This window comes from Pseudomonas sp. L7 (assembly GCF_046605565.1).
In the GTDB taxonomy this organism is placed as follows: domain Bacteria; phylum Pseudomonadota; class Gammaproteobacteria; order Pseudomonadales; family Pseudomonadaceae; genus Aquipseudomonas; species Aquipseudomonas wayambapalatensis.
The window spans coordinates 1,685,303-1,741,946 of sequence record NZ_CP176784.1 but is presented as its reverse complement, the minus strand read 5'-3'; the positions used below and the strand labels follow the sequence as shown (position 1 = coordinate 1,741,946).

General features: G+C 62.6%; 52 protein-coding genes and 7 tRNA genes (2 of these 59 cut by a window edge). 9 read left to right on the top strand and 50 right to left on the bottom strand.

Features of this window, described 5'->3' with window-relative positions; translation table 11 throughout:
- The 9 genes from ACK3BK_RS08210 to leuC all read right to left on the bottom strand — a co-directional run.
- On the bottom strand, window positions 1-619 hold the 5' portion of the coding sequence (locus ACK3BK_RS08210; RefSeq protein ID WP_411384081.1) for a phosphoribosylanthranilate isomerase. The gene continues 2 nt to the left of window position 1, outside the view; 619 of the gene's 621 nt are visible here — the first part of the coding sequence; the start codon lies at window positions 617-619; its stop codon straddles the left edge of the window (only 1 of its three bases is visible, at window position 1).
- Between the two features lie 60 nt (window positions 620-679).
- Window positions 680-1,534, bottom strand: coding sequence for a tRNA pseudouridine(38-40) synthase TruA (gene truA / locus ACK3BK_RS08205; protein ID WP_189665229.1), 855 nt, complete (start codon window positions 1,532-1,534; stop codon window positions 680-682).
- Window positions 1,535-1,629: 95 nt separating this feature from the next.
- Window positions 1,630-4,290 (bottom strand): FimV/HubP family polar landmark protein, encoded by a 2,661-nt coding sequence (locus ACK3BK_RS08200; RefSeq protein WP_411384080.1) that lies wholly within the window; start codon window positions 4,288-4,290, stop codon window positions 1,630-1,632.
- A 72-nt stretch (window positions 4,291-4,362) separates the two neighbouring features.
- A complete protein-coding gene (locus ACK3BK_RS08195) occupies window positions 4,363-5,367 on the bottom strand; it encodes an aspartate-semialdehyde dehydrogenase (RefSeq protein WP_411384079.1) in 1,005 nt (334 codons plus the stop codon).
- Between the two features lie 108 nt (window positions 5,368-5,475).
- Entirely contained in the window at window positions 5,476-6,588 is a 1,113-nt protein-coding gene (asd, locus tag ACK3BK_RS08190) for an aspartate-semialdehyde dehydrogenase (RefSeq protein ID WP_411384078.1), read from the bottom strand.
- 64 nt (window positions 6,589-6,652) lie between these two features.
- Window positions 6,653-7,735: a 3-isopropylmalate dehydrogenase gene (gene leuB / locus ACK3BK_RS08185; protein WP_186707937.1), complete on the bottom strand. Its 1,083-nt coding sequence runs from the start codon at window positions 7,733-7,735 to the stop codon at window positions 6,653-6,655.
- A 52-nt stretch (window positions 7,736-7,787) separates the two neighbouring features.
- Complete coding sequence (locus ACK3BK_RS08180; protein ID WP_186666783.1) at window positions 7,788-8,552, bottom strand: class I SAM-dependent methyltransferase; 765 nt, start codon at window positions 8,550-8,552, stop codon at window positions 7,788-7,790.
- 143 nt (window positions 8,553-8,695) lie between these two features.
- A complete protein-coding gene (gene leuD, locus ACK3BK_RS08175) occupies window positions 8,696-9,340 on the bottom strand; it encodes a 3-isopropylmalate dehydratase small subunit (RefSeq protein WP_186666784.1) in 645 nt (214 codons plus the stop codon).
- Window positions 9,337-10,770, bottom strand: coding sequence for a 3-isopropylmalate dehydratase large subunit (gene leuC, locus ACK3BK_RS08170; RefSeq protein WP_125930420.1), 1,434 nt, complete (start codon window positions 10,768-10,770; stop codon window positions 9,337-9,339). The genes leuD and leuC overlap by 4 nt, the downstream gene beginning before the upstream one ends.
- Before the next feature lie 131 nt (window positions 10,771-10,901).
- On the opposite strand from leuC, the gene ACK3BK_RS08165 reads away from it, so the two are divergent.
- Both ACK3BK_RS08165 and ACK3BK_RS08160 read left to right on the top strand, forming a co-directional pair.
- Window positions 10,902-11,780 (top strand): LysR family transcriptional regulator, encoded by an 879-nt coding sequence (locus ACK3BK_RS08165; RefSeq protein WP_186666785.1) that lies wholly within the window; start codon window positions 10,902-10,904, stop codon window positions 11,778-11,780.
- Window positions 11,781-11,841: 61 nt separating this feature from the next.
- A complete protein-coding gene (locus tag ACK3BK_RS08160; protein WP_186722452.1) occupies window positions 11,842-15,138 on the top strand; it encodes a PAS domain S-box protein in 3,297 nt (1,098 codons plus the stop codon).
- A gap of 81 nt (window positions 15,139-15,219) precedes the next feature.
- On the opposite strand, the gene ACK3BK_RS08155 is transcribed toward ACK3BK_RS08160, so the two are convergent.
- The 12 genes from ACK3BK_RS08155 to gltX all read right to left on the bottom strand — a co-directional run bounded on the left by ACK3BK_RS08155 (window position 15,220) and on the right by gltX (window position 21,329).
- Window positions 15,220-15,663, bottom strand: coding sequence for an Hsp20 family protein (locus ACK3BK_RS08155; protein ID WP_186666787.1), 444 nt, complete (start codon window positions 15,661-15,663; stop codon window positions 15,220-15,222).
- A gap of 142 nt (window positions 15,664-15,805) precedes the next feature.
- Entirely contained in the window at window positions 15,806-16,786 is a 981-nt protein-coding gene (locus ACK3BK_RS08150; protein ID WP_186666788.1) for a tRNA dihydrouridine synthase, read from the bottom strand.
- Between the two features lie 51 nt (window positions 16,787-16,837).
- Entirely contained in the window at window positions 16,838-17,272 is a 435-nt protein-coding gene (locus ACK3BK_RS08145; RefSeq protein ID WP_186666789.1) for an acyl-CoA thioesterase, read from the bottom strand.
- Between the two features lie 43 nt (window positions 17,273-17,315).
- On the bottom strand, window positions 17,316-18,149 hold the full coding sequence (locus ACK3BK_RS08140) for an alpha/beta fold hydrolase (protein WP_411384077.1): 834 nt from the start codon (window positions 18,147-18,149) through the stop codon (window positions 17,316-17,318).
- 25 nt (window positions 18,150-18,174) lie between these two features.
- Complete coding sequence (locus ACK3BK_RS08135; RefSeq protein ID WP_186666791.1) at window positions 18,175-18,714, bottom strand: TetR/AcrR family transcriptional regulator; 540 nt, start codon at window positions 18,712-18,714, stop codon at window positions 18,175-18,177.
- A gap of 166 nt (window positions 18,715-18,880) precedes the next feature.
- Window positions 18,881-18,956 (bottom strand) — tRNA-Glu (locus tag ACK3BK_RS08130).
- 42 nt (window positions 18,957-18,998) lie between these two features.
- Window positions 18,999-19,074: transfer RNA gene (locus ACK3BK_RS08125), tRNA-Ala, on the bottom strand.
- 67 nt (window positions 19,075-19,141) lie between these two features.
- A tRNA-Glu gene (locus tag ACK3BK_RS08120) sits at window positions 19,142-19,217 on the bottom strand.
- Window positions 19,218-19,259: 42 nt separating this feature from the next.
- Window positions 19,260-19,335 (bottom strand) — tRNA-Ala (locus ACK3BK_RS08115).
- Window positions 19,336-19,388: 53 nt separating this feature from the next.
- A tRNA-Glu gene (locus tag ACK3BK_RS08110) sits at window positions 19,389-19,464 on the bottom strand.
- Window positions 19,465-19,535: 71 nt separating this feature from the next.
- A tRNA-Ala gene (locus tag ACK3BK_RS08105) sits at window positions 19,536-19,611 on the bottom strand.
- Between the two features lie 236 nt (window positions 19,612-19,847).
- Window positions 19,848-21,329, bottom strand: a complete 1,482-nt coding sequence (gene gltX / locus ACK3BK_RS08100; RefSeq protein ID WP_411384076.1) for a glutamate--tRNA ligase — start codon at window positions 21,327-21,329, stop codon at window positions 19,848-19,850.
- Between the two features lie 143 nt (window positions 21,330-21,472).
- On the opposite strand from gltX, the gene ACK3BK_RS08095 reads away from it, so the two are divergent.
- Window positions 21,473-22,546: an HlyD family secretion protein gene (locus tag ACK3BK_RS08095; protein ID WP_411384075.1), complete on the top strand. Its 1,074-nt coding sequence runs from the start codon at window positions 21,473-21,475 to the stop codon at window positions 22,544-22,546.
- 49 nt (window positions 22,547-22,595) lie between these two features.
- On the top strand, window positions 22,596-24,086 hold the full coding sequence (locus ACK3BK_RS08090; RefSeq protein ID WP_411384454.1) for an MDR family MFS transporter: 1,491 nt from the start codon (window positions 22,596-22,598) through the stop codon (window positions 24,084-24,086).
- Between the two features lie 36 nt (window positions 24,087-24,122).
- On the opposite strand, the gene uvrB is transcribed toward ACK3BK_RS08090, so the two are convergent.
- A complete protein-coding gene (uvrB, locus tag ACK3BK_RS08085) occupies window positions 24,123-26,138 on the bottom strand; it encodes an excinuclease ABC subunit UvrB (protein WP_186666793.1) in 2,016 nt (671 codons plus the stop codon).
- A gap of 288 nt (window positions 26,139-26,426) precedes the next feature.
- Between uvrB and ACK3BK_RS08080 the strand changes: the two genes are divergently transcribed.
- Entirely contained in the window at window positions 26,427-27,623 is a 1,197-nt protein-coding gene (locus ACK3BK_RS08080) for an amino acid aminotransferase (protein ID WP_411384074.1), read from the top strand.
- Window positions 27,624-27,685: 62 nt separating this feature from the next.
- Window positions 27,686-27,761: transfer RNA gene (locus tag ACK3BK_RS08075), tRNA-Asn, on the top strand.
- 79 nt (window positions 27,762-27,840) lie between these two features.
- Here the strand turns inward: ACK3BK_RS08075 and ACK3BK_RS08070 are convergent.
- From ACK3BK_RS08070 to ACK3BK_RS07995, 16 genes are all read right to left on the bottom strand, one after another.
- Window positions 27,841-28,401: a DUF1285 domain-containing protein gene (locus tag ACK3BK_RS08070; protein WP_411384073.1), complete on the bottom strand. Its 561-nt coding sequence runs from the start codon at window positions 28,399-28,401 to the stop codon at window positions 27,841-27,843.
- Window positions 28,402-28,411: 10 nt separating this feature from the next.
- A complete protein-coding gene (locus ACK3BK_RS08065; RefSeq protein ID WP_402763520.1) occupies window positions 28,412-29,017 on the bottom strand; it encodes a DUF4823 domain-containing protein in 606 nt (201 codons plus the stop codon).
- 65 nt (window positions 29,018-29,082) lie between these two features.
- Window positions 29,083-30,051, bottom strand: coding sequence for a GTP 3',8-cyclase MoaA (locus tag ACK3BK_RS08060; protein WP_186666797.1), 969 nt, complete (start codon window positions 30,049-30,051; stop codon window positions 29,083-29,085).
- 130 nt (window positions 30,052-30,181) lie between these two features.
- On the bottom strand, window positions 30,182-30,817 hold the full coding sequence (locus ACK3BK_RS08055; protein WP_065861191.1) for a TetR/AcrR family transcriptional regulator: 636 nt from the start codon (window positions 30,815-30,817) through the stop codon (window positions 30,182-30,184).
- Window positions 30,818-31,386: 569 nt separating this feature from the next.
- On the bottom strand, window positions 31,387-32,169 hold the full coding sequence (locus ACK3BK_RS08050) for a TatD family hydrolase (protein ID WP_411384072.1): 783 nt from the start codon (window positions 32,167-32,169) through the stop codon (window positions 31,387-31,389).
- A 38-nt stretch (window positions 32,170-32,207) separates the two neighbouring features.
- Window positions 32,208-33,194, bottom strand: coding sequence for a DNA polymerase III subunit delta' (locus ACK3BK_RS08045; RefSeq protein WP_411384071.1), 987 nt, complete (start codon window positions 33,192-33,194; stop codon window positions 32,208-32,210).
- Window positions 33,187-33,819, bottom strand: a complete 633-nt coding sequence (gene tmk / locus ACK3BK_RS08040) for a dTMP kinase (RefSeq protein WP_288377837.1) — start codon at window positions 33,817-33,819, stop codon at window positions 33,187-33,189. The genes ACK3BK_RS08045 and tmk overlap by 8 nt, the downstream gene beginning before the upstream one ends.
- 9 nt (window positions 33,820-33,828) lie before the next feature.
- Window positions 33,829-35,013 carry an endolytic transglycosylase MltG gene (gene mltG / locus ACK3BK_RS08035; protein WP_411384070.1) on the bottom strand — a complete coding sequence of 395 codons (1,185 nt, stop codon included), beginning with the start codon at window positions 35,011-35,013 and terminating at the stop codon, window positions 33,829-33,831.
- Window positions 35,014-35,016: 3 nt separating this feature from the next.
- Entirely contained in the window at window positions 35,017-35,838 is an 822-nt protein-coding gene (gene pabC / locus ACK3BK_RS08030; protein ID WP_411384069.1) for an aminodeoxychorismate lyase, read from the bottom strand.
- Window positions 35,838-37,082: a beta-ketoacyl-ACP synthase II gene (gene fabF, locus ACK3BK_RS08025; RefSeq protein WP_186666803.1), complete on the bottom strand. Its 1,245-nt coding sequence runs from the start codon at window positions 37,080-37,082 to the stop codon at window positions 35,838-35,840. Before fabF ends, pabC begins: the two co-directional genes overlap by 1 nt.
- A gap of 175 nt (window positions 37,083-37,257) precedes the next feature.
- A complete protein-coding gene (gene acpP, locus ACK3BK_RS08020; protein ID WP_186666804.1) occupies window positions 37,258-37,494 on the bottom strand; it encodes an acyl carrier protein in 237 nt (78 codons plus the stop codon).
- A gap of 204 nt (window positions 37,495-37,698) precedes the next feature.
- Complete coding sequence (fabG, locus tag ACK3BK_RS08015) at window positions 37,699-38,439, bottom strand: 3-oxoacyl-ACP reductase FabG (RefSeq protein WP_054925392.1); 741 nt, start codon at window positions 38,437-38,439, stop codon at window positions 37,699-37,701.
- Between the two features lie 17 nt (window positions 38,440-38,456).
- Window positions 38,457-39,395, bottom strand: a complete 939-nt coding sequence (gene fabD / locus ACK3BK_RS08010) for an ACP S-malonyltransferase (protein ID WP_411384068.1) — start codon at window positions 39,393-39,395, stop codon at window positions 38,457-38,459.
- Window positions 39,396-39,522: 127 nt separating this feature from the next.
- The gene (plsX, locus tag ACK3BK_RS08005) at window positions 39,523-40,533 is read right to left on the bottom strand and encodes a phosphate acyltransferase PlsX (RefSeq protein ID WP_186666807.1); all 1,011 of its coding nucleotides are present in this window, start codon (window positions 40,531-40,533) and stop codon (window positions 39,523-39,525) included.
- Between the two features lie 3 nt (window positions 40,534-40,536).
- Window positions 40,537-40,719: a 50S ribosomal protein L32 gene (rpmF, locus tag ACK3BK_RS08000; protein WP_008096416.1), complete on the bottom strand. Its 183-nt coding sequence runs from the start codon at window positions 40,717-40,719 to the stop codon at window positions 40,537-40,539.
- Between the two features lie 13 nt (window positions 40,720-40,732).
- Window positions 40,733-41,260 carry a YceD family protein gene (locus ACK3BK_RS07995; protein ID WP_411384067.1) on the bottom strand — a complete coding sequence of 176 codons (528 nt, stop codon included), beginning with the start codon at window positions 41,258-41,260 and terminating at the stop codon, window positions 40,733-40,735.
- 95 nt (window positions 41,261-41,355) lie between these two features.
- Between ACK3BK_RS07995 and ACK3BK_RS07990 the strand changes: the two genes are divergently transcribed.
- The gene (locus ACK3BK_RS07990) at window positions 41,356-41,934 is read left to right on the top strand and encodes a Maf family protein (protein WP_411384066.1); all 579 of its coding nucleotides are present in this window, start codon (window positions 41,356-41,358) and stop codon (window positions 41,932-41,934) included.
- Window positions 41,935-41,967: 33 nt separating this feature from the next.
- On the opposite strand, the gene ACK3BK_RS07985 is transcribed toward ACK3BK_RS07990, so the two are convergent.
- From ACK3BK_RS07985 to rluC, 3 genes are read right to left on the bottom strand one after another with little or no spacing between them, the layout of a single operon-like run.
- Complete coding sequence (locus ACK3BK_RS07985) at window positions 41,968-42,963, bottom strand: S49 family peptidase (RefSeq protein ID WP_186666809.1); 996 nt, start codon at window positions 42,961-42,963, stop codon at window positions 41,968-41,970.
- Between the two features lie 2 nt (window positions 42,964-42,965).
- Window positions 42,966-43,646 (bottom strand): HAD family hydrolase, encoded by a 681-nt coding sequence (locus tag ACK3BK_RS07980; RefSeq protein ID WP_186707961.1) that lies wholly within the window; start codon window positions 43,644-43,646, stop codon window positions 42,966-42,968.
- A gap of 6 nt (window positions 43,647-43,652) precedes the next feature.
- Window positions 43,653-44,609, bottom strand: coding sequence for a 23S rRNA pseudouridine(955/2504/2580) synthase RluC (gene rluC, locus ACK3BK_RS07975; protein ID WP_186666811.1), 957 nt, complete (start codon window positions 44,607-44,609; stop codon window positions 43,653-43,655).
- A gap of 742 nt (window positions 44,610-45,351) precedes the next feature.
- Between rluC and rne the strand changes: the two genes are divergently transcribed.
- Entirely contained in the window at window positions 45,352-48,609 is a 3,258-nt protein-coding gene (rne, locus tag ACK3BK_RS07970; protein ID WP_411384065.1) for a ribonuclease E, read from the top strand.
- A 101-nt stretch (window positions 48,610-48,710) separates the two neighbouring features.
- Here rne and murB read toward each other — a convergent pair whose 3' ends face one another.
- The 8 genes from murB to ACK3BK_RS07930 form a co-directional block, all read right to left on the bottom strand.
- The gene (murB, locus tag ACK3BK_RS07965) at window positions 48,711-49,730 is read right to left on the bottom strand and encodes a UDP-N-acetylmuramate dehydrogenase (protein WP_411384064.1); all 1,020 of its coding nucleotides are present in this window, start codon (window positions 49,728-49,730) and stop codon (window positions 48,711-48,713) included.
- Window positions 49,727-50,191, bottom strand: a complete 465-nt coding sequence (locus ACK3BK_RS07960) for a low molecular weight protein-tyrosine-phosphatase (RefSeq protein WP_186666814.1) — start codon at window positions 50,189-50,191, stop codon at window positions 49,727-49,729. The genes murB and ACK3BK_RS07960 overlap by 4 nt, the downstream gene beginning before the upstream one ends.
- Window positions 50,191-50,955 carry a 3-deoxy-manno-octulosonate cytidylyltransferase gene (gene kdsB, locus ACK3BK_RS07955; RefSeq protein ID WP_186666815.1) on the bottom strand — a complete coding sequence of 255 codons (765 nt, stop codon included), beginning with the start codon at window positions 50,953-50,955 and terminating at the stop codon, window positions 50,191-50,193. The genes ACK3BK_RS07960 and kdsB overlap by 1 nt, the downstream gene beginning before the upstream one ends.
- Complete coding sequence (locus ACK3BK_RS07950; RefSeq protein ID WP_054893060.1) at window positions 50,952-51,137, bottom strand: Trm112 family protein; 186 nt, start codon at window positions 51,135-51,137, stop codon at window positions 50,952-50,954. Before ACK3BK_RS07950 ends, kdsB begins: the two co-directional genes overlap by 4 nt.
- A 41-nt stretch (window positions 51,138-51,178) precedes the next feature.
- Window positions 51,179-52,174: a tetraacyldisaccharide 4'-kinase gene (gene lpxK, locus ACK3BK_RS07945; protein WP_186666816.1), complete on the bottom strand. Its 996-nt coding sequence runs from the start codon at window positions 52,172-52,174 to the stop codon at window positions 51,179-51,181.
- Window positions 52,174-52,608: an ExbD/TolR family protein gene (locus ACK3BK_RS07940; RefSeq protein ID WP_411384063.1), complete on the bottom strand. Its 435-nt coding sequence runs from the start codon at window positions 52,606-52,608 to the stop codon at window positions 52,174-52,176. The genes lpxK and ACK3BK_RS07940 overlap by 1 nt, the downstream gene beginning before the upstream one ends.
- The gene (locus ACK3BK_RS07935; RefSeq protein ID WP_054893125.1) at window positions 52,605-53,240 is read right to left on the bottom strand and encodes a MotA/TolQ/ExbB proton channel family protein; all 636 of its coding nucleotides are present in this window, start codon (window positions 53,238-53,240) and stop codon (window positions 52,605-52,607) included. Before ACK3BK_RS07935 ends, ACK3BK_RS07940 begins: the two co-directional genes overlap by 4 nt.
- 111 nt (window positions 53,241-53,351) lie before the next feature.
- Entirely contained in the window at window positions 53,352-55,574 is a 2,223-nt protein-coding gene (locus ACK3BK_RS07930) for a DNA internalization-related competence protein ComEC/Rec2 (RefSeq protein WP_411384062.1), read from the bottom strand.
- Window positions 55,575-55,715: 141 nt separating this feature from the next.
- On the opposite strand from ACK3BK_RS07930, the gene ACK3BK_RS07925 reads away from it, so the two are divergent.
- A complete protein-coding gene (locus tag ACK3BK_RS07925) occupies window positions 55,716-56,342 on the top strand; it encodes a DUF2062 domain-containing protein (RefSeq protein WP_186666819.1) in 627 nt (208 codons plus the stop codon).
- On the opposite strand, the gene ACK3BK_RS07920 is transcribed toward ACK3BK_RS07925, so the two are convergent.
- Window positions 56,226-56,644, bottom strand: the 3' portion of a protein-coding gene (locus ACK3BK_RS07920) for an ABC transporter permease (protein WP_186666820.1). The gene runs 361 nt beyond the window's last position; 419 of the gene's 780 nt are visible here — the last part of the coding sequence; its start codon lies off the right edge, out of view; it ends in the stop codon at window positions 56,226-56,228. The genes ACK3BK_RS07925 and ACK3BK_RS07920 overlap by 117 nt on opposite strands.

Below are 56,644 nucleotides of genomic sequence, written 5' to 3'. Positions count from 1 at the left end.
ACGCCGCGCGGACCGCGCGCATGAAGGCTTCGATCTTGCTGGCATCCTTGATGCCCTTGGCCTGCTCGACGCCGCCACTGACGTCCACCGCATAGGGTCGAACCTGGGCAATGGCCTGGTCGACGTTGTCCGCCGACAACCCGCCCGCGAGGATGATCGGCTTGCTCAGGCGCTTCGGCACCAGCGACCAATCGAAGGCTTCGCCAGTCCCCCCCGGTACGCCGGCCACATAGGTGTCCAGAAGAATGCCACGGGCGCCGGCGTACTGCCGGCAGGCGGCCTCCAGGTCATCTCCGGGGCGCACTCGCAGGGCCTTGATCCAAGGGCGATGATAGCCTTCGCAATCAGCGGGAGTTTCGTCGCCGTGGAACTGTAGCAGGTCCAGTGGAACCACCTCGAGGATCTCGTTCAGCTCACAGCGTGACGCGTTGACGAACAGCCCCACCGTGGTCACGAAGGGCGGCAACTGCTCGATGATCGCCCGCGCCTGGCGCACATCCACCGCGCGCGGGCTCTTGGCATAGAAGACGAAGCCAATGGCATCGGCACCGGCCTCGACGGCGGCCAGCGCATCTTCGATGCGGGTAATCCCGCAGATCTTGGTGCGGACGTTGCTCATGGACGACGAACCTTGAGTGATCGGTGAAGGGCCGGATGTTAGCAAATGACGTTTCGCCCGTCAGTCTGCCAACGCCTCGTAGCCTGTAAGAAAGTGTGGGCCGATGTAACGCTGCGGCAGGGCGAACTCTTCCGGATACTCCACCTGCACCAGGTACAGGCCGTAAGGGTGCGCCGTCACGCCCCCCTCCCGACGGTTGCGCCCCTCGAGCACCTCACGGGCCCACTCCACAGGGCGCTCGCCAGCACCGATGGTCATGAGCACACCAGCGATATTGCGCACCATGTGATGCAGGAAGGCCGTGGCACGTACATCGAGCACGATCATCCGACCATGGCGGGTAACACGCAGGTGGTGGATATGCTTGATCGGCGACTTGGCCTGGCACTGGCTGGCCCTGAACGCGCTGAAGTCATGGGTGCCGAGCAAGTATTCGGCGGCCTCGGCCATCGCCGCGACATCCAGCGGGCGGTGATTCCAGGTCACCTCTTCGGCCAGGTGCGCCGGACGGATCGGATCGTTGTAGATGACGTAGCGGTAACGCCGGGCGGTGGCCTTGAACCGCGCATGGAAGTGCGCAGGCATCGTCCGCGCCCAGACCACGCTGATGTCATGGGGCAGGTTGAAGTTGGTGCCCAGGGTCCAGGCACGCTCGTCACGCACTGCACGGGTATCGAAGTGCACCACCTGGCCGCAGCCGTGAACGCCTGCGTCGGTGCGCCCGGCGCACATGACACTGATCGGCGAGTCGGCGACCTTCGACAATGCCTGCTCCAGCGCCTGCTGGACACTGGGCACGCCGCTGGCCTGGCGTTGCCAGCCGCGGTAGCGCGAACCTTTGTATTCCACGCCCAGGGCGATGCGCGAGTACCCTTCAGCCGCCGATTCGGCCGCGTCGATGTCGTTGATGTCCAAGAAAGCCAAACCTGTGGATGAAACGAAAAGGCGGCCATTATAACGACAACGGCAGCCCTCAGGGCTGCCGTTGTCCGATCGGGGCCAGCTACGCGTCAGACCAGACGCGACAGCATGTCCTGCGCCTCCTGGCGCTGACCGTCGTCGCCATCCTTGACCACCTCGTCGAGGATATCCCGGGCGCCCTGGTGATCGCCCATGTCGATGTAGGCGCGAGCCAGGTCGAGCTTGGTGGCCACTTCGTCGGTGCCGGAGAAGAAGTCGAAGTCCAGGTCATCCAGGGCTCCGGGCTCGAGCGCCGCATCCTCGGCAGTGAAGTGCGGCTCCAGCGACGGCGATGCCAGGCTCTGCGACAACTTGTCGAGCTCGGCGTTGACGTCACTAAGCTCCGAGGCGAAGTGCTTGTCGGCCGGCGATTCGTCATCCAGCGACAACGACAGGTCGAAGTCGTCCGGCAGCTCGAGCTCGGAAATCGGGTCGAATTCCGGAATCTCGTCGAAGGCAGCCAGCTCGGCAGCGACATCCACGGGCGCCTCCGGCTCGGCAGCAGGCGGCGCGGCTACCGCAGGCTCACCGACATCCAGATCGAAGTCCGCCAGATCATCCAGGCTTTGTGGCTCGGATTGCGCCTGAGCCTGCGCCAGCAACGCTTCGAAATCGTCGTCGGCATCACTCTCGGCGACCGGCTCGGGCTGAATCGCCGGCTCAGCCACGACCCCGAGCGCTTGCGTCGCATCAGGTGCATCCAGCACCGGGGCATCGAGCGGGTCGTCGAGCGTCAGGTCATCGTCCAGACTCAGGTCGAACGCGCTGTCCAGATCGTCCGTGGCGGTGGCGGTCACGTCGTCGAGGTCCGGCACGCTGTCCAGCTCAGGCTCAGGCTCGGGCGCCACCGTTACCGCTTCGTCGACAACCGGCTCGGGCTCTGCGGCAGGTGCAGCCTCGTGCTCCTGAAGCAGCTCCTGCACATACTGCTCGTCCATCTCCGCCGCCAGCGCAGCCGCGCCGAGCCCTGCCACCGCTGCAACACCGAGCATGGCCGGATAACGCTGCTTGAGCCCCTCGACTTCGCCCTGGTTCTCAGGTGTACCGGGCAACTGACGCTCCTGGCCGGCGAACGCGTCCTGATCACCTTGGCGGGCGTAGACTTCCATCAGTTTCAGGCGCAGGTCGCTGCGCTGCGGCTCAGCAGCCACCACCGGCTCCAGCAGAGTCGCGGCGTGGTTCAAGCGCCCCTTGGCGACACTCTCGTCGACCTCGGCCAACAGCGCCGCGTGCGGATCGGCATCAGCCGGAGCGCTGGCAACGACTGGTTTTTCCGCCGCAGCCGCGGCTGCAGCAGAGGCCGCCACCACGGCAGGCGCCAAGGTCACGCTCGGCGCCGAGACATCCAGCCCATCGAAACTGCTGGGCGGCAGGTCCAGATCCGGACCGCGCTCACCTTCCTCGGCCAGGGCCCGCGCCATGCGCAGGTGCTTCTCGGCTTCCTGCTGGGCCTTGCGCTTGCGCGCCAGAAGCAGCAACAGGAGCAGCAACACGAGGAAGGCCGAGCCCGCCAACAGCGCCAGCAGCAGCGGATTGCCCAGCAGTTCGTCGAGTACGCTCGGTTGCTGCTCTGGCGCCACCGCTGCTTGCGGCGCAGTATCCGCCGCTGCGGGCGGTGGCGTGACCGCAGGTTCGCCAGGCGCCAGCTGGGCGTTGACCACCGGCTCGACCGGCGGCGTCGCGGCTACAGGTGCTGCCGGCTCGGCGGCACCTTGCGCCTCGAGACGCGCCAGTTGGTCGTTCTTCAATTCGATCAGACGCTGCAGCTTGTCCAGCTGGCTCTGCAGGTCGGTCATCCGGCTCTTGAGTTCTTCGTTGTCGCGGCGGCTGGTATCCAGGCTTTCCTGGGCCACGGCCAGCTTGTCGCTGAGGGCCTTGGCACTACCGGCACCCGCCTGGGTGCCGGGCGCAACCAGCCGCAGGTTATCGCCCTGGGCGATACGTGCAGGCGCGGCTTCGGCGGCACCTCGACGGGTAGCGTCCAACTGCCGCGCACGCGGCCCCAGGCGCCGACCTTCGCGCCAGGCCGCGTACTGCTCGGAAACCTCGCGGATCGCCTCGCCCTGGGCGATGCTGCGGATCTGCTGCTGGTCAGGAAGACGCAGCACCTGACCGGTCTTGAGCTGGTTGATGTTGTTGCCGATGAAGGCATCGGGATTCAGGGCCTGGATCGCCAGCATGGTCTGCTGGATCGAACCGCCGTGGGTGTTGCGCGCAGCGATCTGCCAGAGCGTGTCGCGCTGGCGCGTGGTGTAGCTGGCGGCGCTCACCGCCGGGCTGATGGTGCCCTGGGCAGGCTTGGCGTTGGCCTGTTGTGGCTTGTCGAGCGCCACGTTGTAGTCACGCAACAGCCGCCCTTGGGGCCACATCACCTGAACCAGGAACTTGACCACCGGCTCCGGCAGCGGCTTGCTGGATGTCACGCGCAACACGCTGCGACCGTTGGGGTTGATCACCGGCGTGAACGTCAGGTCTTCCAGATAGGCGGGCAGCGTCACCCCAGCCTTGGCGAACTCCTCGGGAGGGGCCAGGCTCGGCGCCACTTCGGCGGCGGTGAGGTCGCGCACATCGAGCAACTCGATCTCGGCATCCAGCGGCTGGTTCTGCGCCGACTTGAGGGTCAACTCCCCCAGGCCAAGGGCATTGGCCATGCCGGACGACAGCGCCGATGCGGCCGCGATGGCCAGAACCAGTTTGCGAATTCGAAGCATGACCTCTTCCCTTGTATGAATCGTCCTAAAAACCTGCCAGTGGTGTAGGACAAAATTGCTGGCCAGTATCTTTTACGCCATTTTTTTTATCAACAATTGCGCCAATTGCACGGCGTTGAGCGCCGCACCCTTGCGCACGTTGTCGGTGGTCAGCCACAAGTTGAGTTGCTGATCCTCATCGATGCCATGGCGTACACGACCAACATAGACCACGTCTTGGCCCACTGCGTCACCGACAGGGGTCGGATAATCGTCATTTTCCACACGCTCGACGCTGACAGCGGCATCCAGCGCCTGGTTGACCGACTGCAGATCGACCGGCTGACGGCTCTGCACCGCCACACTGAAGCTATCGCCGAAAAACACCGGGACTTGAACGCAACTCACGGAAATCTTCAGTTCAGGCAGCCCCAGCAGCACGCGCAGTTCGCTGACCAGGCGACGCTCCAGCGTTGCATGCCCCTGCTCATCGGTGGCACCCACCTGCGCCAGCAGGTTGAACGCCACCTGGCGATCGAAGAAACGCGGCTCCAACGGGCGGGCGTTGAGCAGCTCGGCCGTCTGCCGCGCCAGCTCGTTCACCGCCTCGCGCCCCTGGGACGAGATGGCCAGGCAGGCCATCACCTGGACCCGCTCTATATCCAGCAACCCCTTGAGCGGTGCCAACGCTACAGCCAGAGCAACAGCGGCGCTGCTTGGGCTGGCCAGCAAGGCTGGCAATGCAAGGCTGTCCACGACCTCGCCATTGGCCTCCGGCACCAGCGCCAGCGCGTCATCCAGCCCGCCCGACAGATCGATCACCGAGCAGCCGGCCTCGCGTGCCTTCTGCGCAAAACTGCGGCTGACTGCAGCACCTGCTGCGAAGAACGCCAGCTTGACCTGGGCGAAGTCGAAGCTGTCCACCTCACGCACTCGCACCTTCTTGCCGGCGAACATCACACTGCTGCCCGCCGACTCCATGCTGGCCAGCAGGTGCAGGGTCGCGACCGGGAACTCCAGCTCCTCGAGAATCTGCACGAGGGTCTCACCGACGCTGCCGGTGGCGCCGACAACGGCGATATCTAGGGGTTGGCTCATGGTTTGGCTCCTTCTGCGGGTACGGCGGGAGCGGCACTTTACTTGATTGCCGCACAAACAAAAAACCCGCGCTGTCTCCAGCACGGGTTTTCGCTCAGCTTGAGGCGATCAACGCTCCAGCAGAATCCGCAACATGCGACGCAGTGGCTCGGCAGCGCCCCACAGCAGTTGGTCGCCGACAGTGAAAGCCCCCAGGTACTGGGAACCCATGTTCAGCTTGCGCAGACGACCGACCGGAATGTTCAGGGTACCGGTCACGTTGGTCGGACTCAGTTCCTGCATGCTGATCTCGCGCTGGTTCGGCACCAGCTTCACCCAGGGGTTGTGCTGGCTGATCATGCCTTCGATATCGGCGATCGGCACGTCCTTGTTGAGCTTGATGGTCAGGGCCTGGCTGTGGCAGCGCATGGCGCCGATACGTACGCAGATGCCATCGACCGGAATCGGGCTCTTGAAGCGGCCGAGGATCTTGTTGGTCTCGGCCTGCGCCTTCCACTCCTCACGGCTCTGCCCGTTTGGCAGTTCCTTGTCGATCCACGGGATCAGGCTGCCGGCCAGCGGCACGCCGAAGTTCTCGGTCGGGTAGGCTTCGCTGCGCATGGCTTCGGCAACCTTGCGATCGATGTCGAGGATCGCGGTGGCCGGGTTGGCCAGATCGTCGGCCACCGCGGCATGGGTCGCCCCCATCTGCTTGATCAGCTCGCGCATGTTCTGCGCACCAGCACCGGAGGCCGCCTGGTAAGTCATGGCGCTCATCCACTCGACCAGGCCGGCTTCGAACAGCCCGCCCAGGCCCATCAGCATCAGGCTGACGGTGCAGTTGCCGCCGATGTAGTTCTTGGTGCCAGCGTCCAGCTGCTGGTCGATGACCCTGCGGTTGACCGGGTCGAGGATGATGACCGCATCATCCTGCATGCGCAGGGACGAGGCGGCGTCGATCCAGTACCCCTGCCAGCCGGCTTCGCGCAGCTTGGGGAAGACCTCGTTGGTGTAGTCGCCGCCCTGGCAAGTCAGGATCACGTCGAGGGTCTTGAGCTCTTCGATCGAATAAGCGTCCTTGAGCGGAGCAATATCCTTGCCCACGTTCGGGCCTTGGCCACCCACGTTGGAGGTGGTGAAGAACACCGGCTCGATAAGGTCGAAGTCCTGCTCCTCCAGCATCCGCTGCATGAGCACGGAACCGACCATACCGCGCCAACCGATCAGACCTACACGTTTCATCGCAACTACACCTTTGCTAAAAAGTGGGCCGCCATCGAAGGGAAACGATGGCGGGCCAGAGAGATTACAGATTCCGCAGCGCTGCGACTACTGCGTCGCCCATTTCCTGCGTACCGACCTTGGTGCAACCGGCCGACCAGATGTCGCCGGTACGCAGCCCCTGATCCAGCACCCGGCTCACAGCCTGCTCGATCGCCTCGGCAGCGGCCTGCTGGTTGAAGCTGTAACGCAGCATCATCGACACCGAGAGGATGGTCGCCAGCGGGTTGGCGATGCCCTGGCCTGCGATGTCAGGCGCCGAGCCGTGGCATGGCTCGTACATGCCCTTGTTGTCGGCATCCAGCGAAGCAGAAGGCAGCATGCCGATGGAACCGGTCAGCATGGAAGCCTCATCCGACAGAATGTCACCGAACATGTTGTCGGTCACCACCACGTCGAACTGCTTGGGTGCTCGCACCAGCTGCATCGCGGCGTTGTCGACATACATGTGGCTCAGTTCGACGTCCGGATAGTCCTTGGCCACGTCTTCGACCACTTCACGCCACAGCTGGCTGGAAGCCAGGACGTTGGCCTTGTCCACCGAGCACAGTTTCTTGCCGCGCACGCGAGCCATGTCGAAGCCCACACGGGCGATGCGGCGCACTTCACTCTCGCTGTAGGGCAGGGTGTCATAGGCCTGGCGCTCGCCGCCTTCGAGTTCGCGCTGGCCGCGCGGAGCACCGAAGTAGATGCCACCGGTCAGTTCGCGGACGATGAGGATGTCCAGCCCGGAGACGATCTCGGGCTTGAGCGACGAAGCGTCAGCCAGTTGCGGATAGAGGATCGCCGGACGCAGGTTGGCAAACAGGCCCAGTTGCGAACGAATCTTCAGCAGACCGCGCTCAGGACGGATATCACGCTCGATCTTGTCCCACTTAGGCCCGCCGACGGCGCCGAGCAGCACGGCATCGGCCTTGCGCGCGCGTTCCAGGGTTTCGTCAGCCAGCGGTACGCCGTGCTTGTCGATGGCCGCACCACCGATCACGTCGTGCTCCAGGGCGAAGCCCAGGCCGAACTTGTCGTTGGCCAGTTCCAGCACCTTGACCGCCTCGGCCATGATTTCCGGACCGATGCCATCACCTGGGAGAATCAGAATCTGCTTGCTCATGCTTTCCTCTATTCATTCAAACAGCGCGGCCCGTTCAGCCACGCCGAAAACTCTATCGCTCGGCCCACAGCACCAGGACATCGGTGCTGAAGGAGCCATCGGCTTCGATCTGGTAATACTGCCGCACTTCCTCGCCCATCGCCTGCTGCAACTGGCGAATGGCCACACGCATCGGTTCTGGGGTTCGCATGCGCTCCACCCAGGATGCGAACTCCAGACGCAGGCGCTGACGGCTATGGCTGCGCGTGAACAGCCCTGCCTCACTGACCTGGCGCTGCCACTGGGCGGCAGAATAATCACGCACGTGGCTGGTGTCGCGCAGCACCTCGACGCTTTGCAGGTAGGTATCGAGCAACGGGCTGCCCGGCGACATGACATCGACGAATGCCGCCACGCCACCGGGCTTGAGCACCCGACGCACTTCACGCAGGGCCAGGCCCAGGTCGCTCCAGTGATGTGCCGAATAGCGGCTGAAGACGAAGTCGAACGATGCGTCGGCGAACGGCAGACGCTCGGCGGCGCCGCGCTCGGTGACGATATTGCCCAGCCCACGCTCGCTGGCGGCCTTGGCAACCACGTCAAGCATCGACTGGGAAAGATCGTATGCCACCACTTCGGCCACCAGTGGGGCCACGTGAAAACTGACATGACCAGCGCCACAGCCCAAGTCCAGCACGCGAGCAGCGCCCTGCCCTTGCAGCTCGGCCTGCAGCAGGGCGAACTCGCTGCCCTGGGCATGCACGGTGCTGCTGAGGTAGGCGCTGGCCTGCTCGCCGAACTGGCGCTGGACTACTTCGGTGTGGCTGGTACCCGTCATGATTGAATCCTTTTGGTTTTATTGCCTGTACCGGCCTCTTCGCGGGCAAGCCCGCTCCCACTAATACAGCATTGCCTCAGGCCTTGTGATATCTGTAGGAGCGGGCTTGCCCGCGAAGAGGCCGGTACTGTCACCTACCTGCTTCAGGCATCCCGGAACAGCCAGGGCTGCGCGGCGCGGTGCTTGCCTTCGAAGGCCTTGATCGCGTCGCTGTCCTGCAAGGTCAGACCGATGTCGTCCAGGCCGTTGAGCAGGCAGTGCTTGCGGAACGCATCGATCTCGAAGTGCAGCACCTTGCCATCTGGACGGGTGACAGCCTGCGCCTGCAAGTCGATGGTCAGCTGGTAGCCCGGGTTGGCTTCGACCTGCTTGAACAACTCATCCACTTCCTCATCGCTGAGGATGATCGGCAGCAGGCCGTTCTTGAAGCTGTTGTTGAAGAAGATGTCGGCAAAGCTCGGCGCAATGATGCTGCGGAAACCGTACTCGTCCAGCGCCCAAGGTGCGTGCTCGCGGCTGGAGCCGCAACCGAAGTTCTCCCGCGCCAGCAACACGCTGGCACCCTGGTAGCGTTCGTGGTTGAGCACGAACTCCTTGTTCACCGGGCGCTTGCTGTTGTCCTGGTAGGGCTGGCCCACGTCCAGGTAGCGCCACTCGTCGAACAGGTTGGGGCCGAAGCCGGTACGCTTGATCGACTTGAGAAACTGCTTGGGGATGATCTGGTCGGTGTCGACGTTGGCACGATCCAACGGCGCGACGAGGCCGGTGTGCTGGGTAAAGGCTTTCATGCTGCGCTCCCTTGGATCAACTCGCGGACATCGATGAAATGGCCAGTTACCGCAGCGGCGGCGGCCATGGCCGGGCTGACCAGGTGGGTACGACCACCGGCACCCTGACGGCCTTCGAAGTTGCGATTGGACGTCGAGGCGCAATGCTCGCCGCTTTCCAGGCGGTCCGGGTTCATCGCCAGGCACATGGAGCAACCTGGTTCACGCCACTCGAAGCCCGCCTCGAGGAAGATCTTGTCCAAGCCCTCACGCTCGGCCTGGGCCTTGACCAGACCCGAGCCCGGCACGACGATGGCCTGCTTGACGGTAGCGGCAACCTTGCGGCCCTTGGCGATGTCCGCCGCAGCGCGCAGGTCTTCGATCCGCGAGTTGGTGCAGGAGCCGATGAACACGCGGTCCAGCTGGATATCAGTGATCGCCTGGTTGGCAGTGAGGCCCATGTACTTGAGCGCGCGCTCGATCGAACCACGCTTGATCAGATCGGCCTCGGCGGCCGGATCCGGCACGCGCTGGTCGACGGCGAGCACCATTTCCGGGGAAGTGCCCCAGCTGACCTGCGGCTTGATCTGTGCAGCGTCGAGTTCGACCACGGTGTCGAACACGGCATCATCGTCGGAGACCAGGTCTTTCCAGGCTTCGACGGCACGTTTCCAGTCCTCGCCCTTGGGCGCATACGGACGGCCTTCGACATAGGCAACGGTGGTCGCATCGGTAGCCACCAGCCCGACACGGGCCCCGGCTTCGATGGACATGTTGCAGATGGTCATGCGACCTTCCATCGACAGCTCGCGGATGGCGCTGCCGGCGAACTCCATGGCGTGGCCATTGCCACCGGCAGTACCGATCTTGCCGATGACGGCAAGCACGATATCCTTCGCGGTGACGCCGACCGGCAACTGGCCTTCGACGCGTACCAGCATGTTCTTCATCTTCTTGGCAACCAGGCACTGGGTGGCGAGCACGTGCTCGACCTCGGAGGTGCCGATGCCATGGGCCAAGGCCCCGAAGGCGCCGTGGGTCGAGGTGTGCGAGTCACCGCAGACTACGGTCATGCCCGGCAAGGTGGCGCCCTGCTCCGGGCTGATGACGTGGACGATGCCCTGGCGCTCGTCGTTCATCTTGAATTCGACGATGCCGTATTCGTCACAGTTCTCGTCCAGGGTCTGCACCTGCAGGCGCGACACTTGGTCGACGATGGCCTCGATACCGCCCTTGCGCTCTGGCGTGGTCGGCACGTTGTGGTCGGGCGTGGCGATGTTGGCGTCGATGCGCCATGGCTTGCGATTGGCCAGGCGCAGGCCTTCGAAAGCTTGCGGCGAAGTCACTTCATGGATGATGTGACGATCGATATAGATCAAGGACGAGCCATCGTCGCGCCGTTTGACTTCGTGCGCATCCCAGAGTTTGTCGTAGAGCGTTTTGCCAGCCATCAGACTGTTCCTCATCAGCGTCTTTCTATGCCAATAACCCCTTGGCTTGTACGGACGATGCTATGGGGTTAGATTGAATAACTCAAATTCATAATTTTTATACTTTGGATAACCAATAGGAATTCGAGCGCATGGATCTCGCCAACCTCAGCGCCTTCATCGCCATCGCCGAAACCGGAAGTTTTTCCGGCGCCGGTGAGCGCCTCCACCTGACCCAGCCTGCCGTCAGCAAACGCATCGCCGGCCTGGAGCAGCAACTGGATGTACGCCTGTTCGATCGCCTGGGCCGTGAGGTCACCTTGACCGAAGCCGGCCGAGCTCTGCTGCCTCGCGCCTATCAGATCCTCAATGTACTGGATGATACGCGCCGCGCCCTGACCAATTTGACAGGAGAAGTTACCGGGCGCCTGACCCTGGCCACCAGCCATCATATCGGCCTGCACCGCCTGCCCCCGCTGCTGAGGGCTTTCACCCGACAGTACCCTTCCGTGGCACTGGATATTCAGTTCCTAGATTCAGAAACGGCCTACGACGAAGTTCTCCATGGCCGGGCGGAAATCGCAGTGATCACCCTGGCCCCCGAGCCCCATCACCTGGTCCGGGCCGTTCCAGTATGGGATGACGCCCTGGATTTCGTAGCGGCCCCGGAGCACGCCCTGGCCCTTGATGGAGATGTCAGCTTGGCCGATATCGCCCGCCACCCCGCCGTGTTCCCCGGCGGCAACACCTTTACCCATCACATTGTGCAGCGCTTGTTCGAGAGTCAGGGCCTGACGCCGAACATCGCCATGAGCACCAACTACCTGGAGACCATCAAGATGATGGTTTCCATCGGCCTCGCGTGGAGCGTGCTGCCACGTACTATGCTCGATGAACAGGTTGCACCCATCGCCTTGCCCGGCATACAGCTGTCGCGCCAGCTAGGCTACATTTTGCATACGGAACGAACGCTATCGAATGCGGCAAAGGCGTTCATGGCATTGCTCGACAGCCACTCAGGGTCCGCCTGACCGTCCATCAGCCAGGCATTTCACTTACAAGGACGCTTCATCCGCCAAAGGTCTGGTACCGATGCCCAAATCAGCAAACCGCTTTCCGCGCCTGCCGCGCATTCCTGCGGTCGACCCCCAGGAGTCCGAGCAGGCTTGGCAGAATGCTCCGCAATTGCTGGCGGCGCTGAATGGCGCACGCCTGGGCGCCTGGCTGTGGGATATCGAAACCGGCCGGGTGAGTTGGTCGCGAGGCACGCAGGCGTTGTTCGGTTTCGACCCTTTGCGCCCGCTACCCGCGGACATCGACTACCTGGACCTGTTGCCGGAGGAAGATCGCACCCGCACCCGCCAGTTGTTCCACGCCGTGGTCAATGGCGAGCCCGTGGAGCAGGCCATGCGTCATCGCATCCGCTGGCCGGACGGCAGCCTGCACTGGCTGGAAATCAATGGCAGCCTCACCCATGATCGCCATGGCCGTCCGCAGATGATCGGGGTGATCCGCGAGATCACTCGCCAGCGTGATCGCGAAACCGCATTGATCAACTCGGAAAAGCGTTTTGCCACCCTCTTCCACCTCAGCCCCAATGCCATCCTGCTGACCCGCCGCAACGATGGCATGATCTTCGAGGTCAACCAGCACTTCGAGGACATGTTCGGCTGGCCCGGCGCCCAGGTCGTCGGCAAGACCAGCGTGGAACTCGGCCTCTGGGTTCACCCCGAGCAGCGACAGCAGGTACTGGAGGCCACCCGCAGCAGTGGTAGCCCGGTGATCATGGAAGTCCAGTTCCGCGCCACCAGCGGCAACATCCACGATGGCATCCTCTGCACCCAGGGTATCGAGCTCGAAGGCATCACCTACCTGATCAGCACCTTTGTCGACACCACCGAGCGCAAGCGGGCCGAACAGGCACTCAAGGACAGCCAGGAGCGCCTGGACCTGGCCCTGGACTCGGCGCAGTTGGGTACCTGGGACTGGCACATTCCCAGCGGCATGCTCTATGGCTCCGCGCGCGCCGCGCAACTGCACGGCCTTGACCCGGTGCCCTTCCATGAGTCCTTCGACGCCTTCTTCGAAGGCGTGCCCGAGGAAGAACGCAGCGTCATGCGTCAAGCCTACCGTAGCCTGCGCGAAGGGCCGGCCGGCAACTACCAGATCACCTATCGCGTCCAGCTGGAGAACGGCGCATCGCGCTATATCGAAAGCCGTGCGCGGCTTTATCGCGACGAAGATGGCAACCCACTGCGCATGGCCGGCACCTTGCTGGACATCACCGACCAGGTCGAGCGCGAGCAACGCCTGAGCGCCTCGGAAGAGAAGTTCGCCAGCCTGTTCCAGGTCAGCCCCGACCCGATCTGCGTCACTCACCAGGATACGGGCCAGTTCATCGAGATCAATCCAGCCTTCACCCAGACCTTCGGCTGGGAGGCCGAACAGGTCATCGGGCGCAGCGCCGAGCAGATCGGCCTGTGGGCCGAGTCGTCGGAGCGCGCCCAGCGTATCGAACGGGTAATCCGCGAGCAGGCCTTGAGCAATGTCGCGGTCGTGGTCAACCACCGCAATGGCTCACCGCTCACCTGCGTGATCTCCAGCCGTCTGATCACGGTAGACAGCCAACCCTGCAGCGTCACCACGCTACGTGACATCACCCAGCAACAGCGCGCCGAAGCGGCACTCAAGGCCAGCGAGGAGAAGTTCGCCAAAGCCTTCCACTCGAGCCCCGACGCCATCACCATCACCGAACGGCACAGTGGCCGCTATGTCGAGGTCAACGACGGCTTCTGCCGCCTGACCGGATACAGCAGCAGCGAGGTGGTGGGCCGCACCGTTTTCGAACTGGGCATCTGGGCCGACGACAAGCAACGAGCGGCCTTGCTTGCCGAACTCGGGGAGCGTGGCCGGGTACACCACCGGGAAATGCTCGGGCGCAACAAGCGCGGAGACATCCTGACCGTCGAGGTGTCCGTCGAGCCGATCAGCCTCAATGAAACCGACTGCCTGCTGCTGACCGCCCGCGATGTCAGCCAGTTGAAGAACGCACAGGCGCAGATCCGTCACCTGGCCTACCACGATCCGCTGACCAACCTGCCCAACCGTGCCCTGCTGATGGACCGGCTCAGCCAGCAGATCGCCCTGCTCAAGCGTCACAACTTGCGCGGCGCCCTGCTGTTCCTCGACCTGGACCACTTCAAGCACATCAACGACTCCCTGGGCCACCCCGTCGGCGACACGGTATTGAAGATCATCACTGCCCGCCTCGAAGCCAGCGTACGCCTGGAAGACACCGTGGCACGCCTGGGCGGCGACGAATTCGTGGTCCTACTCAGCGGTCTCGAGGGAAGTCGCGAGCACGTCGAGGGCAAGGTTCGCGAGTTGGCCGACACCCTGCGCGAGCTGCTGGCCGAACCCATGTCGCTGGATGGCCAGCGCCTGCAGGTGACGCCCAGCATCGGCGTGGCACTGATTCCCGACCATGGCGCCACCCCGGCCGACTTGCTCAAGCGTGCAGACATCGCCCTTTACCGGGCCAAGGATTCCGGGCGCAATACCACCCAGCTGTTCCACACCACCATGCAGAAAGCGGCCAGCGAGCGCCTGCGCATGGAAAACGACCTGCGCCTGGCACTGGCGCGTGGCGAACTGGCCCTGCACTTCCAGCCCCAGGTGGACGCCCGCGACAACCGCATCGTCGGCGCCGAAGTGCTCTTGCGCTGGCACCATCCGCAACTTGGCCAGCAAGCGCCCTCACAGTTCATCCAGGTACTCGAGGAAAGCGGCCTGATACTCGAGGTGGGCAGCTGGATCCTCGACGAAGCCTGCGACGCCTGCGCGCGCATGCTCGAGGATGGGCTGATCAGTGCCGACGATTTCAGCCTCTGCGTGAATATCAGCCCCAGGCAATTCCGCCAGAATGATTTCGTCGAGCGGGTACTGCGCAGCCTCGACGACTATCGCCTGCCCAGGCGCATGCTCAAACTGGAGATCACCGAGGGCATCGTCATCCAGAACCTGGAAGACACCATCAACAAGATGCGCGAACTCAAACGCTACGGGGTGAGCTTCGCCATGGATGATTTCGGCACGGGCTATTCGTCGCTGACCTACCTCAAGCGCCTGCCGGTGGATGCGCTGAAGATCGACCAGACCTTCGTGCGTGACGCGCCCAACGACCCCAATGATGCCGAGATCGTTCGCGCCATCGTGGCCATGGCGCGCAGCCTGGAACTTGCGGTGATCGCAGAAGGTGTCGAACTGACAGAGCAACTGGAGTTTCTCGAGCGCCAGGGCTGCTACCTGTACCAGGGCTACCTGCACAGCCGGCCGCTACCCTTGCCGGAGTTTCGCCAGATCTTGCAGGAAACCCCTGCAGACTATTGATAGCGCACGCCCCACAGGAGGGCGGTGTCACAGAAATGCGAAAGGGCACCCTAGGGTGCCCTTCCATTCACTTCACTGCATTCAATTCAGTGCAGCCTTTTCACCATTGATCGGAATACGCTTGGCCTTGGCTTCTTCCGGCACGACGCGCAGCAGGTCGATGCTGAGCAGGCCGTTAGCCAGACCGGCGGCTTTTACTTCGATGTGATCCGCCAGGCGGAACGACAGCTTGAAAGCACGCTGGGCGATACCCTGATGCAGATAGGTGACTTCGGCAGCGCCATTTTCGCGCTTGCCACCGGTAACGGTCAGGACGCCTTTTTCGACCTGAAGGTCGAGATCCTGCTCCTGGAAGCCGGCTGCAGCAACCACGATGCGATAGTGGTCATCGCCATGCTTTTCGACGTTGTAGGGCGGGTAGCTGCTACCGGCCTCATTACGTGCCGCGGATTCGAACAGGTCATTGAAACGATCGAAACCTACGGAATGGCGGAACAGTGGTGCGAGGGAGAAAGCGGTAGTCATGGTCATAAACTCCTGAGATTCAGCAAGTAAGTCACTACGCGACCCGACTTCGGCATCGCGTACTCAAGAGATAAGGTCAGGCAACGGACTTTCAAGGGCTCTCATGAAAAAATCTGCCCACCCCGCACGATGCAGCTGCCCATCAGGCGACGCACTCGGTGAAAGAGGCCGTTTTCACTGGCTCGACACCCAACAGCCGGCTGATGCGCGCGCAGTCATCCTCGCGCCGCAACTCGGCGAACAACAGTACAGCCTCCGGGTAGCTGCGGGTCAACATCGCCAACCACTGCTTCATCCGCCCGGGCGCATAGCGTGGCGACAATTTGGCCTGCGCCTGGCGCCAGAACTCGCGCAGCAGCGGTAACAGATCGCTCCATACCATCGGCTGGTAGTCCCGCCCCTCGCGCGCAGCGGCGATCTGCAAGCCCAGATCCGGCCGCGACACCAGCCCGCGCCCGAGCATGATGTTTTCGGCGCCGCTGACTTCGCGGCAGCGTCGCCAATCATCGACGGTCCAGATCTCGCCATTGGCAAAGACCGGCACCTTGACCACGTCCTGCACCCGCGCCACCCACTCCCAGTGAGCCGGCGGCTTGTAACCCTCTACCTTGGTTCGCGCATGCACCACCAGGTGCTGCGACCCACCCTCGGCCAGCGCGATGCCACACTCCAGCGCACCATCCGGACTGTCGAAGCCCAGACGCATCTTCGCCGTCACCGGGATCTGCGCCGGCACCGCCCGTCGAACCTCACGAACGATGGCATGCAGCAGCTCGGGCTCCTTGAGCAGCACAGCGCCCCCGCGAGACTTGTTCACGGTCTTGGCCGGGCAGCCGAAGTTAAGGTCGATTACCGGTGCCCCGAGTTCACAGGCCAGGGCAGCGTTGTCCGCCAGGCACAGCGGATCGGAGCCCAGCAACTGCACACGCATCGGCGTGCCGGCAGCCGTGCGCGCACCGTTGCGCAACTCGGGTGCCAACTTGTCGAACGACGAAGGTGGCAGCAAGCGATCACAGACACGGATGAACTCGGTGACACACCAGTCGATACCACCGACGCGGGTCAGCACGTCGCGCAGGATGTTGTCGACCAGCCCCTCCATGGGGGCCAGGGCAATTTGCATTTCAGGGTCTCGACGAGAAAAGGCGGCAGTCTAGCAAAAAATGCCCGTCGATCAGGCGCCGATCAGCGCCGGACCATAGCCTTCGAGGAACTCGGCCGGCATGCGTCTGGGCTTGCCGCTGGACAGCTCGATACAGGCAAAGGTGGTTTGCGCGCGCAACAGGGTGACCCCGTCACTCGGGCGCTTGAGCTGGAAACGACGGGTCATGCGCAGGCGCTGATCCCAGTCGATGATCCAGGTGGCCAATTGCAGCTCGTCGTCTTCGTACGCCGCTGCCAGGTAATCGATCTCATGGCGGACCACGGCCATTGCCCGATCCAGACGACGATACTCGGCAAGGTCCAGCCCCAGGCGTTGTGAATGACGCCAGGCGCAGCGCTCCAGCCAGGTGACGTAGACCGCGTTGTTGGCGTGACCGAGGCCGTCGATATCCTCGGTGCCGACGCGAAGGTCGATGATGAATGGCGCTGCCAGATCCCAGCTCATGCCCGCTCCTGTAGTCAGTGAACGGGCAGAGTGTAACGGATGCTCAGGCGCTTTGCCGTGCCGGTTGGGTCGTACGTGCCAGCAACTCGAGCACAGCCTGGGTCAGACGCGGATCAGCCAGCACCCGTTGATGCCCACCCTCCTCCAGCAGCAACAGGCGACTGTCGAACCAGGCCTTGTGAATGACCTGAGCCTCACTGGCCGCAACCAGCGCATCGTCAGCCGCATGAACGACCAGCCCAGGCAACTCGAGCTGGTAGCCACTGACATCCAGCCGATCGATCTGCACGCCTACGTCGCGCTCGACCTGGCGAATGAAGGCTGCACGCGCCCGCCCAGGCATCCCCAGGCGCCGGGCGAAACCGCGCAACACCCCGAGCAATTGGGCAGGTGCAGCAATGCTCACCGCCGACTCGGCACGCAACCCCCACTGCAACGCCAACATGACGCTGGCGCCACCCATCGAATGACCGATCACCGCCCGTAAAGGCGGCAGCTCCGCCGCGGCCTCAAGCAGTGCCCGGGCGAACAGCACCACATGCGCCTGCTGCCCCGGCGAACGGCCATGGGCCGGCCCCTCGAGGGACACGACCGTATGCCCTGCCTGCACCAGGGCTTCGATCAGCGCGGCGAACTGAGTGGGCCGCCCCTCCCAGCCGTGCATCAGGAGCACCGTCGGCCCCTTGCCCCAGCGCAACGCCGAAAGACCGAAGCGCAGGGTGATCCGCTCGGCAGATGCCAATAACGGCAGTTCCCATTGCCGCGCAGGCAGGTTACGCGGCGTCATGAAGGCGCGACGCATGCGCCCGGCGACATGCTCGGGGGCCAGATGGCCAAGGGTGCCGTTGATGCTGCGAATCCAGCTCAGGGTAGTCATCGCCTTGCTCCAGAGTTGAGGTTGCTCAGATAACCGCCGACTTGGCGGCGCGCAGAATACGGTCGGAAAGCTCGGAAGCGCCCAAGGCTCGGGCCAGGGCCAGGCCGCCAACCATCAGGGCGAGGTCGGCGAATGCCTTGTCGATATCCTCGGGACGATCGACCATCTGCGCCGTCATCAGCTCGAGGTGTTCAGCCAGCTTCTCGCGAAAGGCTTCGGGCAAACGCTGCATCTCACCCAGCGAATTAGGCAAGGGACAGGCGTGCTCATGGGCATCACGGTGCTTGCGCGACAGATAGAAAGCCGCTGCCAGCGCACGACGCTCGGCGCCAGACAGGCTGGGGTCGACTTGCGAGAGCAAGGCCCGTCGCTCACCGAGCAACTGGTCGAATGCCGCCAGCATCAACTCATCCTTGCTGTCGAAATGGGCGTAGAAACCTCCGACAGTGAGGCCTGCCGCAGCCATTACCTGGCCTACGCTGGGGTCGGCTGGCCCCTGCTGGATCAGGGCGCTACAGGCAGCATCGAGAATACGCTCGCGGGTCCTGGTCTTTTTATCGTTCATGGGCACCCCCAAATATGATGATCGAAATATTACGCATGTAATATTTTCTGGCAAGCGAAATTGCGTACCGCTGATCGGGCACTTGGAAGATGAAGGAGGTAGAAAAACAAAAGGCCCATTCAATAATCGAATGAGCCTTTGAAGTCCCGTAAAACACGGGTAAAAGTGGCGTCCCCTAGGGGACTCGAACCCCTGTTACCGCCGTGAAAGGGCGGTGTCCTAGGCCACTAGACGAAGGGGACGTAAACCTTCGCACCGATTCATTTTCACGAATCGTGGCAGATTGGTGGAGCTAAGCGGGATCGAACCGCTGACCTCCTGCATGCCATGCAGGCGCTCTCCCAGCTGAGCTATAGCCCCGAAACAAAACAAAAAGCTCACTCAACAGTCGAATGAGCCTTTCAACCCCGCAAAACGCGGGAAGAAATGGCGTCCCCTAGGGGACTCGAACCCCTGTTACCGCCGTGAAAGGGCGGTGTCCTAGGCCACTAGACGAAGGGGACGTAACCTTCGTGCCGATCCGCTTTCACGAACCGCGGCAAAATTGGTGGAGCTAAGCGGGATCGAACCGCTGACCTCCTGCATGCCATGCAGGCGCTCTCCCAGCTGAGCTATAGCCCCGGATTTCTAGCCTCTCGGCCCAGCGACATCATGAAATATCGCTTGTGCAATACTGGCGTCCCCTAGGGGACTCGAACCCCTGTTACCGCCGTGAAAGGGCGGTGTCCTAGGCCACTAGACGAAGGGGACGAACCTTCTTACCTTCAAGACATGGTTGCTGGACCAGTCTTTCTTCACGACCTTGATCATGAAGCGGAATTTGGTGGAGCTAAGCGGGATCGAACCGCTGACCTCCTGCATGCCATGCAGGCGCTCTCCCAGCTGAGCTATAGCCCCACAATGTCGCTTTGAACCGAATCACCGGCTGGGTGCCTGATGCTTCGTTTTCGTTCATCGCTGTGGACGGGGCGCATATTAAGATCGGATTGCAGCACTGTCAAACGAATTCGTGAAAATATTCAAAATTTTTTTCACAGATAACAATCACTTACCGCCCTGCCCTGCTCCTGGGGAATGCCGGGTGCCGTGGCAGCGGGACAAGCCCGCTGCCACGGCATTGTGTGACAAGCCAATCAGGCAATGTTTGCCAGCAGCTTTTCCCACTCTTTGTTCTCTTTCTTCGACACGCCGCCCAGCAGCTCCAGTGCCTGGCGCAGACGGTAGCGGGTCAGGTCGGGGCCGAGAATCTCCATGGCATCGAGCACCGACACCGAGCTGGCTTGCCCCGAAATCGCGGCGAACATCAGCGGCATGGCGTCACGCAGCTTCAGCTCCAGGGACTCGACCACCGCCTGGATGCAGCCGGTAATACGCTCCTTTTCCCACTGCCGCAGGCTTTCGAGCTTCCACAGAATCAGTTGCATGACCTGACGCACCTGATCGGGCGACAGTTTCTTGTGCTCGAACAGCTTGGCATCGAGCTTGAGGGCGCCCTCGAAGAAGAACCCGCCCAGTGGCGCGATCTGGCTGAAGGTTTCGACACGCCCCTGTACATGCGGTGCGATCTTCATCATGTAGTCGCTGTTGAACGCCCACTTCTGCACGCGCGCAGCAAACTCCTCGACCGGCAGGTCGCGCAGCCACTGGCCATTGAGCCAGGACAGCTTCTCGATGTCGAAAATCGGCCCCCCAAGGGAAATGCGCGACAGGTCGAAATGCTCGACCATTTCTGCCAGGGAGAACTTTTCACGCTCGTCCGGCATCGACCAGCCCATGCGCCCCAGGTAGTTGAGCATGGCCTCAGGCATGAAGCCCATACGCTCGTAGAACGTGACCGAAGTCGGGTTCTTGCGCTTGGACAGCTTGGATTTGTCCGGGTTACGCAGCAGCGGCATATAGCACAGCTTGGGCTGCTCCCAGCCAAAATACTCGTAGAGCTTGATCAGCTTCGGCGCCGACGGCAGCCATTCCTCGCCTCGCAGGACGTGGGTGATGCCCATCAGGTGGTCGTCGACCACGTTGGCCAGGAAGTACGTCGGCAGGCCGTCGTTCTTCATCAGCACCTGCATGTCCATGCGGTCCCACGGAATTTCGACATCGCCACGCAGCATGTCAGGCACCACGCAGATGCCCTCGCTCGGCACTTTCATGCGAATCACGTGAGGCTCGCCAGCGGCCAGTCGACGCTGCACTTCCTCGGCGCTCATCTTCAATGCGCGGCCGTCATAGCGCGGTGTTTCGCCGCGAGCCATCTGTTCGGCACGCATCTGATCCAGCTCTTCGGCGGTGCAGAAGCAATAGAACGCATGGCCGGCGTCGACCAGTTGCTTGGCGTACTTGGCGTAGATCTCACCGCGCTCGCTCTGCCGGTAGGGGCCATGCGGGCCGCCAACGTCCGGACCTTCGTTCCATTCGATCCCGAGCCAGCGCAGGGCGTCGAAGATCTGCTGTTCCGACTCGCGGGTCGAACGCAACTGATCGGTGTCTTCGATACGCAGGATGAACTCGCCGCCGTGCTGCTTGGCAAAGCAGTAGTTGAACAGGGCGATGTAGGCGGTGCCGACGTGGGGGTCGCCAGTGGGCGATGGCGCGATACGCGTGCGAACGGTGGTCATGGACAGTCTCGGACGAAAGATGAAACAAAGGCGAGATGTTAGCAGGGTGCGGGCATCGGGCTCCAGCAATGGCGCTATCGTCACTTGTGGCGGTGCATTGCCGAGCTGTTAAATTTGCTTACATTTCTAGAACGATAGTCCCTATGCCTGCTCAACTCAAACGCCGCCTGCTGATCTTTCTCGCCTTGGTGGTGCTGATCGCCCTCGCCTTTCTCACCCATTGGTACTTCAAGGGGCGCTTCTACGAAAGTACCGACAATGCCTATGTGCAGGGTGAGATCACACGCATTTCCAGCCAGCTTGGTGCGCGGGTCGACGAGGTTCTGGTAGAGGACAATCAACACGTCATGCGAGGCGACCTGCTGGTCCGCCTGGAGGTCGCCGACTTCCAGCTGGCGGTCGAGCGCGCCCGGGCGGCACTGTCGACGCGAGAAGCCGAGCGTGTCCAGGCGCAAAGCCGACTGATCCAGCAAGACAGCTTGATCGCCGCCGGTCGAGCCCAGGTGGCCGCCAACCAGGCCACTCTCGATCGCTCGCGCCTGGACCTCAATCGTGCCGAAGCCCTGCGCAAACCCGGGTTCGTCTCGGAAGAGCGAGTCACCACCCTGTCTGCAGAAACCCACGTCGCCCGCTCCCAGGTCGACAAGGCCCAGGCCGACCTGCAGAGCCAGCGCCAGCAGATAGATGCACTGACGGCCGAACTCAAGCGCCTCGATGCACAAATTGCCAACGCCCGAGCAGACCTGGCACAGGCAGAACTCAACCTTACCCGCTGTGAAATCCACGCCCCCATCAGTGGCACCATCGGTCAGCGCAGCGCCCGCAATGGCCAGGTGGTACAGGCCGGCGCCTACCTGCTGTCGATCGTGCCGGACGAAGACATCTGGGTGCAGGCCAACTTCAAGGAGACCCAGATCGGCAACATGCATCGGGGCCTGCGTGCCGAACTGACCTTCGACAGCTATCCCGACACCCCGATCGAAGGCCGTGTCGATAGCCTGTTCGCTGCATCCGGGGCGCAATTCAGCCTGCTGCCACCGGACAATGCCACGGGTAACTTCACCAAGGTGGTTCAACGCATTCCGGTCAAGCTGACCTTTGCCGCCAATAACCCCTTGCATGGCCGTATTCGCCCAGGCATGTCGGTAACCGCCACCGTCGACCTGCGCGACACGGCCGATCAGGCAGAGCGCGGCGAGCCCCACGATGGCCGGTGATCAACTGCTGCGACCGACCGCGGAGCCGAGCAGGCGCGACTGGATTGCAGTGATGAGCGTGATGCTCGGCGCATTCATGGCAGTGCTGGACATTCAGATCACCAACTCCTCGCTCAAGGATATCCAGGGAGCACTGTCTGCCACCCTGGAAGAGGGCTCGTGGATCTCGACCTCCTACCTGGTGGCGGAAATCATCATGATCCCGTTGACCGCCTGGCTTGTGCAGCTGCTTTCCGCCAGGCGCCTGGCGGTGTGGGTGTCGCTCGGTTTCCTGGCCTCCTCGTTGTTGTGCTCGATGGCCTGGAACCTGGAAAGCATGATCGTGTTTCGCGCCCTCCAGGGCTTTACCGGCGGCGCCCTGATTCCGCTGGCCTTCACCCTGACCCTGATCAAACTGCCCGAACACCATCGGGCCAAGGGCATGGCAATGTTCGCCATGACCGCGACCTTCGCGCCCTCCATCGGGCCGACCCTGGGCGGCTGGCTCACCGAAAACTGGGGGTGGGAATACATCTTCTACATCAACATCCCGCCGGGGCTGGTGATGATCGCGGGCCTGCTCTACGGGCTGGAGAAGAAAGAGGCACACTGGGAGCTGCTCAAGAGCACCGATTACGCCGGCATCGTCACCCTGGGGGTCGGCCTGGGTTGCCTGCAGGTGTTCCTGGAAGAAGGTCATCGCAAGGACTGGCTGGAGTCCAGCCTTATTGTCGGCCTGGGTACCATGGCCCTGCTCTGCCTGATCACCTTCGTCATCCTCCAGCTTTCCCGAGCCAATCCCCTGATCAACCTGCGCATCCTCGGCAACCGCAACTTCGGCCTGTCGAGCATCGCCAGCCTGGGCATGGGCGTAGGGCTTTATGGATCGATCTATCTGCTGCCGCTGTACCTGGCGCAGATCCAGGGCTACAACGCCCTGCAGATCGGCGAGGTGATCATGTGGATGGGTATTCCACAGCTGTTCCTGATTCCGCTGGTGCCGCAACTGATGAAGGTCATTGCACCCAAGCTGCTCTGTGCACTGGGGTTTTGCCTGTTCGGGGCTGCCAGCTTCGGCTCGGGAGTGCTCAACCCGGACTTCGCAGGGCCGCAGTTCAACCATATCCAGATCATTCGTGCACTTGGGCAGCCAATGATCATGGTCACCATCTCGCTGATCGCCACGGCTTACATTCAGCCTCAGGATGCGGGCTCGGCCTCGAGTCTGTTCAACATCCTGCGCAACCTGGGTGGCGCCATTGGTATAGCCTTGCTGGCCACCTTGCTGGATGCACGGACCAAGGTGTATTTCGACTACCTGCGCGAATCAGTGGTCCCGAGCAACCCGCAAGTGGCGGAGCGACTGGCCCAACTGGCCGAACGGCTAGGCAGTGACAGCGCAGCACTGGGGCGCTTGAGCGAAATCACCCACCAGCAGGCACTGATCATGGCCTACAACGATGCGTTCCACCTGGTAGGGATCGGTTTGGCAGTCAGCATGGTGGCAGTACTGCTGACACGCAAACTGCCACAGGGACTGAAGGCCGGGGAGGCACATTGACCAGTATCCCGGCCGCTTCTGCACCGATGCGCGCCCTCAGCTGGCAATAAGCCGCTCACGCAACTGCCCGATCTCATCGCGCAACTGAGCGGCGGCCTCGAACTCCAGGTCGCGGGCCAGCTGGAACATCTTCTCTTCCAGCACTTTGATGCGCTTGGTGATCTCGCCAGGGGTCTGCAGCTCTGCCTCGTAGCGCGCAGCCTCCTCCGCCGCCTTGGCCATGCCCTTGCGCTTCTTGCTGCGCGCACCGGGCACCGTGGCACCTTCCATGATATCGGTGATGTCCTTGACCACCCCCTTGGGCACGATGCCATTCGCTTCGTTGAACGCGACCTGCTTGTCCCGACGCCGCTCGGTCTCGTCGATCGCCCGCTGCATGGAGCCGGTCACCTGGTCGGCATAGAGGATCGCCTTGCCGTTGAGGTTACGTGCTGCGCGGCCGATGGTCTGGATCAGCGAACGCTCCGAACGCAGGAAGCCTTCCTTGTCGGCATCGAGAATGGCCACCAACGACACCTCCGGCATGTCCAGACCCTCGCGCAACAGGTTGATGCCCACCAATACATCAAAGGTGCCCAGACGCAGGTCTCGGATGATCTCCACACGCTCCACGGTGTCAATGTCCGAGTGCAGGTAGCGCACACGCACATCATGATCTGCAAGGTAGTCGGTAAGGTCCTCGGCCATGCGCTTGGTCAGGGTCGTCGCCAGCACCCGCTCCCCCACCGCCACTCGCTTGCCGATTTCCGACAGCAGGTCATCCACCTGGGTGAGGGCTGGACGCACCTCTACCTGAGGATCGACCAGACCGGTCGGCCGTACCACCTGCTCGACCACGCGCCCGGCATGCTCAGCCTCGTAGGGGCCGGGTGTCGCCGAGACGAAGATGGTCTGCGGGCTGACCGACTCCCACTCGTCGAAGCGCATGGGCCGGTTATCCAACGCCGATGGCAGACGGAAACCGTATTCCACCAGCGTCTCCTTGCGAGAACGGTCGCCCTTGTACATGGCGCCGACCTGAGGAACGCTGACGTGTGATTCATCGATCACCAGCAACGCATCGGCAGGAAGATAATCGTAGAGCGTCGGCGGCGGTGCCCCAGCCGGGCGGCCGGACAGATAGCGCGAGTAGTTCTCGATACCGTTGCAATAGCCCAGCTCCAGGATCATCTCCAGGTCGAAGCGCGTGCGCTGCTCCAGACGCTGGGCCTCCACCAGTTTGTTGGCCTTGTTGAGGTACTCAAGCCGCTCGCCGAGCTCCTCCTTGATGCCGTCCACCGCCTCGAGCAGGGTCTCGCGCGGGGTCACATAGTGGCTCTTGGGGTAGAAGGTGAAACGCGGCAGCTTGCGGATCACTTCGCCGGTCAAGGGGTCGAAGGCGGCGATGTTCTCTACTTCGTCGTCGAACAGCTCGATACGGATGGCCTCGAGGTCCGATTCGGCCGGGAAGATGTCGATCACGTCGCCACGCACCCGGAAGGTGGCGCGGGCAAAATCCATCTCGTTTCGGGTGTATTGCAGGTCGGCCAGCCGGCGCAGCAGTGCGCGCTGGTCGAGCTTGTCACCGCGATCGACGTGCAGAACCATCTTCAGGTAGGTTTCCGGGCTGCCCAGACCATAGATACACGACACCGTGGTGACAATGATCGCGTCGCGCCGCTCAAGCAATGCCTTGGTCGCCGACAGACGCATCTGCTCGATGTGGTCGTTGATCGAGGCATCCTTCTCGATGAAGGTGTCCGACGACGGGACGTAGGCTTCCGGCTGGTAGTAGTCGTAGTAGGAGACGAAGTACTCCACCGCGTTGTTCGGGAAGAACGCCTTGAACTCGCCATACAGCTGAGCAGCCAGCGTCTTGTTCGGCGCCAGCACCATGGTCGGGCGCTGGACCTGCTGAATGACGTTGGCGATGCTGAAGGTCTTGCCGGAGCCGGTCACCCCGAGCAGGGTCTGGTGCGACAGCCCCGCCTCGATACCCTCGACCATCAGGCGAATGGCCTCGGGCTGGTCGCCGGCGGGCTGGAATCGGGTGACGAGCTGGAACTCGGACATGACGGGACCTCGTAGATGTCGCGGCAACTGTAAATTTAGCCAGTAGTCTATACGCAAAAAGGCGCGCCGGGGTGGCCTTCGCCGCTGCAGATGTGAACGCTCATTGCAGTGGACCCGGCAATTCGACCAATGGTCGAAAAATATTTGCGCAAAGCGCCTGAAAACCTGTGCCAGAGTGTCGCAGTGACCGGTCGGTATCACTATACTGACTCCCCGTTTGCACCGCTTCAGTGCACTGGGCTGGAGGGTGCATCTCCTATCACTCTCCTATTCAGAGCCAAGGTAACAATGAGCCTGTTTTCCGCTGTCGAGCTGGCACCCCGCGACCCCATCCTGGGCCTCAACGAAGCATTCAACGCCGACCCACGTACCGACAAGGTCAACCTGGGCGTCGGTGTCTATTGCAATGAGGAAGGCCGCATCCCGCTGCTTCGCGCGGTGATCGAAGCCGAAACCCAGCGTGTCGCCCAACATGCCTCCCGCGGCTACCTGCCGATCGACGGCATCGCCGCCTACGACCAGGCCGTGCAGAAACTGCTGTTCGGCGCTGAATCCCCACTGCTGGCTGCAGGCCGCGTAGTGACCGTGCAGGCTGTCGGCGGCACCGGCGCACTGAAGATCGGTGCCGATTTCCTCAAGCGCCTTTCGCCGAACGCGGTCGTCGCCATCAGCGATCCGAGCTGGGAAAATCATCGCGCCCTGTTCGAGACTGCAGGCTTCCCAGTACAGAACTACCGCTATTACGACGCACCGAGCAACGACGTCAACCGCGCCGGCATGCTCGAAGACCTGAACAAGCTGCCCTCGGGCTCGATCGTCGTCCTGCACGCCTGCTGCCACAACCCGACTGGTGTCGACCTGTCGCTCGACGACTGGAAGAACGTGCTGGAAGTGGTCAAGGCAAAGGGCCACGTACCGTTCCTCGACATGGCCTACCAAGGCTTTGGCGACGGTATCAGCGAAGATGCCTTCGCCGTGCGCCTGTTCGCCGAGTCGGGCCTGGAGTTCTTTGTCTCCAGCTCGTTCTCCAAATCGTTCTCGCTGTATGGCGAGCGCGTTGGCGCACTGTCGATCGTCACCGCATCGAAAGACGAGAGCACCCGCGTGCTGTCGCAGGTCAAGCGCGTGATCCGCACCACCTACTCCAACCCGCCGACCCACGGTGCAACCATCGTCGCCACCGTGCTCAACAGCCCGGAACTGCGCCAGATGTGGGAAGCCGAGCTGGGCGAGATGCGTGAACGCATCCACGGCATGCGCAAGCAGATGGTCTCGCTCCTGGCCGAGTACGGCGCCAACCGCGACTTCAGCTTCGTCGGTCGCCAAGTCGGCATGTTCTCCTACTCAGGCCTGACCGTGGAACAGGTCACGCGCCTGAAGAACGACTTCGGCATCTATGCGCTGGACACCGGTCGCATCGCCGTGGCCGCACTGAACCAGAGCAACATCCACGTGGTCACCAAGGCCATCGTCGAAGTGCTGTAACTGCTTGATTTGCCAGGGGGCGGCTTGACTTCCCCTTGGCATTCAGTAAGATACGCGCAGATTCCGCGATAGCTCAGTCGGTAGAGCAAATGACTGTTAATCATTGGGTCCCTGGTTCGAGTCCAGGTCGCGGAGCCAGACACTGAAAAACCTCCAGATGCGCAAGCACTGGAGGTTTTTTGTTTTCCGGGATCAGAAAGATCGTCGCAAGATGCGCTCAGCGGTCGCGCCCGATAGGGTAGAACACCCCACCACTCCAAACCCCCAACCACTCCTCGCCATCGATCACGCGCGGCACGGCAAGCTCCACCAGTTGGTAGAACACATTGCGGTGGATGAGCGCTTCGAGGTTGCTGCGCATCAGCAGGTAAGGCGATGGCTCATGCGTTGTCGGATCGGTCTCTACCCGAATAGGGTGATCAGCACCGGCATCGACCTGATCCTCGACATTGCTGGTGAAACGCAGGACCTGCTGCTCACCACTACCCTCCACTTCCAGGCTGACCGCCACGAACGGCGCATCATCGACACGAATGCCGACCTTCTCCACAGGCGTTACCAGAAAATAGTCATCACCGTCACGACGAATGATGGTAGAGAACAAGCGCACCATTGGCTTGCGCCCGATCGGCGTCCCCAGGTAATACCAGGTGCCGTCGCGGGCGATGCGCATGTCGATATCGCCGCAGAAATCAGGGTTCCACAGATGTACGGGAGGCAGGCCCTTGTCCTTGGGAATCTGCGCCAGAAGATCGTTGGCCTTATCCGTACCTGTCATCACCCGTTCCTTACCGACTCATTCCCAGGAGACTACGAGCGTACTCGCGCATGGGGGCCGCGAGCAAATCCTGCGGCGTGTTGTCGTGGAACGTCAACAAACCGCCACGGCTCTTGATTCGCGCTGTATCGATCAAGTAGCGAGTGCTGGTTTCGATCAGCATCATCTGCACTACACCGGTATCCCAGCCAAGGCGATCCACTGCCTGCTCGTCGTACCATTCATCGCCATTACCAATGCGGTCATCGGTGCGGGCGAAGCGGGTATAGAGCACGTAATGGGCGCCCACCGAACGCGCCTCGGCGATGGCGTCCTCCAGCCCCAACGGCGCCCTGGCGCGACGCACCAGCGGGAAATACTCGACGAAGCTCTTGAATGCCTCTTCGGCGACGGCATTCTGCTGCGGCACCGGGCCTTTTCCAGGCGGAACGAAAGCGCCCTGGCCAATGAAGATGAACGAATCAGGCTGCAGCCGGACCGACAAGGTTCGAGTGGTATCACTGTGATCGAGCAGACCGGCGTCGCTCATCTGATAGCGAACACCTTCGCCCATGTCGCTGACTTTCATGCAGCCGCTCAACGCCATCAGCGCCAGCAGCAAGACCAGGCTACGCATCTTTCCTCCAGTGACCGGTGACGAAAAACCGGCGAATAGCCGCCAGATGCAGCTTTTGCGCCAGCTCAGCCGCCGATCACCTTCATCACGGTCACACCACCCGAGAACGCCAGCTCCTGCTTGTCCGCCAGGGCCTTGACCAGCAGCCGCTGAATCACCGGAAGCGCCTGGTGACGCGGCTTGTCGAGCAGGTCGCCGATAAAGTGACGATTCCCCGAGGACAGGCAGCCATGCAGCCAGCCGGTAGACGACAAGCGCAAACGCGAGCAGGTCCGGCAAAACGGCACGCTCTCGTTGGCAATCACACCAAAGTGACCTTGGCCGGGAATCTGGTAGCGCAGGGCCGTCGCATCCAAGGCCGCTGGCGCCTGCTGGAAGTGATATTGATGGCCGATCAGTGCCAGCAATTGCTCGAGGCTGACGAACTGACGCAGGAATGCATTCGAATCAAGCGCCAGATGGCCCATGCGCATCAACTCGATAAACCGCAGTTCATAGCCTCTTGCCAGGCAGTAGTCGAGCAGCGGCACCACCTGATCGAGGTTGTGTCCGCGCATCGGCACCATGTTGACCTTGATACGCATACCCGCTGCACTCGCCTCCTCCATGCCCCTCAGCACGCTGGCCAGGTCGCCGCCCCGGGCAATGCTGCGAAACGCGGTCGGGTCAAGGGTGTCGAGGGAGACATTGAGCCGGTCGATACCTGCCGCGCGCAACACGGCAAGCTTGCGACTCAACAACTGGCCGTTGGTGGTCAAGGCGATATCCTTGAGCCCCAAGCCACCGACAATCTTCAGGAACGGCTCCAGGCGAGGGCTGATCAACGGTTCGCCACCGGTAATGCGCAGGCGCTCGATACCTGCGGCATCGACCAGATAAGCCACCCCGCGCGCCAGCGCATCGGCGCAGAGCTCATCCTGTGCAGCCACCAGGCGCTTGCCATCGGGCACGCAGTAGCTGCAAGCATAGTTGCAGGCAGCCGTCAGGCTGACGCGCAGGTTGCGAAAACGCCTGCCTTGACGATCGACGATCATGGATGACTCCGGCATGAGAAAAAGCGAGCCGGCAAAACTTGACTCAAAGATCAAGTTTTTGCAAGCCCTGTCGCCGAAGCGGGCGTGGCTGGCGGAGCCTGCCCATCATGGACAGTACCCCGCAGGGGTTTCAGGCTGCCGGTTCCGGATCGCGCTTGCGCTTGTTGCCCATGCGCACGCCGATGTCCATCAGGAACTGGAAGAAACCTTCCTGATCCTCGAGAACGTTGCTCCAGAACGGCGAGTGATACAGCGCTACAGCGCCATGCACCAGCGCCCAGGCAGCACAGTAGTGGAAGTACGGCGGCACATCCTCGAGCTTGCCTTCGCTGATACGGCCCTTGATCAACTGGGTCAGGCGCTCGAAATTGGAGGCGCGGATACGGTGCAGTTCCTCGACCATCTCCGGCACTTGGTTACCCTTGACCACCTTCTCTTCAAGACGGTCGAACAAGCGGTAGCGCTGAGGATCACGCATCCGGAACTCGAAGTAGGCACGCGACAGGGCTTCCTTGTCGCGGTCGACGTCGTCCGAATGCAACAGCGCATTCAAGTCACGCTCGTAGTCGAGCATCAGGCGCAGGTAGATCTCCGCCTTGGACTTGAAGTGCTTGTAGATCGTGCCTTTGCCGATACCGACAGCGTCGGCGATCATCTCGACGGTGACACTGTCTTCACCCTGTTCGAGAAACAGCTTGAGCGCCGTGTCGAGGATTTCTTGCTCGCGGCGGCGAAACTCACGGACCTTACGAGGTTCTTTCTGCATAGGAAGGACTGGATGACAATCGAAGCAGATTATTATGCCTAACTTGCGGCAAATTGCACGGATCATCCAACCATATCTATGTTTCATGATGAGTTTGCATGCAAACCGTGCCTGTCCGGCTTGAATCGCATGAGTGCGTGCGACGCCCCGCGCCCGGCTGACTCTGGCCTGCAAGCGACGCAGCACGGCTCGCCAAGGCCACCACGCTCATCGAATTCCGCACGTCGGCACGAAGAAAGCGTATGAGTCGCGCACTCTTCAACCTTTTCACCGCACCTCTATACAAATCGGCACCTGATAGGCACAAATTCACCCAGAGTCCGCCCAATGCCATGCCCTGATGGCCCATTGGCTGTCAGGTGTATTCCAAATCTGTTTAAAAAACGACCAACTGGCGCTGGCAGTGCGAGGATACTCGCCAATACTTGAAGTGTTGGCGCGGCGCATCCCCCCAAGTGGCGCGCCGATAAAGGTGCCCAGGGACCGCGTACCTTTGTTTTACTCCTAATGGTCTTAACCCGGATTCCTCCCCCAGAACCCGGGTTTTTTTTGCCCGCCCTGCCCTATCCTCAGGCGACGCGCGCCAACGGGAACAGGCGCTTGAAGTTTGCGGTCGTCTGCTCGGCCAACTGCGCATAGCTCCCCCCCCGCAACGATGCGACGTACTCGGCGACCTCACGCACGTACTGCGGCAGATTGGGCTTGCCGCGATACGGGATGGGCGCCAGGTACGGCGAGTCGGTCTCCACCAGCAGGCGCTCGACAGGCACCTGGCGTGCAACCTCACGCAGGGCATCGGCGTTGCGGAAGGTGACGATTCCGGAGAGCGAGATGTAGTACCCCAGATCGAGTGCGGCCTTGGCCATGTCCCAGTCTTCCGTGAAGCAGTGCAGCACACCCGCCTGCGGCAGGCTGGCCTCGCGCAGCAGCGCCAGGGTGTCCGCCCGCGCCGCGCGAGTGTGAACGATCACCGGCTTGCCGGTCTGCCGGGATGCCTCCAGGTGCAGGCGGAAAGATGCCTGCTGCAGCTCGGCGGCCTCCGGCTCGTAGTGATAGTCCAATCCGGTTTCGCCGATAGCCACCACGTGCGGGTGGGCCAGCTCACGCAGCAGCCACTCCAGCGCAGGCGTCTCCCCCGGAGCCAGGTCGAGGGGGTGCACGCCTACCGAACAGTCGACGTCGGCGTACTGCTCGCTCAGGGCCTTGACCGCCCCGGCGTTCTCGGCGCTTACGCCGATGCATAGAAAATGCCCGACTCCACGCTCGCGAGCCGCCTGCAGTGCGGCATCGAGCGAGCCGGCATGGGCGCTCAGGTCAAGTCGGTCGAGGTGGCAATGGGAATCTACGAGCATGGAATGAGAGCACACATGAAAATAAACGATGGGGGGAATCAGCGCGCGGCCAGCATCTGCAGCCAATGGGCCAACAGGGCTTCGAGCAGCAACACGCGATTGAGGTTGGCCTTGCCCTGGACTTTCTGGCGCTGTTCGAGAATCCAGGCCTGGACCTCGAGCACCCTGCCCTGCCTGCTCTTCTGCGCAAGGTATTGTACGACCTTGCGCATGTCGGCCAAGCCTAGCCCGCCCTCGTCCTGGGTCAATTGATAACGCAGGATCAGGTGCGACCAGTCGCAGAACCAGTCGAACAGCAACAGCAGCGGCACATTGCTCCAGGCTTCAGCCAACTGAGAGGGCGATTGCTGCTGCTTGATCAGCTTCTTCACCCCCTCGGTGACCAGCGCACGCTGCTCGCGCACACCCTGGGACTGCAAGGTGACGGCCATCAGTGGCGATCCCGCCGCCAGGGTCAGCAGTTCGTCACGCTCGATCTGATCGAGCTCCGGCAGGGCCGTCGCCAACCAGGCGTGACTCTGCGCAAGCGTCGGCTGGGCACAGGCCACCTGCTGACAACGGCTCTTGATGGTAGGCAACAAACGGCTGGGCTGATGGCTCACCAGCAGCAGCACGGTATCGCCCGAAGGCTCTTCGAGGCTCTTGAGCAAAGCGTTCGAAGCATTGACGTTCATCGCTTCGACCGGCTCGATCAGCACCACCTTGCGCCCGCCCAACTGCGCAGTCTGCACCACGAACGAAACCAGATCTCGCACCTGGTCGACCTTGATGGGCTTGTCGGCCTCTTCCGGCTCCAGCACGAAGTTATCGGGGTGGCTGCCAGCCTTGAGCAACAGGCACGACTTGCATTGCCCGCAGGCATCCACGCCATGCGGCTGCTGGCACAACAGGCGAGCCATCAGGCGTTCGGCCATGGCTCGCTTGCCGATGCCCTGCGGCCCGTGCAACAGGTAGGCATGGGCATGCTGGCTGCGCCCGGCCAACTGCTGCCAGAGCGCTTGCTGCCAGGGGTAGGCCTCAGCCACGGCAACGCTCCAGGATACCTGGCAGCAATGCATCGATGGCGCGCTGTACCGCCTCGAGCGACTGCCCGGCGTCCAGCAGGCTGTAGCGCTGTGGTGCCTGGGCTGCGCGTTGCAGATAGGCCTGACGCACCGCCTCGAAGAATGCCTGGCCCTCCTGCTCGAAGCGATCCAGGCGTCCGCGAGCGGCAGCACGGGCAAGGCCGACTTCCACTGGCAGATCGAAGACCAGGGTCAGGTCCGGGCGCAGCGCACCCTGAACGAAGTCTTCCAGCACCGCGATGCGCTCCACCGGCAGGCCACGCCCGCCGCCCTGATAGGCGTAGGTGGCATCGGTAAAGCGGTCGCACAGCACCACGGCGCCCCGCGCCAGCGCCGGGCGAATGACCTCGGCCAGATGCTGGGCGCGTGCAGCGAACATCAACAGAAGCTCGGTGTCGGCCGCCATGGCTTCGTCGCTGGGAGCGAGCAGCAACTCGCGGATACGCTCGGCCAACGGCGTACCGCCAGGCTCACGGGTCATGACCACATCCACGCCCTGCTCACGCAGTCGTGCGGCCAGGTACTCGCGGTTGGTGCTCTTGCCCGCGCCTTCGGGGCCTTCCAGAGTGATGAACAAACCGCTCACGGGCATTCCTTACTGTTTGTCGGTGGGCGCCGGCGCCTGTTCGGGCGCGGGCTCTTCGGCGGACTGGGTTGGTGCGCCTTCAAGGGGTTCGCCGGACCGAGGCGAGGCTTCAGTCGGCGGCTCGGCGTCCGGTGCCTGATCGACCGTACCCTGCGGGGCTTGTGGTGCTGGGCTGGAGCGGTAGTCGGCGCGGCGCTTGAGCTGATATTCGCGCACAGCCGTATTGTGGTCGTCCAGGTCATCGGAGAATACGTGGCTACCATCGCCACGCGCGACGAAATACAGGCTGGTACCGTCTGACGGATTCAGGGCAGCGTGAATCGCCTCGCGCCCGACCATGGCGATCGGTGTCGGCGGCAGGCCGGTCATGGTGTATGTGTTGTAGGGTGTCGGTGCACGCAGGTCGGCACGCGTGATCTTGCCGTTATAGCGCTCACCCATGCCGTAGATCACTGTAGGGTCGGTCTGCAGCATCATGCCCAAGCGAAGGCGGCGCACAAATACACCTGCGATCTGCCCTCGCTCCTGGGGGATACCGGTTTCCTTCTCCACCAGCGAGGCCATGATCAGCGCCTGGTAGGGATCACGGTATGGCAAATCGGTTACCCGGTCTGCCCACTCCTTGGCCAGCACCTCCTCAAGGCGCATGTAGGCTTGCTGCAACAGCTCCACATCGCTCATGCCGCGCACGAAGCGGTAGGTGTCCGGGAAGAAACGCCCCTCAGGGAACACACCGGTATGCCCAAGCTTGTCCATCACTTCAGTATCGGACAGCCCGTCGAGGGTGTGCTTGATCTTTTCATGCCTGGCCACGGCCGAGCGCACCTGGCGGAAGGTCCAGCCCTCGACCAGGGTGAGGTTGTACTGCACCACATCACCACGGCGCCAGGCATCGAACAGCGCTTCGACGGTCATGCCGGGTGTCAGGCGGTATTCACCCGTGTGCAGTGCAGTGCCAGCCATGTTGAAACGCCAGTAAAGTCGCAACCAGAAGGCGTCGTCGAGCAACCCTTCACTCTGCATGCGGTAGAACATGCGGTTGGGGTTGGTGCCATTGGGCACATCGAGCAGGCGCTCTTCGGTGACATGCAACGGCTGCTCCAGGACCGAGTTGACCTTCCAGGCCGACCAGCCTACGGCCAGGCCGGCAAGGATCAGGCCCATTTCCAGCAGCAGCAGGATTTTGCGTCTCACGAATCAGGTATCCAGTAACGTACGGGCAACGGCCTGCAGTTTACGGGTGAGCGGCCCGGCCGGCCAGTCGAGGTTGAGCGCACCGAAGGTGCGCACAGGCCAAATTCCATACACGCTATTGCAGACGAACACTTCATCGGCCGTCTCCAGATCGGCTTGCACGAGGTCAGCTGTTCGGACCTCGATACCCAGCGCCGAGGCTTCGTCCAGCAGCGCAGCGCGCATGACGCCTGCCACGCCGCAGCGGCTCAGGTCGGCGGTCAGCAGCACGCCATCGCGGACCAGGAACAGATTACTGTAGACCCCTTCGATCAGGTGCCCTTGCACATCACGCATCAAACCCTCGGCGCAGGCAGGGTCCTGCCATTCGGCGCGAGCCATTACCTGCTCCAGACGATTGAGGTGCTTGAGCCCGGCCAGCAGCGGCTGCTGCGCAAGACGGGTCTGGCAGTCGAACAGCCCGATCCCCTGCTCCGCGTTGGCCACGGGATAAGCAGGCATTGGACTGCTCTGAAGAATGCGTCGGGCCACAGCTTCGGAGGCGGGCGCATAGCCGCGCTGGCTATCACCGCGAGTGACGATCAGTTTGGCTACGCCTTCACCGAGCTGGCTGGCGTAGCGCAGCAACTCGTCGCGAACACACGCATGATCAATATCGATCGCAAGCCGCTGACAACCCTGCTTGAGTCGATCGAGATGTCGCGACAGCAGGCTGGGCCTGCCGCCGCGCACGGCGATAGTCTCGAACAGACCATCGCCGTAGGCCAGGCCGCGGTTCTGCAGGTTGACTGCAGTCGCCGGCTGGCCATCGATCCAGCTGTGCATCAATCGGCGAACCGGCGGAATACCAGCGATCCGTTGGTACCGCCAAAGCCGAAGGAATTGGACAGCACGACATCGATCGGCATGCTGCGCGCCTGGTGCGGCACGAAGTCCAGGTCGCAACCTTCGTCCGGCTCGTCCAGGTTGATGGTCGGCGGCGCCATCTGGCTGTTGATCGCCAACACGCTGAAGATCGCCTCTACCGCACCGGCAGCCCCAAGCAGGTGACCGGTCATCGATTTGGTCGAGCTGACGGCCAGCTTGTAGGCGTGCTCGCCGAACACACGCTTGATGGCCGCCACTTCGGCGATATCGCCAGCGGGGGTCGAGGTGCCGTGGGCGTTGATGTAGCTGACGTCTTCAGGCTTCACACCCGCATCGCGCAGGGCGTTGACCATGCAGCGTGCAGCGCCGTCGCCGGTATCCGGTGGCGACGTCATGTGGAACGCGTCCCCGCTCATGCCGAAACCGACCAGTTCGGCATAGATGGTCGCGCCACGTGCCTTGGCATGTTCAAGCTCCTCCAGTACCAGGGCGCCGGCACCATCGGACAATACGAAACCATCACGCCCCTTGTCCCACGGACGGCTGGCACGGGATGGCTCGTCATTGCGAGTCGAAAGTGCCCGCGAGGCGCCGAAACCGCCCATGCCCAGGCCGCACGCGGCCATTTCCGCGCCACCGGCGATCATCACGTCAGCCTCGCCATAAGCGATATTGCGTGCGGCCATGCCGATACAGTGAGTACCGGTGGTGCACGCCGTGGAGATCGCATAGTTGGGGCCCTGCAGACCCAGATGGATCGAAAGGAAGCCGGAGATCATGTTGATGATCGAGCCCGGCACGAAGAATGGCGAAATCCGGCGCGGCCCTTGCTCGTGCAGGGTACGGCTGGTGTCTTCGATATTGGTCAGGCCACCGATCCCCGAGCCCATGGCCACGCCGATGCGCTCGCGGTTGGCGTCGGTCACTTCCAGGCCAGCATTGCGCACCGCCTGGAAACCGGCCGCCAGGCCGTACTGGATGAACAGGTCAAGCTTGCGAGCTTCCTTGGCCGACAGGTACTGCTCGACCTCGAAGCCCTTCACCGAGCCGCCAAAACGGGTGGAGTAGGCACTCAGGTCCGTGTGTTCGATCGGACCGATGCCACTGCGGCCAGCCAGAATGCCCTGCCAGGTGCTTGGTACATCAGTACCCAGTGGCGACAGCATACCCATACCGGTGACCACGACGCGTCTACGCGACACAGCACTCTCCTTTTCTAATAACAGAGTCTCTTGCGATTGCACTCAGCACGGCCGAATGAAATGGCAACAGGCTCTCGATTGCCCGGTGAATGACGCCAATGGCTCGCAAAGAAAAAACCGCACGCCGGCAAAGGCAGTGCGGTTTTTCCCGACAAGAAGCGTCGACTGAAACGTCTTAGGCCTTGTGGCTGTTGACGTAGTCGATTGCAGCTTGAACGGTAGTGATCTTCTCGGCTTCTTCGTCAGGGATTTCGGTCTCGAATTCCTCTTCCAGAGCCATCACCAGCTCAACGGTGTCAAGCGAATCGGCACCCAGGTCTTCAACGAAGGAAGATTCGTTCTTGACTTCCTCTTCCTTGACGCCCAGTTGCTCGGCGACGATTTTCTTGACGCGTTCTTCGATGGTGCTCATACCTAGTTTTCACTCCTAATGGACATATGTCAGGCAGCTGGCCGGTGACCAAGTTTATAGGAAGACGCCTGCTTTTCAAGCGTAACGCGCCTTCACGAGAGACACCCGGCCTGCCACCTGGAATCTGGTTGCAGCTTTATAACGGATTTTAGGCTCGCAGTATGACTGTTTTTTTAAGCAATCCGTCACATTGAGTTGCTGATGTTACATGTACATCCCGCCGTTCACTGGCACGGTAGCGCCAGTGACATAGGCTGCGCCGTCGGATGCCAGGAAGGAAACCACTTTCGCGATCTCCTCGGCCTGACCCAGGCGGCCCAGCGGAATCTGGGTCTGCAGCGCTTCACGCTGCGCCTCGGGCAGCTCGCGGGTCATGTCGGTATCGATGAAGCCCGGGGTGACCGAGTTTACAGTGATACCGCGCGAACCCACTTCACGCGCCAGGGCACGGCTGAAGCCTTCGAGGCCCGCCTTGGCAGCAGCGTAGTTGGCCTGGCCGGCGTTGCCCATGGCCCCGACGACCGAACCGATGCTGATGATACGACCCCAGCGCGCCTTGGTCATGCCACGCAGCACGCCCTTGGACAGACGGTAAAGGCTGTTGAGGTTGGTGTCGATGACATCGAACCATTCTTCATCTTTCATGCGCAGCATCAGGTTGTCGCGGGTGATACCGGCATTGTTGACCAGGATCGCCGGCGCACCGAACTGCTCGGTGATCGCGGCCAGAACGGCACTCACGGACTCTTCGCTGGTGACATTCAGCTCAAGACCGGTACCGGTGATGCCATGCTCCTTGAGGGTCTCGGCGATGCGCTGGGCACCCGAAGCGGAAGTGGCGGTACCGATTACGGTCGCGCCCTGGCGGCCCAGCTCCAGGGCGATGGCCTGGCCAATACCACGGCTGGCGCCGGTGACCAGTGCAACTTTACCTTGCAGGCTCATGCAAGTTTCTCCAGATATCAGGCCAGCGCCGCACGGGTGGCGGCGACGGCGTCAGGGGTATTGAGGTTGTAGGTGGTGACGCCATCGGCGCAACGCTTGTTCAGGCCAGCCAGGACCTTGCCCGGGCCGCACTCGACCAGGTTGACCGCACCGCGGGCCGCCAGGGTCTGCACACACTCCACCCAACGTACCGGCTGGTACAGTTGCGCCAACAGGTCGTGCTTGAGTGCGTCGAGATCGGCCGCAACGGCGGCGGTGACGTTCTGCACCACCGGAATCTGCGGGGCCTTCCACTCGATGGCGTTGACCGCTTCGGCAAAACGCTCGGCCGCCGGCTTCATCAGCGCGCAATGCGACGGCACGCTGACCGCCAATGGCAGCGCACGCTTGGCGCCCTTGGCCTTGCACAGCTCGATCGCACGATCGACCGCCGCCTTGTTACCGGCGATCACGACCTGGCCCGGGGAGTTGAAGTTGACCGCACTGACCACTTCATCCTCGGCCGCCTCGGCGCAGATGGCAACCACATCGGCATCATCCAGGCCGAGAATCGCAGCCATGGCACCGTGACCCGCAGGCACGGCCTCCTGCATCAGCTGACCACGGCGCTCGACCAGACGAACGGCGTCCTTGAGCGACAGGCTGCCAGCCGCGACCAGGGCACTGTACTCACCCAGGCTGTGACCAGAGACCAGAGCAGGTTGCGCGCCGCCCTCTTCCAGCCACAGACGCCAAAGGGCGATCGAGGCTGTCAGAATGGCCGGCTGGGTCTTGTCGGTTTGATTGAGTTGTTCTTCCGGACCTTCCTGGACCAGCTTCCACAGGTCGTAGCCCAGAGCCTCGGAAGCTTCCTTGAAGGTCTCGACGATCACCGGCTTTTCAGCACCGAGCTCGGCGAGCATGCCCAGCGACTGGGAGCCTTGACCAGGAAAGACGAATGCGAGGGATGCAGACATTGAACAAGCCCTTATGATCTTGTCGTCGGATAGGGTGCGCCCCACCAATGGCGAGGCGCGGAATCTGAAAACTTGGATGGAAACGCAGACCAAGCGGTCACATTTAACCACTTCATCGCCAATATGCCTAAAGCAACAGGTCTTCGAGACGACCATGCAGCCGCTGCGGCAGATTTTCCTGAATCTCGATCAGCGCACGCTGAATCGCACTCTGCAAACCTTGCACGCCCGCCGAGCCATGGCTCTTGATGACGATACCCTGCAAACCGAGAAAGCTTGCGCCATTGTGTCGCGCCGGCGCCAGGTCGGCCTGCAGGCGCCTGAGCAACGGCATCGCCACCGCCCCGGCTGCACGGGAAAACAGCCCCCCCTTGAACAGCGCTTCTATACGCGCCCCGATCATGCTCGCCAGCCCTTCGCTGGACTTGAGCAGGATATTGCCGACGAAGCCGTCGCACACCACCACGTCGGCCTCACCGCGATACAGACCATCGCCTTCGACAAAACCGATGTAGTTCAACCCACGGGCATTGTGCAACAGACTGGCCGCCAGCTTGACCTGCTGGTTGCCCTTGATGTCTTCGGTACCGACATTGAGCAGCGCCACGCGCGGGCGCTGGATCCCCAGCGCCTGGGCCGCCACCGATCCCATCACGGCGAACTGGTAGAGGTTCTCGGCACTGCAATCGACATTGGCACCCAGATCGAGCAACTGACAATAGCCAGCCTGGGTTGGAATCGCCGCCACCATGGCGGGGCGATCGATGCCCGGCAGCGTCTTGAGGACAAAGCGCGACAGCGCCATCAGCGCCCCGGTATTCCCGGCGCTCACACAGGCCTGCGCCTTGCCGTCGCGCACCAGCTCGAGGGCGACGCGCATCGATGAATCAGGCTTGCCGCGCAACGCCTGCGAAGGCCGCTCGTCCATGCCCACCACCTCGCTCGCCGCGACGATTTGCAGGCGCGCACGATCGGCAGCTGCAAGGCCACTGACAAGTTCTTCAAGGAGAGAGGGTTGACCGACAAGGGTCAGGTGCAGCGAGGGAGTAGCCGAAAGGCAGGCAATGCTAGCCTGGACAATGCTGCGGGGACCGAAGTCCCCGCCCATTGCGTCGATCGCGATGATCTGAGCGGACAAGGATTACTCGTCAGCGCCCTTGTCGATCACTTTGCGACCACGGTATACGCCTTCTGGCGAAACGTGGTGGCGCAGGTGTACTTCACCGGTGCTCTTCTCTACGGACAGCGCGTTTTCCGACAGGGCGTCGTGCGAACGGCGCATGTCACGGGCAGAGCGGGATTTTTTGTTCTGCTGAACAGCCATAATTGATTAACTCCTAAACGTTTGGGTCACGCTTTAACTGCGCCAAGACACTGAACGGGTTGGACCGCGATACCTCGTCCTTGCTCGATTCGGGCTCGTCTGCGCCCGCCGGCTGCTGGCATTCTTCCGGATGATGAGCAGGCACGATAGGGAGGGCGAGCAACAGCTCCTCCTCGATCAGCGCCTGCAGATCCAAAGGATCTTCGCCCAGTTCCAGCACGTCATAGCCTTTCGGCAACGACTGGGTATTCGCACCCTCCTTCACCACGGCGTAAGTACATTCGCTGTGAATCGGCAGGGTGACCAGCTCAAGACAACGCTGGCAAACCATTTTGACTTCGACGCTCAGATCGCTGTGGATAACCACAACGTGCTGCTCGTCTCGCTCAAAATCGAACTTCGCCTGCACCGTACCGACATTATCGGAAAGCGGGTCGCAGAGTCTTTCCAAATCAGCGAGTTGCAGCGAACCTTGGAGGGTTACGCCACGATCGGCCAATTTGCGCGGGTCAACGTGAGGTGGAATCGGGTCATTCAACATAGGCGCAGCATTCTAGGGATGCCCCCCGCCCCTGTCAAAGGAAATTAGGCGGCATCACGCATGTTAGAATCGGTTCAATTGCGAAGGAGTCTACCATGCTTCCCCTGCTGCTTGCTTCAAGCTCCCCCTACCGGCGCGAACTGCTCCAGCGCCTGCGCCTGCCTTTCACCTGGGCAAGCCCCGATATAGACGAAAAGCGCAACGCCGAGGAGCCTGCCACCGAACTGGTCCGTCGCCTGGCCCGACAAAAAGCCGAAGCCCTGGCAAACAGCCATCCGCAGCATCTGATCATCGGCTCGGACCAGGTCGCTGTACTGGGCGAGCAGATCCTTGGCAAGCCGCACACCTTCGAGCGCGCCTGCGAGCAATTGCTGGCCGCCAGCGGGCAGCAGGTCACCTTCCTGACCGGCCTCGCCCTGCTCAACAGCAGCACGGGACAATGCCAGGTAGACTGCATACCGTTCACCGTAACCCTGCGCGAACTGGACCGCGAACGGGTCGAGCGCTACGTGCAGGCAGAACAGCCCCTGGACTGCGCAGGAAGCTTCAAGGCGGAGGGATTGGGGGTGACACTGTTCCAGAGCACCCACGGCTGCGACGCGACGAGCCTGATCGGGCTACCGCTGATTCGCCTGGTAGACATGCTGCACGCAGAAGGTGTGCAGCTACCCTGAAAGAGGGGGCTGCCCGGCAGCCCCGCTCATGACTCAACGCAGGGATGGCCCCTGGAAGCCCATGTACATGGCCAGGCGCTCGGCGACGCTGGCACCGATACGCTTGGAGAAGCGGTCGAACGGCGATTCCTGCACCGTGAAGTCCACCAACTCTTTCTCGCCGACGATGTCACGCGCCACGTAGCTGGCACTGCCCAGTCCATCGATCAAACCCAGCGCCTTGGCCTGCTCGCCCGACCAGATCAGACCACTGAACAGCTCGGGGTGCTCCTTGTCTTTCAGACGCTCCCCTCGGCCCTGCTTGACCATGGCGATGAACTGATTGTGCGTGGTATCCAGCACGCCCTGCCAGAACGCAGTCTCTTCAGGCTTTTGCGGCGAGAACGGGTCGAGGAAGGCCTTATGCTCGCCAGAAGTGTAGGCACGACGCTCCACACCGAGCTTTTCCATGGTTCCGACGAAGCCGTAGCCGGCCGCAGTCACGCCAATGGATCCGACCAGGCTGGCCTTGTCGGCGTAGATCTCATCCGCCGCACTGGCGATGTAGTAGGCACCCGAGGCACCAAGGTCGGTGATCACTGCATACAGCTTGATCGCCGGATATTCAGCGCGCAGGCGACGAATCTCGTCATATACATAACCCGCCTGCACCGGACTCCCGCCCGGACTATTGATACGCATCACCACAGCCTTGGTCTTGGCGTCCTTGAACGCGTCACGCAGGCTCTTGATGATATTGTCGGCGCTGGCAGCTTCCTGGTCGGCGATCACCCCGCGCACTTCCACCAAGGCGGTATGATTGGCACTGCGCGAGGCCGTACTCTCCATGTCCATCAGCGGCGAGAACAGGAACAGGAGACCGAACAGGTAGAGGAAGGTCAGCAACTTGAAGAAAATCCCCCAGCGCCGCGCACGACGCTGCTCCTGAACACCTGCCAGGAGGGTCTTCTCGAGCAGCTTCCAGCTCTTGCGCTCTTCCTTGTCCTGCGCTGCGCCCTCGGGCTCAGGGGCTTTCCACTCGTCAGCCATGCTCACCTACCTTGGAATTGAAGCCGCGCGGGACCAGCCAGCCACTCACGCAACTGTGAAAAATGCTCGACGCACACCTGCGGCCCAAACTCGCTCAGCGCCTGCAGCGACATCGCGCCATAACCCACGGCAACCGAGTGCATGCCCGCATTGCTGGCCATCTGCAGATCGAATGCCGAATCTCCGACCATCAGCGCGCTGCCAGGTTCGACCTGGCAATGAGCGAGAATTTCCTCAAGCATCAACGGATGAGGCTTGCCGCGGGTTTCGTCAGCGGCACGAGTGATATCGAAATACCCCTCCCAGCCATTGGCCTTGAGCACCCGATCCAGCCCGCGACGCGCCTTGCCAGTGGCCACCGCCAGACGATACCCCTCACCGCGAAAGGCTTCCAGCGACTCCACCACCCCGTCGAACAGCGGTGACGGCTGCTGATCCAGCGCTGTGTAGATATCCGCGTAGTGCTGGCGGAAAACCTCGAGCTGCCGGGCGTCCAGATGCGGATAGAGCACCGAGATCGCCTCGCTCAGGGCCAGACCAATGATGCCCTTGACCGCGGCGTCGGCACTGGGCGCCTCGCCAGCACGCTCGGCAGCGGCGTTCATCGCCTCGACAATGCGCCCGATGGAGTCGGCCAAAGTGCCATCCCAATCGAAGATCAGCAGCTCGTAGGGTTTGCTCATGACAGGTCAGGTCGCACTCAGGCGCTCCACGGTCTTGGCCCACATCTCGTCCACCGGCGCCTCGAGCTTCAATTCGCCACCATCCGGCAGGGGCACGGTCAACGCATAAGCGTGGAGGAACAGGCGTTTACCCCCCAGATCACGAATTTCGCGACTGAAGTCTTCATCGCCGTACTTGCTGTCACCAGCGATCATGTGCCCGGCATGAAGCGTGTGCACACGGATCTGGTGGGTGCGACCAGTAATCGGTCGCGCCTCGACCATCGTGGCGAACTCACCGAAGCGGCGCAGCACACGGAAAAGCGTCAACGCCTCCTTGCCCTCTTCGTCTACCTCGACCATGCGCTCTCCCGAGCGCAGGTTGCTTTTCTGCAGGGGCGCATTGACCTGTTTCTTCGAGGTTGGCCAGTGCCCGCGCACCAAAGCCATGTAGCGCTTGTCGACGCCATCGCCGCGCAGGGCTGCGTGCAGGTGACGCAGCATGCTGCGTTTCTTGGCGATCATCAGCAGCCCCGAAGTGTCGCGGTCCAGTCGGTGCACCAGTTCGAGCTCCTTGGCATCCGGACGCAACTGACGCAGCGCCTCGATCACCCCGAAACTCAGGCCACTGCCGCCGTGCACGGCGATACCGGCAGGCTTGTTCATCACGATCAGCGCCTTGTCTTCGTAGACGATCGCCGCTTCCAGCCGCTGCAACAACCCCTGCGCCACGGGAGCAGGCTCGTCGCGCTCGGGCAATCGGACAGGCGGCACGCGCACGATGTCACCAGCCTGCAGCTTGTATTCGGGCTTGATGCGCCCCTTGTTCACCCGCACCTCTCCCTTGCGCAGGATGCGATAGACCAGGGTCTTGGGCACGCCCTTGAGGGCCGTGATGAGGAAGTTGTCGATGCGTTGGCCGGCAAGTTCCGGCGCGACTTCGATCAGCTGAACGCCGGAAGTCGGGGGATTATTGGTCGTCATTGCTGGATCATAACAATTTTTTATGGAATTGAAGCACTTAATGATTACTGCTATAGTCGCGAACGCCGCCAAAAGCGGTAGGTCAGTACCGCACGGTTTCGAACCGGCCCTGACCAACGCAATTCTCGAGGACGCGAGGCCGTCCGACGGGGTTTTCGCCAGTTTACCGAAATGCCTGGAATCGCCACCAGCGCCGAGCAGAGAAGAACGAAAAAAAACGACAAGTGCGGTGTTTCACCTCTCTCCTGTTCTTTTTCGCATGCCCCTGCCCCGCCTCGTCGCTTCCGTGCAGCGCCTGGCGAATGCTTCGGAAATACCTGCCTTGGACATGAATGGCGCCAGCCCAGAATCTGCGCTGGCGAAAAATGCAACCCGTTGCGGATTCAGCGCGCGGCAGCACCCGAATTATCAGGGATACGTGCAGGGTGGAGATGTACAGCCCGGACCGTACAGCACGGCCGGCCACCGGCCCACTGTAATGGCCCGGCGAGCGGAACCGGTGTTTGCAGATGCCCCAGAGGCGTCCACGGCCCTCGGCTGATTCCTCCTCCTGACTGAGTGCGATAGGCACCGCAGCAAACAGGACGCGTCGTCGCGACAACGGCAGGCTGGGCAACCGGCTGGTGCCGAACGTCGTTTGACACGGGGGTGGCACGCTACCCTTTGCGCACCTTGGCACCGACCATGAGAAGTCGTGTGTGCCGAACGCCGTTTCCGGCAGCCCGGAAACCGACGGTACAACATGAAAAGAATGCTGATTAACGCGACTCAACCCGAAGAGTTGCGTGTAGCCCTGGTGGATGGCCAACGCCTCTACGACCTGGATATCGAATCCGGCGCGCGTGAGCAGAAAAAGGCCAACATCTACAAAGGCAAGATCACCCGCATCGAACCCAGCCTCGAAGCCGCCTTCGTCGACTTCGGCTCCGAACGTCACGGCTTCCTGCCGCTGAAGGAAATCTCCCGCGAGTACTTCAAGAAGTCCCCTGAAGGTCGGGTGAACATCAAGGAAGTGCTGAGCGAAGGCCAGGAAGTCATCGTTCAGGTCGAAAAGGAAGAACGTGGCAACAAGGGCGCAGCCCTGACCACCTTCATCAGCCTCGCCGGCCGCTACCTGGTACTGATGCCCAACAACCCACGCGCTGGCGGCATTTCCCGTCGCATCGAAGGCGAAGAGCGTAACGAGCTGCGCGAAGCCCTCAACGGCCTGACCGTTCCCGGCGACATGGGCCTGATCGTGCGCACTGCAGGCCTGGGCCGCAGCAGCGAAGAGATGCAGTGGGACCTCGACTACCTGCTGCAGCTCTGGACCGCCATCAAGGAAGCCTCCCAGGACCGCGTCGCGCCTTTCCTGATCTACCAGGAAAGCAATGTCATCATCCGCGCCATTCGCGACTACCTGCGCCAGGACATCGGCGAAGTACTGATCGACAGCATCGACGCCCAGGAAGAAGCCCTGACCTTCATCCGCCAGGTGATGCCGCAGTACGCCAGCAAGGTCAAGCTGTACGAAGACAGCGTCCCGCTGTTCAACCGTTTCCAGATCGAAAGCCAGATCGAGACCGCGTTCCAGCGTGTGGTCGACCTGCCGTCCGGCGGTTCGATCGTCATCGACCCGACCGAAGCACTGGTCTCCATCGACATCAACTCGGCGCGCGCCACCAAAGGCAGCGACATCGAGGAAACCGCCCTGCAGACCAACCTGGAAGCGGCTGAGGAAATCGCCCGCCAGCTGCGCCTGCGTGACATCGGCGGCCTGATCGTCATCGACTTCATCGACATGACCCCGGCCAAGAACCAGCGCGCCGTCGAGGAACGCGTACGCGAATGCCTCGAAGCCGACCGCGCCCGCGTCCAGGTCGGTCGCATCTCGCGCTTCGGCCTGCTGGAGATGTCCCGCCAGCGCCTGCGTCCGTCGCTGGGCGAAAGCAGCGGCATCGTCTGCCCACGCTGCTCGGGCACCGGCATCATCCGTGACGTCGAATCCCTCTCGCTGGCGATCCTGCGCCTGATCGAGGAAGAAGCGCTGAAGGACCGTACCGCCGAGGTACGCGCACAAGTGCCGATCCCGGTAGCTGCCTTCCTGCTCAACGAGAAGCGCAACTCGATCACCAAGATCGAACTGCGCACCCGTGCGCGCATCATCATCCTGCCGAACGATCACCTGGAAACCCCGCACTTCGAAGTCCAGCGCCTGCGCGACGACAATCCGGACGTGCTGAACAACCAGTCGAGCTATGAGATCGCCACCAGCGAAGCCGAGGAAGCGCCGCAACCAACCGCTACCCGCACCCTGGTTCGCCAGGAAGCTGCAGTGAAGACCGCTCCGGCTCGTACCAACGCCCCTGAGCCGAGCGCGAGCGAAGCACAACCTGCTGCAACCGCTCCAGCGCCTGTCGCTGCGCCAGAGCCAAGCCTGTTCAAGGGCCTGGTCAAGTCGCTGGTCAGCCTGTTCGCCGGCAAGGAGGAACCTGTCGTCGCTCCGGCCGCTACTCCCGAGAAGCCAACCACCGAGCGCACCCAGCGCAACGAGGAGCGCCGCAACGGCCGTCAGCAGAGCCGCAACCGCAATGGCCGCCGCGATGAAGACCGCAAACCGCGTGAAGAGCGCAGTGAGCGCGCCCCACGCGAAGAGCGCCAGCCACGTGAAGAGCGTGCGCCACGCGAAGAGCGCGCACCTCGTGAAGAACGCGCTCAACGCGAAGAACGTGCTCCACGTCAACCGCGCGAAGACCGTCGCGGTAATCGTGAAGAACGCGTCCGCGAATTGCGCGAGCCACTGGATACCGCCCCGGCGGCCCGTGAGGAGCGTGCTCCACGCGAAGAGCGTGCACCTCGCGAAGAGCGTGCACCTCGCGAGGAACGCGTAGCCCGCGAAGAGCGCACACCACGCGAAGAACGTGCCCCACGCGAAGATCGCGCACCTCGTGAAGAGCGTCCAGCCCGTGAGGAACGCGCACCACGCGAGGAGCGTGAAGAGCGCGCACCACGTGAAGAACGCCAACCACGCCAGCCGCGCGAAGAGCGCCAGCCACGCGCCGCCGAACAGGCTGCCGAGGCAAGCGAGGAGCAACTGCCGAACGAAGAACTGCTGCAGGACGAGCAGGAAGGTGCCGATGGCGAGCGCCCTCGTCGCCGCTCCCGTGGCCAGCGTCGTCGCAGCAACCGTCGTGAGCGCCAGCGCAATGCCAATGGCGAGCTGATCGACGGCGACGAAGAAGCCGGCGAAGAGCAACAGCCACAGCAGCACAAAGCCACTGAGCTGGGTGCCGAACTGGCCGCAGGCCTGGCGGTCACCGCCGCCGTTGCCAGCAGCAATATCAGTGCCGACGCCGAGGCCCAGGCCAACGAGCAGGCCGAGCGCGCTACCGCTACCGTCGTCGAGACCGACGACCGTGAAGTAGTTCAGAGCACCGAGCCGGCAGAGGTTGTCGCCAAGGCCGAGGAAGTCGCGATCTCGCCTGTTGTCGAGCAGCCGCTCAATGAACCTGTGGCCGTGGTCGAACCCGGTATCGAGCCTGTCGTCGAAGCACCTGCACAACCACAGGCCGAAGTGGCCACAAGCGAGCCTGCGCCTGCAGTCGAAGCACCAGCCATCGAAGCACCAGCCATCGAAGCACCGGCCGTGGAAGCGGGCGAAGCAGAGAAAGCACCGGTTGCTGAAACTGTCGCAGAGCAAGCACCTGCTGCCGAAGCCGAAGTGATCGAGCCTGTCGTGGTCGAGCCAGTGGCTGTCGAGGCAGCACCGGTCGTCGCCGAAGCAGCCCCTGCCGAGGCGCCTGCGCCTGCTGCAGCCGAAGCGGCTCCTGTCGAAGAGCCGGCTGTCGCCGAAGCGACCACCATCATGCTGCCGAACGGCCGTGCGCCGAACGACCCGCGTGAAGTGCGTCGCCGCAAGCGTGAGGCTGAAGCCGCCGCTGCTGCCGCAGCCCAGGCTGCCGCCGAAGCGGCTCCGGCGCTGGAAACCACCGAGGATGAGCACAAACCTCACCACGGCTGATTCCGACAGCTGAATGAAAAACCCCCGCCAGTTCGCACTGGCGGGGGTTTTTCTTTATCGCTCAAAACCCAGGGAAGCAGGGCCAGCCTGACAGGTGGCAATCAGTACAGATTCGGCTCCATCTCCAACTCGACGCCGAACCGCTCCAGAATATCTGCCTGGATTCGCTGCGCCAGGGCATGCAACTGTGCGCCACTCGCCTGGCCGTAGTTGACCAGCACCAGCGACTGCAAACGATGCACGCCAGCATCACCCTCACGGTAGCCCTTCCAGCCCGCCTGCTCGATCAGCCAGCCTGCCGCCAGCTTGACCTGCCCCTCAGCCTGGGGATAAGCCACAAGGTTCGGATAACGCGCGCGAATACCCTCGGCCAACTGCGCCGAGACCACCGGGTTCTTGAAGAAGCTGCCAGCATTGCCCAGCTCCGCCGGATCCGGAAGCTTTTCGCGACGAATACTGCAGATGGCATCGCTGATGGCCTGTGCAGTCACCTCCTGCACACCCTGCTCTTGCAGGCGCTGTCGAACCGGCCCGTAGTCCAGGTGCGCACGCAATGTACGACTCAGCACGAAACGCACCCGCAGGATCAACCAACGACCTGGGTTGCGCTTGAACACGCTGTCGCGATAGGCGAACGCACATTCGTCCAGCGTGAAGTCACGCAACTCGCCAGTCTCACGATCCAGAGCGGTCAAGCCTGCGAACACATCCTTGATCTCGACCCCGTACGCGCCGACGTTCTGCATCGGTGCCGCGCCGACCGTACCGGGAATCAGGCTTAGGTTCTCCAGCCCGCACAGGCCCTGCGCCAGGCTCCATTGCACGAAAGGATGCCAGGGTTCGCCTGACTCGGCCTCGATCACGACACGCTCGCCATCATCACTGAGGATGCGTCGGCCACAACTGGCCATGTGCAGCACCAAGGCATCGACGTCGCGGGTCAGCAACAGGTTGCTGCCGCCACCGACAATCAGCACCGGCAGCTGCCGTTGCTCGGCCAGCTTCAGGGCCTGGCGAACTTCTTCGTCGTCATGGGCCTGGGTGAGGTAGCGCGCTGCGACGTCGATACCGAAGGTGTTGAACGGCTTGAGCGATACACGCTCCTGCCACTGCGCTGTCATAACCGCCCCTTGATTTCCACGACCAGCTCATGGCAGGCCGCTTCGATCAGGTCCAGAACCTGCTCGAATCCCTCGGCACCGCCATAGTAAGGGTCCGGCACCTCGTCCAGCGCCGCGCCATACCTGCGCAAAAACAGGTCGAGTTCGCCGCGAGCATCGTGTGGGCGCAGCGCCTGCAGATTACCCAGATTGCTCTTGTCCATGGCCAGGATCAGATCGTACTCACCGAAGTGAGCGGCCTTGACCTGCTGCGCGCGCTGGCGCGACAAGTCATACCCCCGCGCCAGGGCAGCCTTGCAGGTGCGACTGTCGGGCGCCTTGCCCACGTGCCAGCCTCCGGTCCCTGCAGACGCCACCTGTACGCGCTCAGCGAGTCCGGCAACCTGTAACTGGTGGCGCAGCACACCCTCGGCGGTGGGTGAACGGCAGATATTGCCCAGGCAAACGAACAGTACGCGCATCAGGCCTCCAGCAAGCGCCGGACGCGCTCCAGGTCTTCAGGGGTGTCGACACCCACCGCGGGCGCTTCGATGGCGTCCTCGACGTGGATCCGCACGCCATGCCAAAGCGCCCGCAACTGCTCCAGGGCCTCGGTCTGCTCGAGCCAGCACGGGCCCCAGCCGACGAAATCCTGCAGGAAGCCGACACGGTAGGCATACATGCCGATATGACGGCGATACGGCACACCTTCCGGCAGCACGTCGCGCTGTTTGGCGAAGGCATCGCGCGCCCAGGGCAGCGGCGCACGGCTGAAGGTCAGGGCAAGGCCGTTCTTGTCGCTGACCACCTTGACCGCGTTGGGGTTGAACACGCTTTGCGGCTCGTGGATCGGCTCGGCCAGGGTTGCGATACCCGCCTCGGGGTGAGCAGCCAGGTTGGCGGCCACCTGATCGATGATCACCGGCGGGATCAACGGTTCGTCACCCTGCACGTTGACCACGATGGCGTCTGGCGGCAAGCCCAGGTGCGCGACGACCTCGGCCAGGCGATCGGTGCCCGACTCATGGTCGGCACGGGTCATCAGCGCTTCGGCGCCAAAGGCCTGGCATGCCTCGAGGATGCTGGCATCGTCGGTAGCAATGACTACCCGTGCAGCACCGCTCTTGCGCGCCTGCTCCCAGACATGCTGGATCATCGGCTTGCCAGCGATCGGCAGCAACGGCTTGCCCGGCAGGCGCGTCGAGCGCAGCCGGGCAGGAATTACCACAGTGAAGTCCAGGCTCATTTGTCCAGACGCTCGTCGTCGCTCAGGGTGCGCGCCTCGCTCTCCAGCATGACCGGGATGCCGTCGCGGATCGGATAGGCCAGGCCGGCGCCCTTGCTGATCAGCTCAGTCTTGTCGGCGCTGAGCTTGAGCGGGCTTTTGGTGATCGGGCAGGCCAGGATATCGAGCAGTTTGGTGTCCATGGAGGTGTCCTTGAGGCCGAAGGCCGGAAAGTGGAAGTGATTCAAGGCAGCAGACGAGCGAGCTGCGCATCGAACCAGGCGACGAAGGATGGAGACGGTTCGGCATCTACGGCCAGGTACCACCAGTCGTCACCTGCGAAGTCACGGCATTTCACCGCGTCCTTTTCGGTCATGACCAATGGCAGTGGTGGTTCGAATGCCAGGCTTTGGGCATTGAACTGCGCATGGTCGGCGAAAGGATGCGGCACAGGCTGCCAGTCTAGCCCTTGCAAGGTATTGAAGAAACGTTGCGGGTTGCCAATGCCAGCTACGGCATGAAGGGCCTGACCCGCAGGAAAATGTGCGAGTGGACGGCGCTCGCCGGTGCGCAGATTGACCAATGCACTCGGGCGCAGACCGAACGCGAATCCACCCGACGGATCGACGGTGGCACCGTTGTGCAGCACTGCACCGACGCCCTCCAGGCGCTCGACCGGCTCACGCAACGGGCCGGCAGGCAGGCATCGGCCGTTGCCAAGGCCGCGGGCCGCGTCGATCAGCACCAGCTCCAGGTCGCGCGCCAGCCGGTAATGCTGCATGCCGTCATCACAGAGAATCAGGTCCAAGGACTCGCTGGCCAACAGCGCTTGCACGGCACGGGATCGGTCAGGGTCGATCATCAGCGGCACGTCGGTACGCTGCACGATCAGCAACGGTTCATCTCCAGCCTGCACAGCGCTCTGGCTGGCCTGGACCCGCCAAGGGAAATGCGGCGGCTTGGCGCCATATCCACGGCTGACCACACCAACCTTCAGCCCCTGGCTTCGACAATGTTCAATCAGCCAGAGGATCATCGGCGTCTTGCCGGTTCCTCCGACAGTGATATTACCCACCACGACGACCGGCACCGGAGCCCGATAGCTGGGGCTTTCGCCACTGAGGAAACGCGCACGCTTACGCGTCACCACACGCCGGTAAAGGGCTTCGAGCGGACGCAACAGCGCCAGGGCGGGATGGCCTTGGTACCAGGCGGCGAGCAGACGATCGGCGAAAGCCATCAGGGCGTCCCCGGGGCCGCCTCGACGGTGGTCATGCGCAGGTGGCTGAAGCCGAGCTTGCCAGCAGCATCCATCGCAGTGATCACCGCCTGGTGCGGGGTCTTGCCATCGGCACTGATCGCCAGGGGCAAGGTGTTGTCTCCCCCGGATTCGCGCTCAAGTGCCTCGGTCAGGGTGGTCAGGTCGCTCTTGGGTAGCAGGTGGTTGTTCACCGAATACACGCCATCGGCGCTGATCGTCACCTCCACCAGCTTGCCATCCAGCGGCGCCGCCGGTGCGCCGCTGGCCGCCTCGGGCAACTCGACGCGCAGCTGGGTCTCGCGGGTGAAGGTGGTCGTGACCACGAAAAACAGCAAGAGCACGAACACCACGTCGATCAGCGATGCCAGGTTGATGTCGACGTTCTCGCGCTGTCGATTGCGCCGGAACTTCACGCCTTGCCTCCGGCCACCTCGACCTCGCGGTCGCCCTGCAGCACCTCGACCAGCTTGATCGCCTCCTGCTCCATGCCGACCACCAGCTCATCGATGCGGCGCAGCAGGAAACGGTGGAAGAATACCGCGGGGATACCCACCATCAGGCCCGCTGCGGTGGTGACCAGCGCCTTGGAGATACCACCAGCGAGCACCGCGGCGTTGGCCGTCATCTGCGAGCCCATGAACGCACTGAAAATGTCGATCATGCCGAGCACGGTGCCAAGCAGGCCGAGCAGCGGCGCCATTGCAGCGATGGTGCCCAAGGTGCTGATGTAGCGCTCGAGCTCGTGGATGACTCGGGAGGCGGCCTCCTCGATGCATTCTTTCATGATCTCGCGGCCATGGCGGGAGTTTGCCAGGCCCGCGGCGAGAATCTCGCCCAGGGGGGAGTCGGCACGCAGGGCCTTGAGCTTGTCACTGGTCAGTTGCTTGTCCTTGATCCACATCCATACCTGGCCCAACAGGTGCGGTGGCGTGACGCGACTGGCACGCAGGGTCCACAGGCGTTCGACGACAATCGCCATGGCTGCGACGGAGCTCAGAATGATCGGCAGCATCATCCAGCCGCCGGACTTGACCAATTCCCACACAGTAAGCATCCCCCTGAAAAAGGCCGCCACTCTACCATAGGCAGGCATGGGGCTCATCTGCCGAAGGTCAGCGGGCTGTCGGGTGATTCGCATATTTCAGGCCTGCACAACCTACGAAGGCGGCTCACGCCAAAAGCGCCGCTGCGCACGCAATCCCTCGACCTCTCCCCGACTGCCCAGTTGCAGGCGCAGCGCCCCGTGCAATGCCGTGTCATGCACCGCCAACCCATGCCGCCGATAGCGCTCGATTACCTGCGGGTGCGGGTGACCAAAGCCATTGTATCGCCCACGGGAAATCATCACGCCACGCGGCGCGATAGCGCGGATGAAGGGCTCGGTGGAGGAACTGCGGCTGCCGTGATGCGGTGACTGCAGCCAGTCGACACGCGCCGCATCGGCGGATGCCAGCCAGGCGCGCTCGGCGGCTGCCTCCATGTCACCAGCCAGCAGCAAGCGCTCGCCCTGAGCCTCGACCAGCAGCACGCAGGAGCGGTCGTTACTGCTCTTGCCACCCGGCCAGTGCCAAAGCGAGAAAGTCACGCCATCCCACTCCCAGCGCTCACCACTGCTGCATACCTGCGCGCCCAAGGCTACGGGCAACTCCCGTGCCTCGCCAGCCAGCACCCGCGCCACCGGCAGGCCGCGCTGCACGGCCAGAGCGCCACCAGCGTGGTCGGCATGTGCATGGCTGATCAGCATCAGATCGAGCCGGTTGACGCCCAACCCGCGCAAGGTCGGCAATACCACACTCTGCCCAAGGTCATTGATGCCCATCGCCGACCCGGCATCGTAGAGCAGGCTGTGATGCTGCGTGCGCAGCAACACCGCCAGGCCCTGACCGACATCCAGTTGCCACACCTCCACCTCTGCGTGCGGCACCTGCTCGCGAGGCGTCCACAGCGCCAGCAGCATCACCGCACCCAGTCCTCGCAGCGGCACGCCACGTGGCAGCAGGAGCAGCACCGCACCCGCACAGACCAGCCCCCACGCCCACAGCGAAAGCGACGGGGGCGTCCAGGCTGGCCGCCATTCGGCCAGCAGGCCGAGCCCGCGAAACATCAGGTCGATCAATCCACCTGCCAGCCACAGCAATGACTCGCCCACCCCCGTCAACGGCAATGCTACCGTTCCAAGCAGGGCCAACGGCAACACCGCCAGGCTAATCCAAGGTACTGCCAGGAGATTGACCAAGGGCGCGGTCAGACTGACCGGTAGCCCCAACGCCAGCAGCGCGGGCAACAAACCGACAGCGATCGCCCATTGAGCGCGACTCCAGGCCTGCCAAGGCCGCCAGGCACCCAGGCGCGCGCTGAAGCAGTAGATCAATACCGCCACCGCAGCAAAAGACAGCCAGAAGCCCGGCATCAGGCTGGCCAAGGGCTCGAACAGCAATACGCCGACCAATGCCAGCAACAGGGGGAAAAACGCTCCTAAATGACGAAAGCGCAGACGCCAGGCCAAGACAGTGGCCAGCATCAGGCAGGCACGCTGCACCGGCACCTGAAAGCCAGCGAGCGCGCCATAAGCCAGGGCTGCCGCCATCGCCAGGCCACACGCCCAAGGCAACCAGGGTAGCCTCCCAGGCCAGGCGCCCAGCCGCGCCAAACCAGCAACCAGCCCATAGACCAACCCCGCCAGCAAGCCTATGTGCTGCCCCGAGATCACCATCAGGTGCACGGTGCCGGTCGCCTGCAGTGCCTGCCAGTCCTCCCGCCCCAGTCCAGAACCGTCACCGAGCACCAGCGCAGCCAGCACCGCCTCTCGCCCCTGGGCGTCCACCGCCAGCACGCGCTGGCGCAGCCTGTCGCGCCAGCCCCCGGTTGCCGGAGCCAGCATCTCCCCGGCCTTGACCGATCCGGTGGCACCTATTCGCCGCGCCAGCAGCATCGCTTCGCGGTCGGGACCATGAGGATTGAGCAGCCCCTGAGGGCGTCTGAGGTTGACCGCGAGTCGCCAGCGCTCGCCAGCCCTGACCATGGGACCCTCGAACCAGCTCAGTTGCATCCGGCGGGGCAACTGCGCACGTCGGGACTGCGCTTCGTCCAGTTCGAAACGCACGCTGCGACCAGACTGGGTCGCCAGCCCTATTACCCTGCCCTCCAGCCACAGCGTGCGCCCATCGAGCTCGGCGACCAGACGATCATCAAGGGCCTGCTGCGCCGACCAGCAGGCCCAGCTCATCCCCAACAGGAACCACCCTATCGGCCACGCACGAGTGAACAGGCACATCAGTGCCGACAAGAACAGAAGGAACAGCCACCCGACCGACGGCAAGGCAGGCAAGAGACCCAGGCTCAACAACCCGAGCGCCAGCGCAGACATCCCTGTGCGCATGAAGTAAAGCTCCGCAGCGTAATCGCCCCGTCAGGCTAGGCCTGTTTGGCCGCCGAGCTCACTCAACAATTGTCACAAACTCTGAACGAGGCTGACGTGGAATCAAGGCATACTCGCCCTATTCGAGCCCCGGGAGCCTACATGCCGCGCCGTCTCTTCAAACGCTACATGCCGGATCCGACCAGCATTCGGGAACACAAGTCCTTACGCTTTTTCGGCCGATTGCTGCACGACCCCAACCTCTGGCACCTGAATCGCCATTCGGTGGCGCGCGCCATGGGCGTCGGGCTGTTCGCGGCGCTCATCCCCATCCCCATGCAGATGCTGCTGGCTGCCGCCCTGGCGATACCGGTACGCGGCAACCTGCCCATCGCGGTCAGCCTGGTCTGGCTGACCAACCCGCTGACCATGCCACCGGTGTTCTTCGTCACCTACATGACCGGCGCCTGGCTGATGCAGATTCCCCCGCGAACGCTACCGGAGGAACTGACCTTCGAATGGATCACTGACCAGTTGTCCACCGTCTGGCAGCCGTTCCTGCTCGGCTCGGTGGTGTGCGGCGTGATACTGGGCCTGGCCGCCTACTTCACCACCTTGCTCTACTGGCGCTGGTGGGTCGGCCGGCAGTGGCGCCGGCGCAAATGCAGGATGTCATGCACGCATGCCGCGACCACTGACCAGCAGGCGGACGCACAGGGCATAGAGCACCACGGTAGCCACCAGCATGAAGGTGATCGCCGTACCAATGCTGATATCCGACACCCCTAGAATGCCGTAGCGGAACGAGTTGACCATGTGCAGCACCGGGTTCGCCAGCGACACGGTCTGCCAGAAAGGTGGCAGCAGGTTGATGGAGTAGAACACGCCACCCAGGTAGGTCAGCGGTGTCAGAACAAAAGTCGGGATGATCGAGATATCGTCGAAGTTGCGCGCAAACACGGCATTGACGAACCCCAGTAGCGAGAAGATCGTCGCCGTCAGCAACACCACGACGATGGTCACACCCAGGTGATGCACCTGCAGATGGGTGAAGAACATCGACAGGAGAGTCACGATCACGCCCACCGCCA

What these genes read in the sequence shown, in the direction of transcription:
- ACK3BK_RS08200 (WP_411384080.1), bottom strand. Translation starts at nt 4,290, where the DNA reads ATGCTTCGAATTCGCAAACTGGTTCTGGCCATCGCGGCCGCATCGGCG.
- ACK3BK_RS08195 (WP_411384079.1), bottom strand. Translation starts at nt 5,367, where the DNA reads ATGAGCCAACCCCTAGATATCGCCGTTGTCGGCGCCACCGGCAGCGTC.
- asd (WP_411384078.1), bottom strand. Translation starts at nt 6,588, where the DNA reads ATGAAACGTGTAGGTCTGATCGGTTGGCGCGGTATGGTCGGTTCCGTG.
- leuB (WP_186707937.1), bottom strand. Translation starts at nt 7,735, where the DNA reads ATGAGCAAGCAGATTCTGATTCTCCCAGGTGATGGCATCGGTCCGGAA.
- ACK3BK_RS08180 (WP_186666783.1), bottom strand. Translation starts at nt 8,552, where the DNA reads ATGACGGGTACCAGCCACACCGAAGTAGTCCAGCGCCAGTTCGGCGAG.
- leuD (WP_186666784.1), bottom strand. Translation starts at nt 9,340, where the DNA reads ATGAAAGCCTTTACCCAGCACACCGGCCTCGTCGCGCCGTTGGATCGT.
- leuC (WP_125930420.1), bottom strand. Translation starts at nt 10,770, where the DNA reads ATGGCTGGCAAAACGCTCTACGACAAACTCTGGGATGCGCACGAAGTC.
- ACK3BK_RS08165 (WP_186666785.1), top strand. Translation starts at nt 10,902, where the DNA reads ATGGATCTCGCCAACCTCAGCGCCTTCATCGCCATCGCCGAAACCGGA.
- ACK3BK_RS08160 (WP_186722452.1), top strand. Translation starts at nt 11,842, where the DNA reads ATGCCCAAATCAGCAAACCGCTTTCCGCGCCTGCCGCGCATTCCTGCG.
- ACK3BK_RS08155 (WP_186666787.1), bottom strand. Translation starts at nt 15,663, where the DNA reads ATGACTACCGCTTTCTCCCTCGCACCACTGTTCCGCCATTCCGTAGGT.
- ACK3BK_RS08150 (WP_186666788.1), bottom strand. Translation starts at nt 16,786, where the DNA reads ATGCAAATTGCCCTGGCCCCCATGGAGGGGCTGGTCGACAACATCCTG.
- ACK3BK_RS08145 (WP_186666789.1), bottom strand. Translation starts at nt 17,272, where the DNA reads ATGAGCTGGGATCTGGCAGCGCCATTCATCATCGACCTTCGCGTCGGC.
- ACK3BK_RS08140 (WP_411384077.1), bottom strand. Translation starts at nt 18,149, where the DNA reads ATGACTACCCTGAGCTGGATTCGCAGCATCAACGGCACCCTTGGCCAT.
- ACK3BK_RS08135 (WP_186666791.1), bottom strand. Translation starts at nt 18,714, where the DNA reads ATGAACGATAAAAAGACCAGGACCCGCGAGCGTATTCTCGATGCTGCC.
- gltX (WP_411384076.1), bottom strand. Translation starts at nt 21,329, where the DNA reads ATGACCACCGTTCGCACGCGTATCGCGCCATCGCCCACTGGCGACCCC.
- ACK3BK_RS08095 (WP_411384075.1), top strand. Translation starts at nt 21,473, where the DNA reads ATGCCTGCTCAACTCAAACGCCGCCTGCTGATCTTTCTCGCCTTGGTG.
- uvrB (WP_186666793.1), bottom strand. Translation starts at nt 26,138, where the DNA reads ATGTCCGAGTTCCAGCTCGTCACCCGATTCCAGCCCGCCGGCGACCAG.
- ACK3BK_RS08080 (WP_411384074.1), top strand. Translation starts at nt 26,427, where the DNA reads ATGAGCCTGTTTTCCGCTGTCGAGCTGGCACCCCGCGACCCCATCCTG.
- ACK3BK_RS08070 (WP_411384073.1), bottom strand. Translation starts at nt 28,401, where the DNA reads ATGACAGGTACGGATAAGGCCAACGATCTTCTGGCGCAGATTCCCAAG.
- ACK3BK_RS08065 (WP_402763520.1), bottom strand. Translation starts at nt 29,017, where the DNA reads ATGCGTAGCCTGGTCTTGCTGCTGGCGCTGATGGCGTTGAGCGGCTGC.
- ACK3BK_RS08060 (WP_186666797.1), bottom strand. Translation starts at nt 30,051, where the DNA reads ATGATCGTCGATCGTCAAGGCAGGCGTTTTCGCAACCTGCGCGTCAGC.
- ACK3BK_RS08055 (WP_065861191.1), bottom strand. Translation starts at nt 30,817, where the DNA reads ATGCAGAAAGAACCTCGTAAGGTCCGTGAGTTTCGCCGCCGCGAGCAA.
- ACK3BK_RS08050 (WP_411384072.1), bottom strand. Translation starts at nt 32,169, where the DNA reads ATGCTCGTAGATTCCCATTGCCACCTCGACCGACTTGACCTGAGCGCC.
- pabC (WP_411384069.1), bottom strand. Translation starts at nt 35,838, where the DNA reads ATGCACAGCTGGATCGATGGCCAGCCGGCGACTGCAGTCAACCTGCAG.
- acpP (WP_186666804.1), bottom strand. Translation starts at nt 37,494, where the DNA reads ATGAGCACCATCGAAGAACGCGTCAAGAAAATCGTCGCCGAGCAACTG.
- fabG (WP_054925392.1), bottom strand. Translation starts at nt 38,439, where the DNA reads ATGAGCCTGCAAGGTAAAGTTGCACTGGTCACCGGCGCCAGCCGTGGT.
- fabD (WP_411384068.1), bottom strand. Translation starts at nt 39,395, where the DNA reads ATGTCTGCATCCCTCGCATTCGTCTTTCCTGGTCAAGGCTCCCAGTCG.
- rpmF (WP_008096416.1), bottom strand. Translation starts at nt 40,719, where the DNA reads ATGGCTGTTCAGCAGAACAAAAAATCCCGCTCTGCCCGTGACATGCGC.
- ACK3BK_RS07995 (WP_411384067.1), bottom strand. Translation starts at nt 41,260, where the DNA reads ATGTTGAATGACCCGATTCCACCTCACGTTGACCCGCGCAAATTGGCC.
- ACK3BK_RS07990 (WP_411384066.1), top strand. Translation starts at nt 41,356, where the DNA reads ATGCTTCCCCTGCTGCTTGCTTCAAGCTCCCCCTACCGGCGCGAACTG.
- ACK3BK_RS07985 (WP_186666809.1), bottom strand. Translation starts at nt 42,963, where the DNA reads ATGGCTGACGAGTGGAAAGCCCCTGAGCCCGAGGGCGCAGCGCAGGAC.
- ACK3BK_RS07980 (WP_186707961.1), bottom strand. Translation starts at nt 43,646, where the DNA reads ATGAGCAAACCCTACGAGCTGCTGATCTTCGATTGGGATGGCACTTTG.
- rluC (WP_186666811.1), bottom strand. Translation starts at nt 44,609, where the DNA reads ATGACGACCAATAATCCCCCGACTTCCGGCGTTCAGCTGATCGAAGTC.
- rne (WP_411384065.1), top strand. Translation starts at nt 45,352, where the DNA reads ATGAAAAGAATGCTGATTAACGCGACTCAACCCGAAGAGTTGCGTGTA.
- murB (WP_411384064.1), bottom strand. Translation starts at nt 49,730, where the DNA reads ATGACAGCGCAGTGGCAGGAGCGTGTATCGCTCAAGCCGTTCAACACC.
- ACK3BK_RS07960 (WP_186666814.1), bottom strand. Translation starts at nt 50,191, where the DNA reads ATGCGCGTACTGTTCGTTTGCCTGGGCAATATCTGCCGTTCACCCACC.
- kdsB (WP_186666815.1), bottom strand. Translation starts at nt 50,955, where the DNA reads ATGAGCCTGGACTTCACTGTGGTAATTCCTGCCCGGCTGCGCTCGACG.
- ACK3BK_RS07950 (WP_054893060.1), bottom strand. Translation starts at nt 51,137, where the DNA reads ATGGACACCAAACTGCTCGATATCCTGGCCTGCCCGATCACCAAAAGC.
- lpxK (WP_186666816.1), bottom strand. Translation starts at nt 52,174, where the DNA reads ATGGCTTTCGCCGATCGTCTGCTCGCCGCCTGGTACCAAGGCCATCCC.
- ACK3BK_RS07930 (WP_411384062.1), bottom strand. Translation starts at nt 55,574, where the DNA reads ATGCGCACAGGGATGTCTGCGCTGGCGCTCGGGTTGTTGAGCCTGGGT.
- ACK3BK_RS07925 (WP_186666819.1), top strand. Translation starts at nt 55,716, where the DNA reads ATGCCGCGCCGTCTCTTCAAACGCTACATGCCGGATCCGACCAGCATT.